Annotated in this window: 51 protein-coding genes and 1 pseudogene (1 of these 52 cut by a window edge); 34 read left to right on the top strand and 18 right to left on the bottom strand. The window is 62.7% G+C overall.

All coding sequences use genetic code 11. From position 1 onward, the window contains the following. Positions 1–26: 26 nt before the first annotated feature. The 4 genes from AYM40_RS19850 to AYM40_RS19835 all read right to left on the bottom strand — a co-directional run bounded on the left by AYM40_RS19850 (position 27) and on the right by AYM40_RS19835 (position 5,469). On the bottom strand, positions 27–554 hold the full coding sequence (locus AYM40_RS19850; protein WP_063497673.1) for a methyltransferase domain-containing protein: 528 nt from the start codon (positions 552–554) through the stop codon (positions 27–29). Positions 555–663: 109 nt separating this feature from the next. Further along, a complete protein-coding gene (locus AYM40_RS19845) occupies positions 664–1,494 on the bottom strand; it encodes a hypothetical protein (RefSeq protein ID WP_063497672.1) in 831 nt (276 codons plus the stop codon). Positions 1,495–1,557: 63 nt separating this feature from the next. After that, positions 1,558–2,889, bottom strand: a complete 1,332-nt coding sequence (locus AYM40_RS19840; RefSeq protein WP_063497671.1) for a glycosyltransferase — start codon at positions 2,887–2,889, stop codon at positions 1,558–1,560. A gap of 222 nt (positions 2,890–3,111) precedes the next feature. After that, positions 3,112–5,469 carry a methyltransferase domain-containing protein gene (locus tag AYM40_RS19835; RefSeq protein ID WP_158515293.1) on the bottom strand — a complete coding sequence of 786 codons (2,358 nt, stop codon included), beginning with the start codon at positions 5,467–5,469 and terminating at the stop codon, positions 3,112–3,114. On the opposite strand from AYM40_RS19835, the gene AYM40_RS41430 reads away from it, so the two are divergent. Beyond that, entirely contained in the window at positions 5,452–6,036 is a 585-nt protein-coding gene (locus tag AYM40_RS41430; RefSeq protein ID WP_158515292.1) for a hypothetical protein, read from the top strand. The two genes, AYM40_RS19835 and AYM40_RS41430, sit on opposite strands and share 18 nt — an antisense overlap. A 273-nt stretch (positions 6,037–6,309) precedes the next feature. On the opposite strand, the gene AYM40_RS19825 is transcribed toward AYM40_RS41430, so the two are convergent. Continuing rightward, the gene (locus AYM40_RS19825; protein ID WP_063497668.1) at positions 6,310–9,648 is read right to left on the bottom strand and encodes a beta strand repeat-containing protein; all 3,339 of its coding nucleotides are present in this window, start codon (positions 9,646–9,648) and stop codon (positions 6,310–6,312) included. 604 nt (positions 9,649–10,252) lie between these two features. Here AYM40_RS19825 and AYM40_RS40380 point away from each other — a divergent pair. After that, positions 10,253–10,555: a hypothetical protein gene (locus tag AYM40_RS40380; protein ID WP_148662209.1), complete on the top strand. Its 303-nt coding sequence runs from the start codon at positions 10,253–10,255 to the stop codon at positions 10,553–10,555. A 421-nt stretch (positions 10,556–10,976) separates the two neighbouring features. Here AYM40_RS40380 and AYM40_RS19815 read toward each other — a convergent pair whose 3' ends face one another. The 4 genes from AYM40_RS19815 to AYM40_RS19800 all read right to left on the bottom strand — a co-directional run bounded on the left by AYM40_RS19815 (position 10,977) and on the right by AYM40_RS19800 (position 16,337). Beyond that, positions 10,977–11,324 (bottom strand): flagellar protein FliT, encoded by a 348-nt coding sequence (locus AYM40_RS19815; protein WP_082855132.1) that lies wholly within the window; start codon positions 11,322–11,324, stop codon positions 10,977–10,979. A gap of 6 nt (positions 11,325–11,330) precedes the next feature. Then, positions 11,331–11,765 carry a flagellar export chaperone FliS gene (gene fliS / locus AYM40_RS19810; RefSeq protein ID WP_063497666.1) on the bottom strand — a complete coding sequence of 145 codons (435 nt, stop codon included), beginning with the start codon at positions 11,763–11,765 and terminating at the stop codon, positions 11,331–11,333. Positions 11,766–11,825: 60 nt separating this feature from the next. Then, the gene (fliD, locus tag AYM40_RS19805; RefSeq protein WP_063497665.1) at positions 11,826–14,240 is read right to left on the bottom strand and encodes a flagellar filament capping protein FliD; all 2,415 of its coding nucleotides are present in this window, start codon (positions 14,238–14,240) and stop codon (positions 11,826–11,828) included. A 195-nt stretch (positions 14,241–14,435) separates the two neighbouring features. Then, positions 14,436–16,337 carry a flagellin gene (locus tag AYM40_RS19800; protein WP_063497664.1) on the bottom strand — a complete coding sequence of 634 codons (1,902 nt, stop codon included), beginning with the start codon at positions 16,335–16,337 and terminating at the stop codon, positions 14,436–14,438. 543 nt (positions 16,338–16,880) lie between these two features. Between AYM40_RS19800 and AYM40_RS19795 the strand changes: the two genes are divergently transcribed. The 5 genes from AYM40_RS19795 (at position 16,881) to rpsU (ending at position 22,223) form a co-directional block, all read left to right on the top strand. Beyond that, positions 16,881–18,722: a tetratricopeptide repeat protein gene (locus AYM40_RS19795; protein WP_063497663.1), complete on the top strand. Its 1,842-nt coding sequence runs from the start codon at positions 16,881–16,883 to the stop codon at positions 18,720–18,722. A gap of 145 nt (positions 18,723–18,867) precedes the next feature. After that, the gene (locus AYM40_RS19790; RefSeq protein WP_063497662.1) at positions 18,868–19,065 is read left to right on the top strand and encodes a hypothetical protein; all 198 of its coding nucleotides are present in this window, start codon (positions 18,868–18,870) and stop codon (positions 19,063–19,065) included. A 73-nt stretch (positions 19,066–19,138) separates the two neighbouring features. Beyond that, positions 19,139–20,380, top strand: a complete 1,242-nt coding sequence (locus AYM40_RS19785; RefSeq protein ID WP_063497661.1) for an ATP-grasp domain-containing protein — start codon at positions 19,139–19,141, stop codon at positions 20,378–20,380. 26 nt (positions 20,381–20,406) lie between these two features. After that, positions 20,407–21,501 (top strand): phosphoserine transaminase, encoded by a 1,095-nt coding sequence (locus tag AYM40_RS19780; RefSeq protein WP_063497660.1) that lies wholly within the window; start codon positions 20,407–20,409, stop codon positions 21,499–21,501. A 509-nt stretch (positions 21,502–22,010) separates the two neighbouring features. Then, on the top strand, positions 22,011–22,223 hold the full coding sequence (gene rpsU, locus AYM40_RS19775) for a 30S ribosomal protein S21 (RefSeq protein ID WP_006050883.1): 213 nt from the start codon (positions 22,011–22,013) through the stop codon (positions 22,221–22,223). Between the two features lie 241 nt (positions 22,224–22,464). On the opposite strand, the gene AYM40_RS19770 is transcribed toward rpsU, so the two are convergent. Further along, complete coding sequence (locus AYM40_RS19770; RefSeq protein ID WP_063497659.1) at positions 22,465–23,061, bottom strand: DNA-3-methyladenine glycosylase I; 597 nt, start codon at positions 23,059–23,061, stop codon at positions 22,465–22,467. 140 nt (positions 23,062–23,201) lie between these two features. Here AYM40_RS19770 and AYM40_RS19765 point away from each other — a divergent pair, with 140 nt between their 5' ends. Further along, the gene (locus tag AYM40_RS19765; RefSeq protein ID WP_063497658.1) at positions 23,202–24,083 is read left to right on the top strand and encodes a BadF/BadG/BcrA/BcrD ATPase family protein; all 882 of its coding nucleotides are present in this window, start codon (positions 23,202–23,204) and stop codon (positions 24,081–24,083) included. 87 nt (positions 24,084–24,170) lie between these two features. Beyond that, positions 24,171–24,992 (top strand): Cof-type HAD-IIB family hydrolase, encoded by an 822-nt coding sequence (locus AYM40_RS19760; RefSeq protein ID WP_063497657.1) that lies wholly within the window; start codon positions 24,171–24,173, stop codon positions 24,990–24,992. A 145-nt stretch (positions 24,993–25,137) separates the two neighbouring features. On the opposite strand, the gene AYM40_RS19755 is transcribed toward AYM40_RS19760, so the two are convergent. Continuing rightward, complete coding sequence (locus tag AYM40_RS19755; protein ID WP_063497656.1) at positions 25,138–25,833, bottom strand: hypothetical protein; 696 nt, start codon at positions 25,831–25,833, stop codon at positions 25,138–25,140. A 154-nt stretch (positions 25,834–25,987) separates the two neighbouring features. Beyond that, positions 25,988–26,728, bottom strand: coding sequence for an aquaporin Z (gene aqpZ / locus AYM40_RS19750; RefSeq protein ID WP_063497655.1), 741 nt, complete (start codon positions 26,726–26,728; stop codon positions 25,988–25,990). A 290-nt stretch (positions 26,729–27,018) separates the two neighbouring features. On the opposite strand from aqpZ, the gene AYM40_RS19745 reads away from it, so the two are divergent. After that, positions 27,019–27,321, top strand: coding sequence for an H-NS histone family protein (locus AYM40_RS19745; protein ID WP_028198479.1), 303 nt, complete (start codon positions 27,019–27,021; stop codon positions 27,319–27,321). Positions 27,322–27,613: 292 nt separating this feature from the next. Here the strand turns inward: AYM40_RS19745 and AYM40_RS19740 are convergent, their stop codons facing one another. After that, positions 27,614–28,678: a glycosyltransferase family 4 protein gene (locus AYM40_RS19740; protein ID WP_063497654.1), complete on the bottom strand. Its 1,065-nt coding sequence runs from the start codon at positions 28,676–28,678 to the stop codon at positions 27,614–27,616. 704 nt (positions 28,679–29,382) lie between these two features. Here AYM40_RS19740 and flhD point away from each other — a divergent pair. The 20 genes and pseudogenes from flhD (at position 29,383) to AYM40_RS19640 (ending at position 51,138) form a co-directional block, all read left to right on the top strand. After that, the gene (gene flhD, locus AYM40_RS19735; protein WP_063497653.1) at positions 29,383–29,703 is read left to right on the top strand and encodes a flagellar transcriptional regulator FlhD; all 321 of its coding nucleotides are present in this window, start codon (positions 29,383–29,385) and stop codon (positions 29,701–29,703) included. A gap of 3 nt (positions 29,704–29,706) precedes the next feature. Continuing rightward, positions 29,707–29,985 (top strand): annotated as a pseudogene (locus AYM40_RS38710) (FlhC family transcriptional regulator); the annotation flags it as partial. 227 nt (positions 29,986–30,212) lie between these two features. Next, positions 30,213–31,073: a flagellar motor stator protein MotA gene (motA, locus tag AYM40_RS19725; protein ID WP_063497651.1), complete on the top strand. Its 861-nt coding sequence runs from the start codon at positions 30,213–30,215 to the stop codon at positions 31,071–31,073. A gap of 21 nt (positions 31,074–31,094) precedes the next feature. Further along, on the top strand, positions 31,095–32,102 hold the full coding sequence (gene motB / locus AYM40_RS19720; RefSeq protein WP_063497650.1) for a flagellar motor protein MotB: 1,008 nt from the start codon (positions 31,095–31,097) through the stop codon (positions 32,100–32,102). An 84-nt stretch (positions 32,103–32,186) separates the two neighbouring features. Next, positions 32,187–32,564 (top strand): response regulator, encoded by a 378-nt coding sequence (locus AYM40_RS19715; protein WP_063497649.1) that lies wholly within the window; start codon positions 32,187–32,189, stop codon positions 32,562–32,564. 98 nt (positions 32,565–32,662) lie between these two features. Further along, positions 32,663–34,966: a chemotaxis protein CheA gene (cheA, locus tag AYM40_RS19710; protein WP_063497648.1), complete on the top strand. Its 2,304-nt coding sequence runs from the start codon at positions 32,663–32,665 to the stop codon at positions 34,964–34,966. An 81-nt stretch (positions 34,967–35,047) separates the two neighbouring features. Continuing rightward, positions 35,048–35,584 (top strand): chemotaxis protein CheW, encoded by a 537-nt coding sequence (gene cheW, locus AYM40_RS19705; RefSeq protein WP_063498122.1) that lies wholly within the window; start codon positions 35,048–35,050, stop codon positions 35,582–35,584. Between the two features lie 69 nt (positions 35,585–35,653). Continuing rightward, a complete protein-coding gene (locus AYM40_RS19700) occupies positions 35,654–37,531 on the top strand; it encodes a methyl-accepting chemotaxis protein (protein ID WP_063497647.1) in 1,878 nt (625 codons plus the stop codon). A gap of 204 nt (positions 37,532–37,735) precedes the next feature. Further along, a complete protein-coding gene (locus AYM40_RS19695) occupies positions 37,736–38,722 on the top strand; it encodes a CheR family methyltransferase (protein WP_063497646.1) in 987 nt (328 codons plus the stop codon). Continuing rightward, positions 38,719–39,489 (top strand): chemoreceptor glutamine deamidase CheD, encoded by a 771-nt coding sequence (gene cheD, locus AYM40_RS19690; RefSeq protein ID WP_063497645.1) that lies wholly within the window; start codon positions 38,719–38,721, stop codon positions 39,487–39,489. Before AYM40_RS19695 ends, cheD begins: the two co-directional genes overlap by 4 nt. Before the next feature lie 5 nt (positions 39,490–39,494). Continuing rightward, positions 39,495–40,586 carry a protein-glutamate methylesterase/protein-glutamine glutaminase gene (locus AYM40_RS19685; RefSeq protein ID WP_063498121.1) on the top strand — a complete coding sequence of 364 codons (1,092 nt, stop codon included), beginning with the start codon at positions 39,495–39,497 and terminating at the stop codon, positions 40,584–40,586. Between the two features lie 64 nt (positions 40,587–40,650). Next, complete coding sequence (gene cheY / locus AYM40_RS19680; RefSeq protein ID WP_063497644.1) at positions 40,651–41,046, top strand: chemotaxis response regulator CheY; 396 nt, start codon at positions 40,651–40,653, stop codon at positions 41,044–41,046. A gap of 40 nt (positions 41,047–41,086) precedes the next feature. Further along, entirely contained in the window at positions 41,087–41,758 is a 672-nt protein-coding gene (cheZ, locus tag AYM40_RS19675) for a protein phosphatase CheZ (RefSeq protein WP_063498120.1), read from the top strand. 288 nt (positions 41,759–42,046) lie between these two features. Continuing rightward, positions 42,047–42,604 carry a DUF2844 domain-containing protein gene (locus AYM40_RS19670; protein WP_063497643.1) on the top strand — a complete coding sequence of 186 codons (558 nt, stop codon included), beginning with the start codon at positions 42,047–42,049 and terminating at the stop codon, positions 42,602–42,604. Positions 42,605–42,619: 15 nt separating this feature from the next. Continuing rightward, a complete protein-coding gene (locus AYM40_RS19665) occupies positions 42,620–43,915 on the top strand; it encodes a DUF3443 domain-containing protein (protein ID WP_063497642.1) in 1,296 nt (431 codons plus the stop codon). Positions 43,916–44,112: 197 nt separating this feature from the next. Next, positions 44,113–45,336 (top strand): flagellar biosynthesis protein FlhB, encoded by a 1,224-nt coding sequence (gene flhB, locus AYM40_RS19660; protein WP_063497641.1) that lies wholly within the window; start codon positions 44,113–44,115, stop codon positions 45,334–45,336. Continuing rightward, positions 45,333–47,435 (top strand): flagellar biosynthesis protein FlhA, encoded by a 2,103-nt coding sequence (gene flhA / locus AYM40_RS19655; protein WP_063497640.1) that lies wholly within the window; start codon positions 45,333–45,335, stop codon positions 47,433–47,435. The genes flhB and flhA overlap by 4 nt, the downstream gene beginning before the upstream one ends. 161 nt (positions 47,436–47,596) lie before the next feature. After that, positions 47,597–49,513, top strand: a complete 1,917-nt coding sequence (gene flhF / locus AYM40_RS19650) for a flagellar biosynthesis protein FlhF (protein WP_063497639.1) — start codon at positions 47,597–47,599, stop codon at positions 49,511–49,513. Next, positions 49,506–50,375, top strand: coding sequence for a MinD/ParA family ATP-binding protein (locus AYM40_RS19645; RefSeq protein ID WP_063497638.1), 870 nt, complete (start codon positions 49,506–49,508; stop codon positions 50,373–50,375). The genes flhF and AYM40_RS19645 overlap by 8 nt, the downstream gene beginning before the upstream one ends. Positions 50,376–50,403: 28 nt before the next feature. Continuing rightward, positions 50,404–51,138: an RNA polymerase sigma factor FliA gene (locus tag AYM40_RS19640; RefSeq protein ID WP_063497637.1), complete on the top strand. Its 735-nt coding sequence runs from the start codon at positions 50,404–50,406 to the stop codon at positions 51,136–51,138. A 60-nt stretch (positions 51,139–51,198) separates the two neighbouring features. Here the strand turns inward: AYM40_RS19640 and AYM40_RS19635 are convergent, their stop codons facing one another. The 5 genes from AYM40_RS19635 to flgA all read right to left on the bottom strand — a co-directional run bounded on the left by AYM40_RS19635 (position 51,199) and on the right by flgA (position 54,555). Further along, positions 51,199–51,609: a type II toxin-antitoxin system HicB family antitoxin gene (locus tag AYM40_RS19635; protein WP_063497636.1), complete on the bottom strand. Its 411-nt coding sequence runs from the start codon at positions 51,607–51,609 to the stop codon at positions 51,199–51,201. Then, the gene (locus AYM40_RS19630) at positions 51,606–51,788 is read right to left on the bottom strand and encodes a type II toxin-antitoxin system HicA family toxin (RefSeq protein ID WP_063497635.1); all 183 of its coding nucleotides are present in this window, start codon (positions 51,786–51,788) and stop codon (positions 51,606–51,608) included. Before AYM40_RS19630 ends, AYM40_RS19635 begins: the two co-directional genes overlap by 4 nt. Before the next feature lie 309 nt (positions 51,789–52,097). Then, entirely contained in the window at positions 52,098–52,544 is a 447-nt protein-coding gene (locus AYM40_RS19625; protein ID WP_063497634.1) for a flagella synthesis protein FlgN, read from the bottom strand. Positions 52,545–52,638: 94 nt separating this feature from the next. After that, a complete protein-coding gene (flgM, locus tag AYM40_RS19620) occupies positions 52,639–52,992 on the bottom strand; it encodes a flagellar biosynthesis anti-sigma factor FlgM (RefSeq protein ID WP_063497633.1) in 354 nt (117 codons plus the stop codon). Positions 52,993–53,202: 210 nt separating this feature from the next. Further along, positions 53,203–54,555, bottom strand: a complete 1,353-nt coding sequence (gene flgA / locus AYM40_RS19615; RefSeq protein WP_063497632.1) for a flagellar basal body P-ring formation chaperone FlgA — start codon at positions 54,553–54,555, stop codon at positions 53,203–53,205. A 217-nt stretch (positions 54,556–54,772) separates the two neighbouring features. Between flgA and flgB the strand changes: the two genes are divergently transcribed. From flgB to AYM40_RS19595, 4 genes are all read left to right on the top strand, one after another. Beyond that, a complete protein-coding gene (gene flgB, locus AYM40_RS19610; protein ID WP_063497631.1) occupies positions 54,773–55,267 on the top strand; it encodes a flagellar basal body rod protein FlgB in 495 nt (164 codons plus the stop codon). A 109-nt stretch (positions 55,268–55,376) separates the two neighbouring features. Continuing rightward, positions 55,377–55,802, top strand: a complete 426-nt coding sequence (gene flgC / locus AYM40_RS19605) for a flagellar basal body rod protein FlgC (protein WP_063497630.1) — start codon at positions 55,377–55,379, stop codon at positions 55,800–55,802. Positions 55,803–55,812: 10 nt separating this feature from the next. Then, complete coding sequence (gene flgD / locus AYM40_RS19600) at positions 55,813–56,544, top strand: flagellar hook assembly protein FlgD (RefSeq protein ID WP_063497629.1); 732 nt, start codon at positions 55,813–55,815, stop codon at positions 56,542–56,544. A 48-nt stretch (positions 56,545–56,592) separates the two neighbouring features. Then, positions 56,593–57,671, top strand: the 5' portion of a protein-coding gene (locus tag AYM40_RS19595) for a flagellar hook protein FlgE (protein WP_063497628.1). It continues 475 nt past the right edge of the window; the window shows 1,079 of its 1,554 coding nt (coding positions 1–1,079); it begins with the start codon at positions 56,593–56,595; its stop codon lies off the right edge, out of view.

Here is a 57,671-nt window from a genome sequence, read left to right as displayed (position 1 = left end):
AGCTTCATCCGCCGAAGCAGCGACAATCAAGCGCCACTGTTGAAAGCTTGGTACTGCAGCTTCTCTTCGGCAGTAGTGGCGCGTTTTCTCAGCTTGACGTGCAGGGTGTCCACCGCGCGCGGATAACGGGCGACCTTGGTGATGTCCTTGTACTGCTGCATCAACTCGGTGCCGTATTCGGTAATGTTATAGATTTGCTCAATCAGGTCGAACCGATGATCGGTCCAGCCGACGTACCAGCACCAATCCGTGTAATAAAGCCAGCTTCGCTCATTAAACGCGCGAACATGGGTGGGATCTTGCCACGCGCCGTACGATAAATCATGAGGGACCATTACTTCGAGTATTCCCCCAACCTCGAGGAGTTCGATGCAATTGGTCATTGCAGTGATCAGATCCTGAATGTGCTCGAGCACGTTGTCCGACAGGATATAGTCAAAGTGATTACGCTGAATTGATACCTCCCCAAACCTGCTGGTAAGAAGCGGTGTATCGAATGGGAAGGGATGGTTAAAATCGAAGGTCCGGTCCGCGCTCGGGCAGGACGTCGACATTGAACATGTCCTCCTTTCAGCTCTTTCCAGATCCGAAATTCAGCTTCTTGGGTAGTGACAGCATGGTTTCCATGCATTCCTCTTCATCATTTATAAACCGCGATCTGTCTTACGACAAAGCCGCGCGAAGATACTCAGCCACGGGGCGCGACCGCATAAGTTCGAAGCCGCAACGGGAAAGGCGCGCGAGCTCATCTGGCGATTCGATCAGTTCTTGGGCACGCCGGGGAAGTTCGTCGTAGTCGCAAAAGGCGATCGCTTGCGCAAGGGCATCGTCTTCGGCTGCGTCCGAGCTGCGCTCGCTTAGTACCGCACAGTGGTTCGCCAATAGGTAGGAGATGCGCACCATCTCCAGCACCTTCGCCTCATAATAGTGAATATTGATGAGGAGCCTTGCGCGACTCACAAGAGCGTCGCGCTGTTGTCCGTAAATGCCAAAGACCGCTTCTACTTTAAGCCCGCGGGATCGCATCAGGTCGATGACGTGCTGCCGCCTGGGGCACATCGAGCCAATGAACAGCACGTCGATGTCCGGCTCGTTCGGCCGTCCGATTCGAGTAAGCTCGCTGGCGTAACCAATAGGCAAAATCCTGGCGACGCCGACACCTAGACTGGCTAGCGCGTTCGCATTCGTGGGACTATAGTCCCACAGCGTATGGCGCCGATAAATTTCAATCAGCGCCGGAGATATCCAGGACGAACCGCACTGAATCTGTTCAAGGTTGTAGAGAATGGCGTCGGGCGCAAGCGGTAGCACGTAATGCGGCAGAAGATTCGCTCCCAGCACGATGTGCTGCCTGCCAGGTAACTGTCCCTCGCTCGTCAAGACGCTATCGTGACCGAGCAGCAATAAGCCGTAGTGCAGGCTTTCAGCAATTTCGAAGAACGCCGAGGAGTGGATGTATCCAGGCGGCGAAATCACGGTCACGGCGAATTTCATTCAGAAGCTCAATGTCGGGGTAAGGAGGGGCGGTTTCAAAGGTGAAGCGCTACGCGTACCCAATCAAGGAACATTACCCATCAGCCGATAAGCGAGTCGGCGCTCCTCGGGATTGCGTGATTTAAGCCATGCGAGCGTTGCCTGGCTGTCGATATTGGGTTTGGCACCAGGTGGAGGTGTCTCGCCGAGCGCGGCATAGGGTGCTTGCCACATGCATAGATAATTGACAGATATCTGCTCATTCACTGCGGGTTGCAAGCCGCGCTCGCGGAGCGCCAGATAGAAAAATCGGTCTGCCGCCACCGACAACGCCTTAGGCATGAGTCCAAAGTGCTGCAACATCGGATATGCCGCTGGAAAGAAGAAAAAGCAGTTGGGGTCGACGTGCTCGTCTATCGATTCACGCCATGCGATCAGCACCGAGCCGTCCGGACGGCATAAATTGCGGCGGGCAATCACGTAATCAGTGCGGCCTTGCTTCAAGGCCGATTGGTATGTCTCAACGCAGCTTGCAACATGCCTGGGTTCGAGCCAGTTACTGGCGTCGAGGAAGCCGATGCCCTCATATCCTTCCGAACTGGCCAGCATCGCCCCCATCGCGCGCGGCGTATGGCCATGGTCGCCGTGGGCGCGATCGAGCCGCAGGTGTCTGACACCGGTTGCGTCTATCCAGTCCTGCGGATGCCCGTCGGCAACCAGGATGTGCTCGACCGGCACGGTCTGTTCGCGCACGCTTCGAATGCAGCGCTCCAGTACCTCGCGCGATTCCTGATGGTAAGGCGTGACAATCGCATAGCGCGGCTGCGGGTGGCGCGCCGCATTAGCACTTTGACTATCAACCACGCTGGTTGACGGTGTCGGCACGACATCGGCGGCAACGGGGCTCGGCTGGGACAAGTCGACGATCGCTTTGAACGCCCGCGAGGCTTCCTCGGCTAGATCGCCACGTTGGAGTAATAACGCGGCCTTGAAAAGGAAGTGGATATCGCGAGAGATTTGCACCTGGCGCCGGGCAAATTCGACGCCCTCCGAGAAGCGCTGGACATCGAAATACATCGAGATCAGCGCATTGAGAATGTCCTCGCTCTCGGGCAGTTCTTTGAGCGCGTTTTGCAGGCATGCCACTGCGGCATCGATGCGACCTTCTCCCGCGAGCAGCATGCCCGCTTTCTGCCAGTTGTGCGCACCTGCACTAGCTTGCGCCGCCGCCTTGAAGGCCTCGATCGCCTCACTCACACGACCGAGCTCACGCAGCGCTTCAGCCTTCAGATTCAAGAGCGCGTGATGTCCCGGCTGTTTGTCCAGCCATCGGTTGATTGAGGGCAGGGCTTTTTGGGCCTGCCCGTGATTGACCTGTTCAAGTAGCTCCGCCAGACGCGCTGCTCGGATTGTCATATGCTCGATTGCTTGCGAAGAGGTTTGACATCGGCGCTCGACCTGATTGTCCTACGAGCGTGCGTGAATCATGAGAACGTATGGCACGCCTCCTGCAAACTATTGTATTGCGCGTGCAGCGGTCTAAATGGCCGAATAAAGCCGCAAACCCGTGCCAGTTTGAGCGCTGTCGCATGCACTGTGCACCGGGCCGGCACGGCGGCCGGCCGGCGGATCTTCGGCTCAGAGCGCCGCTTTGCGAATCGCGTACAGTTCCATCTCGGCCTTGTGTCGGTTCGACAGCGCGAAATGAGCCAGCTCGAAACCGCAGGTATCGAGGAGCGCAAGTATCTGGTCGCGCCGGAAATGATGGTAGAGGGTGAGGTCCGTCCAATAGGGATTGGTGCGCGTTTGATCCATCATCCTCCAGCGGGAACTGCTCGCGTCCGGGACGCTAAGCACCAGGACGCCTCCAGGGCGCAGGATGTCCGCGGCTTTGCTTAAGGCCGCTCGAGGGTCGGGGGTGCACTGCAGCACGCCTGACATCGAGAGCACGTCGGGTGTCAGGTCGAACTTTAGTCCCATGAAGTCGTAAGGCTTGGCATTGAGGCCAAGCGGTGCGAGGCGGTTGATCGTTTCGCTTGAAGCGTCCAGACCAATGACGGCAAAGCCGTAGTCTGCCGCCGTCGTCATGAGCGAACCATCGCCGCATTTCAGGTCAACCCAGATTGGCGGATTGTCGGGCTTCATGGTTTCCCGATAACCGCCCAACAGATTCACCACCCGATCGACCACAGGCGTCCATGCCATCCGCTGCGTTTCATAGCGATCGGCTGCATCCGTGGCCGAGTCCAGGCGACCACGCTGAGAAAGTTCGGCCTGACCGGCCGGGGTCCAATAGTGGCGGCTATGCAGGTGCCCACATGACGAGCATTGCATCCACTCAAGCGTTTTCGGCAAGGGCGCGTGCCATAGCGGGTGCGCGCTGCAATCGGCAAAGTGTACGGTCTTGCTTGAGCCATCGCAGACGGGGCAGGCGGGGTACGTCGTTTGCAGAAAAGCCGCCGACGCATTGAGCTGGCCGGCTTCGGCGCCCTGGACGTTGGCCACGCGGCAGTCGGGTACTTCGATTGGGCCGGACATGCGGCCCGCGCGCTGCGCCTGGACCATCATCTCGATGGCCGTTTCGAAGTTGCGGGCAAAGCGTACGGTGTCGAACAAGGGTGAGTTCTGCCGGTTCAGCGAGACGCGCTGGCGCAGCGCAATCCGGTACTCGGCGTCGGTGCCGATCCTGGTGGCGATGCGAACCATATCGCTATGATCGGCGCCCACCAGTTCCGGGAGATCGATCGCATTGAGCAAGCTTTCGCTAACGCGTGAAGCGAAGTGCGTGCCCTTGGCCGTGACGACCGGTACGCCGGCCCACAATGCGTCGGATGTCGTCGTATGCCCGTTACACACTAGCGTGTCCAGTACGGCGTCGGCGAGCTGCAGCCGGGCGAGATGCGCCTCGGGCATCGCGAACGGCGCGAAGATCAGGCGCGCCTCCTCGATGCCGGCGAGGCGTGCCTCGCGCGAGAGATTCGCATTGGCTGCCTCGCTATTGCCGAGCACCCAGAGCACGCTATTGGGCACCGCCTGCAATACCCTGAGCCAGACGGCGAAACTTCCGCGATCGATCTTATACGCCTGGTTGAAGGCGCCAAACACCAGTTTGTGCTCCGGGAGCCCATGCGCCGTACGCGTGCCGGGGTCGGTCGCAACCGCGCGCTTACGGTCGTTGCACTGATAGGAATGCGGCAAACGGCAGAATTTTTCCGTGTAATACGGAGCGCTGCTGTCCGGCGTCACGAAGCGGTCGGAGACGATGTAATCGATGTCCGGCGTGGCCGTGCTGCCGGGAAAGCCGAGGTAGGCCACTTGGAGCGGCGCCGGCCGGTAGGCCATGATGGTCCCGCGCCCTCCGCCGGTATAGCCTTTCAGATCGAACAGGATATCGAGTTGATCTTCGGCAATGCGTGCGGCGGCCTGCTTGTCGGTCAATGAGTGGATTTCGACATGATGCTCGACGGCATTGAGGAAACGTTGCCGGTAGACTGAGATTTCGGGGCGGCTGTAGTCGTATGCGAATATTTCGAAGCATGCGCGGTCATGGCACTCAAGCAGACCGGCCATCAGATGCATGGTCGCGTGATTACGGAAATCGGACGACAGATACCCGACCCGGATGCGCTGGCCCAATGCGCCTCGTGCGGTGTTGTGCCTGAGGGGTTCGACCACGGGCTGCGTACGCTCGACAAAGGCGCGCGTGACCCCGATATTGCGCGCCTCGTCGGCACACCACGTGATGTGCGTCAGCGGAAATTCCCGCGGGGCGGAAAATTTCTCCAAGGCATACCAATCGTTGATTTTTTGCTGCAGCGACTCGATCCAGTCCCAGTTGCACGTAAAGCGTGCCGGCACCAGAGCGGCGCCTAGCAGCGTCGGGTCGTCGGACCCTGTGTCGATAATCCTTTTAAAGGCGTTCGCCGCTTCTTCGTAAGCGCCGTTGTTCTGAAGCGTTAAAGCCGCGTTGGAAAGGAATTGGCTATTTTTGCTCAACGCAAGTTGCCGCCGGGAAAATTCCATGCCCTCCTGGCCGCGCTCGGCATTGAAAAGGGTTGTAATCAGCCGGTCCAACACTTCATCATCTTCAGGGGCCTCTTCATGGGCCTTGAGCAAGCAGGTAAGCGCCTCATCCGTTTTGCGCTCGTCCGCCAGCATGGCGCCGGCCAGCAACCAGGTGCGGGCGCCGGCACCGGATTGCCCCGCCTTGATGTATGCCTCTATGGCTTGCCCGACATGACCTGTCAGGCGCAAAGCCTCGGCCCGGAGCCCAAGCAAGCCGGGGTGCCCGGGTTCCGCCTGCAGCAGCAGATCGAGCTGGGGCAGGACTACTTCCGCTTGACCGTTGTTGAGCTGCTCAAGGAAGCCTATCAGGCGTGCCGCATCATTATTCATACGATTGATGATTCAAAGAGATCGCTGCCACATCGTGCCGTCCAATTGGGGCAGTGCTGCCGGCGAAGCATCATGCCCGCTCGCAAAATGGGCGGCTGCGGTAAGTGGATGGCCCAAGCCTTTCAGCGGGAGATTATCCGGCACATCGAGCGCCGACAACAGGGATGACTGATCTGGCGAAGATGAAGCCTGCTTGGGTAAAAAGGGGCGCTTGAACGCGCGACCGCCTTCAGAGCGCACATGAATCGCTTCAGTTCTATCACTCATGGCGCGGCGTCACCACGCATGTCATGAAGACAATAAAAAGTGCCGCCGGGCGGCCTGCGAATTGCTGCTGGCGCCCGGCGGCTTTTGCGTTACCACCCCGTGCGGTCGTTGCAACCGGACGGGGCAGGTAGCAAGCCGCGCAACTGCCATGGCTTGCTGATTGGCGGGCCTACCTTACACGTTCAGGTAGCCGATTTGGGTCGTCGAAAGGCTTGCCTGCTGAGTGGTACTCAATTGCGACACCGAAAGCACCGACAACTGCGAACTTGTCAGGTTGTTCACGGCGAGGGACGCAAGTTGCGTTGCTGAGAGGATGGCAATGTCCTTCGTCGAAATCGACTGGAGCTGGGTCGTGCTCAGCGATGCCAAGGTGCTAGCCGTGACGCCTGCGATCTGGGTCGTGCTCAGCGCCGCGATCTGGGCGGTCGAGATGCTGGTGCCCAGGTTCGCCACCTGCGCGGAGTTCAGTCCGGCAATCGCCTGCGTCGAGACGCTGGTGCCGAGCGACGCGAGCTGAGTTGTCGTCAGGCCGGCAGCCTGGGTGCTGCTGAGCTCGTGGATCTGCGTGCTCGTCAGGCTCGTACCGAGTGCGGCCACGTCAGCGCTCGACAGCGCGGCGACCTGGGTACTCGACAGATACGCGGCGTTGGTTCCCAGCGAAGGCAGGGAGGTCGTGCCCAGCTGGGCGATGTCCTTCGTCGAAATCGCCTGGACCTGGGCTGAGGTCAACGATGTCAAGGTGCTAGTTGTGAGGCCTGCGATCTGGGTCGTGCTCAGCGCCGCGATCTGGGCGGTCGAGATGCTGGTGCCCAGGTTCGCCACCTGCGCGGAGTTCAGTCCGGCAATCGCCTGCGTCGAGACGCTGGTGCCGAGCGACGCGAGCTGAGTTGTCGTCAGGCCGGCAGCCTGGGTGCTGCTGAGCTCATGGATCTGCGTGCTTGTCAGGCTCGTACCGAGTGCGGCCACGTCAGCGCTTGACAGCGCGGCGACCTGGGTGCTCGAAAGATACGCGACATTGGCTCCCAGCGAAGGCAGGGAGGTCGTGCCCAGCTGGGCGATGTCCTTCGTCGAAATCGCCTGGACCTGGGCTGAGGTCAGCGATGTCAAGGTGCTAGTTGTGAGGCCTGCGATCTGGGTCGTGCTCAGCGCCGCGATCTGGGCGGTCGAGATGCTGGTGCCCAGGTTCGCCACCTGCGCGGAGTTCAGTCCGGCAATCGCCTGCGTCGAGACGCTGGTGCCGAGCGACGCGAGCTGAGTTGTCGTCAGGCCGGCAGCCTGGGTGCTGCTGAGCTCATGGATCTGCGTGCTTGTCAGGCTCGTACCGAGTGCGGCCACGTCAGCGCTTGACAGCGCGGCGACCTGGGTGCTCGAAAGATACGCGACATTGGCTCCCAGCGAAGGCAGGGAGGTCGTGCCCAGCTGGGCGATGTCCTTCGTCGAAATCGCCTGGACCTGGGCTGAGGTCAGCGATGTCAAGGTGCTAGTTGTGAGGCCTGCGATCTGGGTCGTGCTCAGCGCCGCGATCTGGGCGGTCGAGATGCTGGTGCCCAGGTTCGCCACCTGCGCGGAGTTCAGTCCGGCAATCGCCTGCGTCGAGACGCTGGTGCCGAGCGACGCGAGCTGAGTTGTCGTCAGGCCGGCAGCCTGGGTGCTGCTGAGCTCATGGATCTGCGTGCTTGTCAGGCTCGTACCGAGTGCGGCCACGTCAGCGCTTGACAGCGCGGCGACCTGGGTGCTCGAAAGATACGCGACATTGGCTCCCAGCGAAGGCAGGGAGGTCGTGCCCAGCTGGGCGATGTCCTTCGTCGAAATCGCCTGGACCTGGGCTGAGGTCAGCGATGTCAAGGTGCTAGTTGTGAGGCCTGCGATCTGGGTCGTGCTCAGCGCCGCGATCTGGGCGGTCGAGATGCTGGTGCCCAGGTTCGCCACCTGCGCGGAGTTCAGTCCGGCAATCGCCTGCGTCGAGACGCTGGTGCCGAGCGACGCGAGCTGAGTTGTCGTCAGGCCGGCAGCCTGGGTGCTGCTGAGCTCGTGGATCTGCGTGCTCGTCAGGCTCGTACCGAGTGCGGCCACGTCAGCGCTCGACAGCGCGGCGACCTGGGTGCTCGAAAGATACGCGACATTGGCTCCCAGCGAAGGCAGGGAGGTCGTGCCCAGCTGGGCGATGTCCTTCGTCGAAATCGCCTGGACCTGGGCTGAGGTCAGCGATGTCAAGGTGCTAGTTGTGAGGCCTGCGATCTGGGTCGTGCTCAGCGCCGCGATCTGGGCGGTCGAGATGCTGGTGCCCAGGTTCGCCACCTGCGCGGAGTTCAGTCCGGCAATCGCCTGCGTCGAGACGCTGGTGCCGAGCGACGCGAGCTGAGTTGTCGTCAGGCCGGCAGCCTGGGTGCTGCTGAGCTCGTGGATCTGCGTGCTCGTCAGGCTCGTACCGAGTGCGGCCACGTCAGCGCTCGACAGCGCGGCGACCTGGGTGCTCGAAAGATACGCGACATTGGCTCCCAGCGAAGGCAGGGAGGTCGTGCCCAGCTGGGCGATGTCCTTCGTCGAAATCGCCTGGACCTGGGCTGAGGTCAGCGATGTCAAGGTGCTAGTTGTGAGGCCTGCGATCTGGGTCGTGCTCAGCGCCGCGATCTGGGCGGTCGAGATGCTGGTGCCCAGGTTCGCCACCTGCGCGGAGTTCAGTCCGGCAATCGCCTGCGTCGAGACGCTGGTGCCGAGCGACGCGAGCTGAGTTGTCGTCAGGCCGGCAGCCTGGGTGCTGCTGAGCTCGTGGATCTGCGTGCTCGTCAGGCTCGTACCGAGTGCGGCCACGTCAGCGCTCGACAGCGCGGCGACCTGGGTGCTCGACAGATACGCGGCGTTGGTTCCCAGCGAAGGCAGGGAGGTCGTGCCCAGCTGGGCGATGTCCTTCGTCGAAATCGCCTGGACCTGGGCTGAGGTCAGCGATGTCAAGGTGCTAGTTGTGAGGCCTGCGATCTGGGTCGTGCTCAGCGCCGCGATCTGGGCGGTCGAGATGCTGGTGCCCAGGTTCGCCACCTGCGCGGAGTTCAGTCCGGCAATCGCCTGCGTCGTGATGCTGCCGGCGAACGCCGTGAGTTGAGCGGCCGTCAGGCCGACGACCTGGGTACTGTTGAGCTCATGGATTTGCGTGCTCGTCAGGCTCGTTCCCAGTGAGTTCACATCAGCGCTCGACAGCGCGGCGACCTGGGTGCTCGAGAGATACGACACGGCTCCGCTGGCCAGGTATCCCAATTGAGAATACGAGAGCGACGAAATGTCTTTGCTCGAGAGTCCGCCGATTTGTACGCTGGACAGGCTAGCGGCGAGCGAGAGCGCTTGCGAGCTCAGCGTCACGATATCCGACGTCGACATTGCTGCAATTTGAGTCGAGGTCAAGGCCTGCAATTGGGCGGTATTCAGCGCTGCGATGTCGGACGTCGCCAACTGACCAATCTGTTTGGTTGACAGTTCAGAAACTGTCGTCGCACTCATCGACGTTATGATCGAAGTCATTTGTCGCTATTCCTCAATTTATGTTGATGGGCGACAGTTCCAATATGCCTATTCGTCGCCGCAAATTTGCGCACAGCCCAGCTCCGCGGAATGATTTACGGAGGTGAGTTATCACACGCATCGAGTATTGAAATATTTTTGTAATGCCAATGAAATTGATGTAAAGCGCTCGACCCGCCCTAATCGGATAAAAGCCAATGCCAATAGCAATAACGGCTTGGCGGCCATAAACTTTAGGGACACATTGAGTGCCCGTTTCAAGCCCAGTTGGGTGACGCCCGACCGGGTCGGGCGCGGGGCCAGTCTGCCCACCGCGGTTGGGTGCGAAGGAAAGCACCCAGGGTTACGGGACGCCGTGTCGGCCTTCCCGAAAATCGCTTCAGACTGACTGTGCGGATGCCGTTATACCGGCATATCGAGACCGCCCAGAGCCATGCTGCGCAAAAAATTCGTCCCTCCGGTCGCGTTTCCGAACCGGCCCGTGCACCCGCGTTCGAGGGATCGGCAGCCGCTCCCGGAACGCGACCGTACGCTCGTCGCGCTGCAGTATCACTTTGCACTGCGCTGGCTCGATCGCGGATGCGGAACTCTGGAGCACTTCATTTTGCTGGCACAGCACCTTGTCGTCGCTCGTGCGCTGGGAAAGCTGGGCTGCCAGTGCATTCCGGAGCGCACGCTGGCTGCCGCTGATGAAGCCGTCACGAAATGGACCCGCCACGGCCTGGAAACGGGTCAATTCCGTGTCGATATCGCGGCGTTCGCGGCGATCCACGGCTTCCTCCTCGCGCATGATGAACAACTCAAAGCTGCATCGAGTGCGGCAGTTTCTGTTGCGCTCGCCGACCTGCGCGAAGTCTGCAACCCGGTCCACAGGTCACCCGTCATCCCGTTTGCAAACGGGATGTGAATAAGTTGGGCGTCGACAATATTTCCGTGCGAGTGCACGCATCTGCGGATCGGTGTGGAGCTATGTGCGGCAGGCGATGAAATGATGTTCGAGACGCGTCCAATCTCTCAAGCTTTCGTTCGCCGCCGATATGCAGATTTAGGGCGCAGCTACGAAAGAACAAATGCTTCCGTCAAATCTCGGCGTAGCCATATTGCGAACGTGATGCCACTACGGAACCCGGATGCTCAGCATTAACAGTGCCGCTGACCTGGCGATATCGACTACGCCGCAAACGGCGGACAATGGGCTGAACTAGGGTCAGGCAGTGAACCGGAAACTGCCGGGCTCTCCGAAGGCGCTTCCATTACATACGTGCCCCGCCACGCCGCAAAGACAGCAGGTCAGTGACGCAACACCGTAAGCGGCGCTCCGCGCGCGTTTAACCGTGTGCCGAAACGCCGTACATTTTATTTAGCGCGCGCGTATGGCGGCCGCTCTCCAGTAGTGCTGCCAGCCGCGCGAGACGCGGCGCGGCCAGTTCGCGCACCGCTGTCTCGTCTGCGAGGATCTTCCGGGTCAGGTCGTGCTTGCGTACGCGCTGCGAGTCGTCGAGCGGGATGCTCGCGTCGACTGGCCGCAGGGTATCGACCAGTGCCGAATACCGCGCCTGCAACTCGATGACGGTATCCCAGTCGTCTTCGCGCGCTGTGCTCAGCATCCGTTCCACCACATGGAGAATGCTGTCATAGCGCATAAGTAACTGATCGGCGGTAGTGATCGCTTCCATATCGAATCAGGCGGTGGCGGTCAGTTGTGTCAAGCCGGCCGAACTCTTGAGCTCCGGCTTGATACCGTTCCAGCCGTCCTCGATAGTCGCGAGCAGGCTATCGATTTCATCGAGCAGCGCCGGGTCGTTCCGCACATTCGCCTCGAGCAGGCGGCGCGTCATATAGTCGTACAGGGCATTCAGGCGCTGCGCGAGATCGCCGCCCTGCTCGAGGTTGAGTCCCTGCTGCAAGCCGCCGCCGACAATCACGATGGCTTGCGAAATCAACTTGCCTTTCTCGGGGATGTTGCCGTTTTGCATGTGCACGCGGCCCATACGGATCGCGCGGCGCGCGCCCTGGAAGAGCAGTGCGACCAGCTCATACGGGCTTGCGCTGTTCACGCTGGTTTCGAGGCCAATGCGTGCATAACTGTCTGCTCCAAACTTACTTGGCGAATACATGAATACTGTCCTCTTCTTGCGGGTGGGCCGGCGTACGGCTTGCCTTACGGCGTGGTTCCGTCAACCGCCGGATGAGGTGGGCGGGTTGAAGGTCAACTGCAGGAAGCTTGCGGTCGATTGCATCTGGACTACCAATGCGTTCATTGCCGAGAACTGGGCCTGGTACTGCTGCTGCACCTGCGTGATGTATTGCTGCAAATTCGTTTGCTGTGTCTGCAGCGACGTAATTTGCGTATTGAGCGTGTTCGTCGCATTCGTGATCGAACCGCTAGTCGAATTAGTCGCGCTCGCGACGATGCCGTTCAGCAGCGAAGCATAGCCCTGCGAGTAGTTGACCGAGCCGAGTGCGCCGGTGCTAGTCCCGGTCACCAGAATCTGCAGGCCGGCCACCGGGCCGCTATTGCCGACTGTCAGCGCCTGACCATTGCCAGTTGCCGCATAGCCGTCGATCGTGCCTTGCACATCGCGGCCGGTAGCAGACGTCGGCGAGCTGCCGAAGAGCTGCGTCGCACCTGTACCGACGATCGAGACCGAGGACTGCGAGCCGTAACTGGTCGATGTCACGTTGAGCTGGCCGTGGCTGTTCTGGGTCACGTCGACTGACACGCCGGCCTGCTGCAGCGTGGTATTGGTGTTGATGGCAGTCTGCAGTGCCGTTGCAAGCTGCGAGGGCGTATAGCTACCGGCCGCCAGGGTGACGTTTGCCATCACGCCGTCCACCGTCACGCCCAGCGGCAGACCGCCGGACGCGATTGTGGTCGTGTTGCTGACGTTGCCGCCGAAGAGCTGGGCCGAAGCGTCGGTGCCGCTGCCGTTGGTGGCAATCGAAATCGTCTGATTGGTGCCGCTCGCCGGCGCCACGCTCAGCACGCCGTTGTTTTGGGTCACGGTGGCGGCAGAGCCGATAGCACTTTGCAGCATGGCGGCGACCGCGGCGGGCGTAGCGTAAGTGGCTGCGGTCAGGTTCACGGTGGTCGGCGTGCCACCTATCGTCAGGGTGAGCGTGGCCCCCGACGCAATCGTGGTCGGGCTGCTGAGTGCGACGCTGCCGGTCGCGGCGTCGGGAAGTGCGGCCGAGCCGGTGAAGGTCCCCTGGGCCGCGGCCTGCGTGATGTTGACCGCATACGAACCGGGCTGCGTATTGGTGCCGCCAATCAGGTAGGTGACGTTGCTGTTGGTCGCGGAGCCAGCGGTGCCGAATAGCGCGGCGAACTGGTTCGGATTGCTTTGCAATGCCTGAGACAGCGTCGAATCGTTGACCGACAATGAGCCGTCGTTGTTGAGCGAGATGCCGACGGCGGACAGCGACGAATAGCCGCTGCCGGTGCCCGACAGCGCGCTTGCGACCACCTGTTGCAGCTGGTTCCGGATCTGCGTCGTGGTGGCGTCGCCGATCAGCGGGCCATTGGTGCCGCCGGGATTGTAGGCCGTCAGGTTGTTGATCGTGCTCTGCAGCGTGTTGTAGGCCGATACGAAACCATCGATATTGGTTTGGATCGCACTCGAATTGTTTGCGACCGTGAGCGTCGACTGGCCCGTCTGCAGGAGGTTCAGGGATATGCCGGGCAACGCGGTTGCGACGGCATTGGTCGAACTGGTGAGCGTGAGGCCGTTGACTGTCAGGTTGGCGTTCTGCGCCGGCGCGGTCTGGATCATTGCGCCGCTGGATGTGCCGCCGGTGCTGGGCGGGTAGGTCAGCAGGGAGCTGATGCCGGCGTCGCCTTGCACCGAAATCTGCATGCTTTCGTTCGCGCCGGTTGTGTTCGACGTCAGCACGAGCCGGTATGGCGTGCTGCTTCCGTCGTTGACGATCGAGGCGGTGACGCCGAGGTTGGCGCTGTTGATTGCGTCACGCAGACCGGCCAGCGTGTCGTTGCTGCTGTTGACCGTGATGCTGCCGCTGCTTTGCGACAGATTCGGTGTGAAAGTCGGATTGCTGGTCGAACCGCTTTGCGTGCCGAACGTAAACGTCACGGTCGAACTGCCGCTGCCGCTCGAGAGTTGCGTGTTCAGGCTGGCCTGGCCGGCCGTCGCGAGCGACTGCGCCTGGGCCAGTTGCGTCGTGTTGATGGTGTATGTGCCAGTCTGGGCGCCGACCACCGCGCTCGCGGAGAGCGCCGACGTATTGCTGGAGGTCGCGCTGAGCGTTTGGAACGCGGTTGGCAGCGTCAGTTGCGTCAGCGATTGCTGAAACGTCGAGAGTGCCGAGCTGAGCTGGCCGTAAGCGGAAATCTCCGTCTGGACGCCGCCTACCTGGTTTTGCAGTTGCGTGAGCGGGATGCTCTCTATTTGCATCAGCCCCGTTAGCACCTGGCTGATTGGCAGTGTGGTGCCGAGGCCAAGGCCGACCGACGAAATGATCGACGAAGCAGACGGCGTCGACGAGCTGCTGCTGGACGAACTGCCGGTACTGGTCTTGACGCTGGTGGTGCCGGACGTCGCCGTGCTGCTGGTCGGAGAGATCGTTGTAGCCATGCTGAGCCTGTGCCTTCTGGAGCGGCGCATCGCGCCGGCCTTGCAGCGAATGTGGCGGTGTGTGAGCGAGGCTGCCAGCATCCGCCGCTTGTGTGTCGGTTTTGGAGGCGGCGCTGTAAGAGCGACGCCTCCAAAACCGGCCGGCGCATACGCGCCGGCCGTCTACTATCTGCTTACTGCGTTACGCCAGAAACGTTACTGCAACAGCTTCAGGACTTGCTGCGGCAACTGGTTCGCCTGCGCGACCATTGCCTGGGCGGCCTGCGACAGGACCTGCGCACGCGACAGCGCCGACGTTTCGCTGGCGTAGTTCGTGTCCTGAATCGACGATTGCGTCGACTGGGCGTTTTGCACCGACGAGCTCAGGTTCGAGATGACCGACGTGAAACGGTTCTGCACCGCGCCCAACTGACCTTGCAGCGTGCTGATCTGGCTCAGCGCAGCGTCGACGGTCTGGATGGTCTTTTGTGAGTCGGCAACCGTCAGCACGTCGACGTTCGCAAGCGAGCCGCCCGAAGAGGCGACGTAGCTGTTTTGCTGGACAGGCGGCGAACCCGCCGTAGCCAGACCCGAGACGAAACCATTAAGGCCGCCGTCCGCGAACGTAAGGTCGTTGAGCGCCCCCGGCGTGTTTTGCGAGTCCTTCACGACCAGTTCGCCTTTTGCGTTCACGCTTGCGGTCACGCCTGCAGCTTGCAGTGGCGCGGTCGTGTTGATCGTTTGTGCAATCGACGCCGCCGTGTCAGTCGTTTGGATTGTGATGTTCACGGGGGTGGCGCCAACGTTACCGCCAGAAATCGCCAAGGTATCAGTGCCGCCAACGGGTGCCGTTATGCCCGAGGTTGCCGTGTACGTCTGGATCGTCTGCAGGTTGTCGGCGGAATTCGTGGTGTTATCCGTTTGCGCCGCGATGTCGTCCGCACCAGTGCCCGAAAGCGTCACCTGGCTGGCCGACGACAGCGTGACCGAGCCATGTAGCGTGCCTGTCGACGTGCTGATGTCACCCACACCCGCTGCCCCAGCAGTCAGCTGGGTGAGCTTGCCAGCTACGTTGTTGATCTTCAGTGCTGTGTTGTCCAAGCCGCCGTTAATGTCGGTACCGCCGGTCGTGCCTTGGGCGATCGTGATGTTGCTACCGTCCGCTGCGTTGAACGTGAACGTCTTGCCGTCCGCGCCGAGCGTTGCGGTCACGCCGGTCGCGCCCGATGCGCTGTTGATCGCGTTGAGCACGGTCGTTGCATTCACCGTGCCGCTTGCGGCCACCGACAGGCCCGTCGAGCCAAACACGTTCTGGCCGTTGATCGACAGGTTGAGTGTTTCAGCCGTCGTAGTGGAGGTGTTTATGATTTGGTTGAACGTCGCAACTTGCGTGTTCGAAGCGCTTGCGGTGAGGCCGGGGATGTTCGCGTTGGTGATCGCTTGCGCTGCGGCGTACGCGCTGTCCGCGCTCTGGCCAGGGGCGCTGCCCGCGACGGCAGCGCCGATTGTGACGGCAGGCGAGCCACCCACTGCGACGTTCAGCGATTCGACCGAGAGGCCGCCGTTGGCCAGGCCTTGAAGCGAGAACGTCGTGTTCGACGTCTGGCCGATTTGCGACGTCTGCGCGCCCTGGGTCAGGTTGACCCCGATCGTCTGGCCGGCGTTCGCGCCGATCTGGAAATTCTGCGTGCCGAACGAACCGTCGAGCAGGCTCTGGCCGTTGAAGGCGGTCGTCGTCGCGATCGTGTTGATCTGTGCGAGCGACTGCTGGACTTCCTGGTTCAGCGCCGCGCGGTTCGCAGCCGTGTTCGATGCGTTCGATGCCTGCACGGCGAGCTGGCGGATCGTCTGCAGGTTGTTGGTGATTTGCGTCAGCGCGCTTTGGCCGGTTTGCGCCAGCGAAATGCCGTTATTCGCGTTCTGCTGCGCAACGGTCTGGCCGTTGATCTGCGCTTGCAGCGTCGTCGCGATCGCGAGGCCGGCGGGGTTGTCCGCTGCGCTGTTGATCGAGAGACCCGACGACAGCTGGGTGATCGCGTTGGTCACCGCAGCCTGGTTGTTCATCAAATTGTTCTGCGCGATCTGCGACGCAATGTTGGTATTGATAACCGTAGTCATTCCAGCACTCCTTTATTCAATAGTTAGCGCATTCCGGCAACTCCGCCGTAACGTACGGCCGTGCACCGCACTGTCCATTTGCCGCCGTTAAATGGGTTATCGGATAGGCTCTGGAAATCTTTAGCCCCGATATCTGGTCAGTGCCGCAACATTCCACCTTTCTGACCGCACTGGAGGCAGGCTCACCAGTCAGTGGAACAGCCAGTCCGCATCATCAGCGCACGCTCGCGGGCAGTCGGGTGCCGCAGCGGGGCCACCGCTCCCGCCGCTTGCCATCGCGCGATGCCCTGTCGGCCGCTTTGGCGTCGAGCCCCTGCATCTGCGCGAGAAGACGCCGTCCATCGGCCTCATAGTCTCGTTCAGCCCCGTCCGACCCGGCGCACGCCGGTCATTCGATGCTGCTACGCAACAAGTGGTGATTCCCCAAGTTAGCCCTAACTTAGCCCGCTGTTTCGACCTTTGTTGCCCGCCGACCTGATTAAGAATGGCGGCACTCACTTGTCAACACCCTTGCTTATGCTTATGTCGGACCCGCTTTGTCGAATGTGCGCCGGCCTGCATACCGGTCCGGAAATCGACGCATACGCCGAGGCGCATGCGAGCGCATCCGCATTGCTGCGGCTCGCCGCGATCCTCGATGCTCAATGCCGCCATGCGGACGCCGCCACCCTATTAAGGGCTGCACATATTGCCGTGCCGGCATTACCCGGCTTGCAGGCGCGGCTCGCGCTTTCGCTTTCGGCTGCCGGCGACCATGCCGCGGCACGTGAACAGTTCGAAGCCGTTCTGGAGGGGGATGCATCGACCGATGCATCAAGCGCGGACAATCTCCCAATAGCGTCGCGACTCCAGCTTGCCTATTCGCGCACGCTCCTCGCGCTCGATGCGCCGGAAGAAGCGTTGGCGCAAGCGGACCATGCGGTCGCGGGCAATGCCGACGACGCCTGCGCCCACGCTGCGCGCGGCGACGCATTGGCGGTGCTGTTCCGGTTGCCGGATGCGCTCGCCGCCTATCAGCGCGCGGCCATGCTCGAACCGTCATCGGCATGGGCACACTATGGAATCGGCAAAACATTCATGGAGCTCGGCCGGGCCATGGCCGCGTTGCAGGGACTGTCGCGCGCCCTGGAGCTTTCGGAACGCACGCGGCAGGATGCTGACGCAGCGGCGCAGACTCTCACGCCACCGGCGCCGCTCAGCTATCCGTGTTTGCCGGTCCACGCTTTGCCCACCTCCGCTATCTGCGAGTCGATCGGCCTGGCGTTGGGCAAGGGCGGCCAACCCGGGGAGGCACTGCCCTGGTTCGAACGTGCGCTGGAACTCGAGCCGAACCGGGCGACGGCTCTGCGTCATATGGGTAACGCGCTGGCGATGATGCGTGCCGACGACGCGGCGCTGGCGTGCTTTCAGGCGGCGCGTCGCGTGCGTCCTGACTGGGACGAGGCCTGGCTCGACGAGGCGGGCCTGCTGCTGCGCCGAGGCGACTATGCGGGAGGTTGGCGCGCGTATGGCAAGCGCGAAGGGCAGCGGATGCTCGAAAGTCTGCCGTCCTGTTGGTCCGGCGAAGAGCCGCTCGCCGATAAGACGATTCTGCTGATTGCCGAACAGGGCCTCGGCGACACGATCCAGTTCGCGCGCTATGCGCCACAGGTAGCGGCTCTCGCGCAGCGCGTGATCCTCGAGGTTCAACCGCCGCTGCGGCCGTTGTTCGACGAAGTGAGCCGGGACTGGGGTGTCGAGATCGTTGCGCGCGGCGACGCGCGACCCGATGGCGACCATCAATGCTTGCTGCTCAGTCTGCCGCGCGCACTCCGGACGACGCCTGACACCACCCGTGAGCCGAGCGGCTATCTTCGCGCACCCGTGGAGCGGCGAGCGCTCTGGCGCGAGCGGCTCGCGGCTCGCAGCGCGACGGGACGATTGCGGGTTGGTCTCGCAACGGCCGGCAATCCGCAGTTCAAGAACGACGCGCTGCGCTCGATTCCGCTCGCTGCTTTCGAAGCCTGCTTTGACTTACCGGGCGTTGACTGGGTGATCCCGCAGCCAGAGATCCGCGACGCGGATCGCGCGGTGTTGGAGCGGCATGCCGGCGTAATCTCGTTTGGTGCCCAACTGGAGGACTTTGCCGATACGGCGGCACTGCTCGAACAACTCGACCTGGTGATCTCGGTCGACACCTCGATCGCCCATCTGGCCGGGGCGCTGGCGCGCCCGGTGTGGATCCTGCTGCCGCACTTTCCGGATTGGCGCTGGATGCACGATCGCACCGACACGCCCTGGTACCCGAGTGCACGGCTTTTTCGCCAGACGGGAGCGCATGACTGGGGCGGAGTGATCAAGCGCGTGCGCGACGAGCTTTCGTTACGAGTCGCGCGGTTCACGTGAATAGGCGGCCATTTCGTCCTCTGTTCCTTCTTTGAGTTCCGTCCGGTTCCAGTAATCTAAGCTGGGGGCGCGATTTGAAATCTCCGCGCAGGCAGCTTCGCGCCCCCGCTTGTACCGGATTATTCTTCTACGAAAGGACATAGACATGTCACGCATCAACCGCCTGAAGCTGTCCTTGGTTGCCAGCACACTGACTCGTGTCCCGCTTCGCGCGAATCAGGAAGATGCAATGTCAACGGCGATGATGCCCGAAGGATGGTTTTGCGACGAGGTGGGTTATGTGGGCGAGACCACTGCGGACGCTCGTGTCCTTACGCTTGCCCGTCCACCGCGGCTTGACTGAACCCTGCGTAAGACAACGCATGCGAGGGTGACTCCTCTCACCCTGTATCACTTTATCGAAGCGTCCCATATCCATGAATCCTGTTCAAACACCGCTCGCTGTGGAGGCGGGGCATGCACCGCCTTATCAGCCATTGGGTCTGGCCACTTTGCTCAGAGAAGCAACAGCGGGAAACGATCTCACGCCGCTTGGGGATCGCTTGCTCGCGCACAGCGAGCGCCATGAAGATCCGTACGCTCTGCTCGATTTGTCCCTGGTGCTGGAACTCAAATACCAGAAAGCGTCCGCACTCACCGTTCAAAACCTGGCAATTCAAATGCGCAGGCACTACCGGCTAAAGAGTGCGCATTCGGCCGAGGCGCCGGTAAAGGTGCTCGTGCTCAAATCGCCTGGCGATCTCATGGCGAATACGCCGTTCGAATGCCTGGTTGAGAACGCCGACCTTCAGATCGACGTGATGTACGTTGATGGAAATTTGCCCCAGGACACGAGTTTGCCGGAACACGATGTCATTCTCGTCGCCGCGTGCGCGTCGGATGAAAACGCTGAGCCACTCGCTCGAATCGCATCGCTGACCGGTCGCGCTGATTGTCGAGTGCTCAACCGGCCCGAGCGCATCTTGCACACGACGCGTGACGCCGCCTATGCGCTGCTGGGCAAGGTCCACGGGATTTGTATGGCGCACACCGTGCGGCTGTCCCGCGAGCGGATTCTCGAAGCTGCGTCGGGCGCGTTCGATCTGTCAGATGTGCTGGACGAACACTACCCGTTGATTGTGAGGCCGGTGGGCTCGCACGCCGGACAAGGGCTGGTGAAAGTGTCTGACGGGCTTGACCTTGCACGTTATGTGAACGGCACGGACATTCAGGAATATTACGTCGCCCCCTTTATCGACTACAGCAGCGCAGACGGCTTGTTCCGTAAGTACCGGATCGTGATGATCGAGGGAGCGCCTTTCGCGTGTCATATGGGGATTTCGCGCGAATGGATGGTCCACTATCCGTACGCCGAGATGATTGCGCACCCTGAGCGCCGGGAGGAGGAGGCGCGCCTGATGGCGAGCTTCGATTCCGACTTCGCGGTGCGTCACCGCGAAGCGCTTCGCATGATTGCTGAAACGACTGATCTGGATTACGTAGGATTTGACTGCGCCGAAACGAGCGATGGCCGCCTGCTCATCTTCGAGATTGCCACCGCGATGGTCGTGCATGACATGGACGATCCAGGCACGTTTCCTTATAAGGCGCCGCAAATGCATCGAGTCTTCGACGCATTTCACCAGATGCTGCGCCGCGCGGCTGCGGGCTCATGTTAATTCAACCGAAGGCTTGTCCACGAACCATGAAATCCAACACATTGAATTTTTCCGGTGGTCCCGGTGCGCTTCCGGAAACCGTGCTGGAGCAAACCCGTGAGGCCGTTGCGCGCCTGCCGGAGACGGGCATATCTGTGCTCGGCATGAGTCATCGATCAGACTGGTTCCGGTCGATACTGAATGAAGCAGAACAGAACCTGCGCTGCCTGCTCGGCATTTCCGATGACTACGCGGTCACATTTCTGCAGGGTGGCAGCAGTCTGCAGTTCGCGATGATTCCAATGAATTTCGCCGCGCAGGCCAGCGCACCGCCGGAATACGTGACGTCCGGCTATTGGAGCGGCCGGGCGACGTCGGAAGCGGCCAAAGTGAGCGCGAGAAAGGTCGCCTGGGATGGTCGCGCGACGGGCTATCGGCAACTGCCCGACCTTCGGGCGCTGGATGTGTCGAGGTCGGCCGCTTATCTGCACTACGTGTCGAACGAGACCGTGGAGGGCTTGCAATTTCCTGTTTGCGAAGATCAGATGCCGGTGCCGCTCATTGCGGATATGTCGTCCGATTTTCTGTCGAAGCCGTTCCGGCCAGATGTATTCTCGATGATGTATGCCCATGCACAGAAGAATCTGGGTCCTGCAGGGGTGACGGTTGCGATCATCAAACGGTCTCTTCTCGAACGGGTTCCGGATGGCCTGCCGGCCATTCTCGACTTTCGCACGCATGTGTCACATGGCTCGAACTACAACACGCCGCCCGTATTCGCGATCTATGTCATGACGTTGATTACGCGTTGGCTGCGCTTCGAGATTGGCGGTTTGCATTCGATGCAAAGCATCAACGAAAGAAAGGCGAAGCGGTTATACGAAACACTGGACGCTTTGGGCGATGCGGTGACGATCCACGCGGATCGCCCGTGGCGCTCGCAGATGAATGTGGCGTTTACGTTTGGCGATGCGCGACTCGACGATGCATTTATCGAGGCGGCGCGGGAACAGGGGATCGTCGGGCTGGAGGGCCATCGTTCGATTGGAGGGTTGCGGGCGTCGCTATATAACGCCGTTACGGAGGAGGCGGTCGATATCCTGACGAATGCCCTGACGGAATTTAGTCTGCAACGCGTGTGAGCGCCAACAAGGGGGCAGGCAGTCATGTCTCCCCCGATTCCTCGTATTCTGCAAATCCGAATTTCAATCGTGTACGACTTGATTAGGGCGCTCGACCGGGTCGCCGAGCGGCACGGCAGCACGCCGGCCCCCGTCGCACTGGCATGCCTGATCGCGCGAGGGACCTGGTGCAAACGCTAAACCCCTGGTAGGATGGTGAGTTTCCTGATATTATCGGGAGTGAATTGAGATCTTTGCCTGTTTCGTCAATATTTTTCATTGATGAAAGGTTGGCGAAACGGCAGCAGACGTGGCTTTGGCATTACGTCTGTCCGCGTTCCGCGGTGAACTCCCCACCTCTCTTTTCCGGCCTCCGTGGCCGTTATGCCTCTCGTTTCATTCGTGGTTTGGCCGGGTTCTGCCCGCGTTTGCCTGTTACTGGCCACGAATCGGAACGACCGGAGGGCCGGCGCGTGAGCGGTATCCCGCCACGCAATTTACCCCTATCAAGTGATTGAGTTAGGAATTACATGACGACGATTCTTCTGAAAGAAAACGAGCCGTTCGAAGTGGCGATTCGCCGCTTTCGTCGCGCAATCGAAAAGAATGGCCTGATCGCTGAACTGCGTGAGCGCCAATCGTACGAAAAGCCGACCACGGCACGTAAGCGCAAGAAGGCTGCTGCTGTGAAGCGCCTGCACAAGCGCCTGCGCAGCCAGATGCTGCCGAAAAAGCTGCACTAAGCAGCCTGTTTCGCACGCCGAACGGCGGTGTGAGCTTCGAAAGAAGCCACATCGCCGTTTTGCTTTTGGGGGCGCTGCTTTGCGCTGGGCTTGCACGGTTGAGTCGCCGGTTTGCTTTTTAAGCGGGCGCCGCGACAGGTGCTTTGCCGATGTAGCATGCCGGAAGCGCTTTCAATTCGCGGGCTTGGCTAGTTTGCCGTTTGTGCTGGTCTGGCGGCGCCGCCCGGTGCCCGCCGGCACATCAGCCCGCTTTACGATTGCGTCCCTTCTTGCCGAGCGCCGCGCATCGCGCACGGCACATACAGCTCGCCTCGTGGTCGTTCACCATGCCGACCGCCTGCATGAACGCGTAGCAGATCGTCGAGCCGACGAACTTGCAGCCATAGCGCTTCAGCCCCTTGCTGAGCGCGTCCGAAATTTCGGTGGATGCCGGCGCCTGTTTATACGATGCCCAATCGTTCTGGATTGGTGTCTGATCGACGAATGACCATACGAAGTTGGCGAGCGAGCCGTGTTCGGCCTGGATCTGCTGCACGGCGCGCGCGTTGGTAATGGCCGACTCGATCTTGCCGCGATGGCGCACAATACTTTCGTCCAGCACCAGCGCATCGACGTGTTTAGGCGTAAAGCGCGCGACCTTGCCGATATCGAAGTCGGCGAATGCGCGGCGATAGCCGGTCCGTTTGTTGAGAATCGTCGACCATGACAAACCCGCCTGCGCGCCTTCCAGCACCAGCATTTCGAACAGATGCTGATCGTCGCGCGAGGGCACGCCCCATTCGGTGTCATGGTAGTGTGCGAGCGCTTCGCTCGATACCCAGTTGCATCGCTGTGTCACTTTCGCGCTCCCGCGTTGTCATGTCGACCGTCAGCATAGCGGAAGCCGCGCGTGCCGCAAGCTGGCCATTCAGCCGATTGCCGGATTGAAACTGACCTGCCACGCTATGCGTTCTTCACCACCTGAATTCACTCGATTCGATGAATAAAGACCTCTTTCTGATCGGCATTGATGGCGGCGGCAGCGGTACGCGCGTCGTACTCGGCGACGCACAGCGCCGCGAACTGGCGCAGGCGGCGAGCGGGCCGTCGGGGCTGGGGCTCGGCGTGGAACGCGCGTGGCAGGCTATCGGGGCCGGCTGCGCCGACGCCTTTGCACGTGCCGGCGTACCGCTGGACTGGTCGCGCTGCGTACTCGGCTGCGGATTAGCAGGGGTCAATAATCGCGACTGGCTGGCCGCGTTTCGCGCGCAGGCGCCGGCGGTAGCCGGCCTCGCGGTGGAAAGCGATGTGTACACCACCTTGCTCGGTGCGCATGGCGGCGCGTCCGGCGTAGTCGTCGCGCTTGGCACCGGGAGTCAGGCGGCCGTGCTTGACGGCGATGGCGAATGCCGAACCGCCGGCGGCTTCGGTTACCCGTCGGGCGACGAAGCGAGCGGCGCATGGCTCGGGCTGCGGGCCATCGTGCACGCGCAGCAGGTGCTCGACGGGCGTGTGCCTAACGACGATCTGGCGCAGGCGCTGCTCGTCCACACCGGTGCACATGACCGCGACAGTCTCGTGGTCTGGCTGTGCGAAGCCAATCAGACCGCTTATGCGCGGCTTGCGCCGATCGTCATCGCGCATCGCACGCATCCGTTCGCAGCGCGTTTGCTCGGCGAGGCGGGCGTGGAAGTGGGCAAGATGATTGCCGCGCTCGACCCGTCGGCGACTCTGCCAGTCGCGCTGTGCGGCGGTCTCGGCGCACCTTTGCGCGAGTACGTGCCGCAGATCTATCAGGCCCGCTTGCGCGAGCCGTTGGCGGACTCGGCACACGGCGGTCTGCAGTTGGCGCAGCGCGAAGCGATTCGCCTCGCCGGTTGAGCATCGTCTGGCGCGCCGGTTGCGATCTCGCGGACGCGGCGCGCAACGGTAAAATGCGATCTTTGACGCTGCCCGGCTGCTCACACTATGTACAAAGTCATTGCCACGGATCTCGACGGCACGCTGCTCAACGCCGATCACCAGGTGGACCCGTTCACGATCGCTACCGTGCGCAAACTGGAAAGCGATGGGCTGCACTTCGTGATCGCTACGGGGCGCCACTACTGCGACGTCGCGAGCATTCGCGACCTGCTGGGTGTCAGCGCCTATCTGATCACGTCGAACGGTGCACGCATTCACGCGCCGGACAACTCGGTAATCCACGCCGACGACCTGCCTCCGGCCATCGTGCAGCGGCTGGTGCAGCCGGAAATCGCCGGCGCGCACGGCCGTGTGATCGTCAATCTGTTCGCCGACCAGGCGTGGCTGATCGATCGGGATGCGCCGGACCTGCTGAAATTCCACCAGGATTCCGGCTTCACCTACGAGGTCGCCGATCTGCCGAAGCACGACGGTGCCGACATCGCGAAGGTCCTCTACATCGGTGAGCCTGACGATCTCGCACACGTCTCGGCCAACCTCGCGCGTGAATTCGGTGACGCGCTGTACGTCACCTATTCGCTGCCGGACTGTCTGGAGGTGATGACGTCGAACGTATCGAAGGGGCGTGCTTTGCAGATCGTGCTTGAGCGCCTCGGCGTCGACGCCTCGCAATGCGTGGCATTCGGCGACAACATGAACGATATCGACCTGCTGGAGACAGCCGGCCATCCGTTCATGATGAACAACGCCAATCCCGATCTCGTCACACGTCTGCCGAACGTGCCGCGCATCGGCAACAACTTTGAAGCGGGCGTCGCGCAGCATCTGCGCAAGCTTTTCTCGCTCGACGACGAACTGACGTCCTGAAAACGGACCGGCCCGCATCCTCTTTCGGGGATGCGGGCCGCTTGTTCGCGTCCCTCCGCGACCCAACCCAGCGCTACGATCAGCCGTGCCACCCGCCACGGCGATCGCCGCGGTCATCGTGACTCCGGTGGCGACCGCTACTTTATTAATCAGCTGAGCCCGCGGAAGCGCCCGCCGCAGCCGCAGAAGGAACACCCGGCAGCGCCGCGCATGGGCAATCCGCAGCGCGGCCGTTTAGCCCCTGGCGGTCAAGCTTGAACGTCGCGTGAGCCGTGCCGCTTTGCCAGTCGAGGCGAACAATATAGATACTGTCGAAGTCGTCGCTTTGCCAGTTGGGGACCTCGGCGGCATTGCCGCCATGCGTGCTCATCATCTTGCGCAACAGCTTCACGATCAGCTTGTGTTCCCACGCAACGACAATCAGCTTGTTGCGATTGGATGGATTGACGAGCGCCGTGCCGAGTTGGTCGATCTGGGCGAAACCGTACGGCGTTTGCACCGGCATCTGGAATTGGATAGCGGTCGGCTCGATGGTCGCAAGCGGCCGAATATAGTAATAGGGATGGCCGCTGTCGTCCTTTTGCTGGCCGGGATCGGGCGCGTAGATCGCATCCGGTTTGCCGAACTTGGCGGCGATCACGGCCGGCAACGCCAGCGCACGGTTGAGCCCCTGGCAATTGAGCTGGCCGTAACCCTTGGCGGGTTTCTCGCCGTGGCGCACGAATACGAGCGTTTCGGTATTGCTGTCCGCCGCATGGGCCGCGGGTAACGCTAGTACGCCCGCACACAAACTGCCGACGGAGAGTGCGACGCCATGCAGGAATCCGCGGAAACGGGTCATCGGTAGCACCTGTGCGAGCTTGGGAAGTCGCACGATTCTAGCAGCGGGGCATTGGCAGGCCACTGGGCTGCCCGCATTATGCGTACAAAAACGAAGCGGGCGCCGCAGCGCCCGCTTTGACTGTCTGGATGCGCACAGCTGGCGCACGCGCTGATCAGTCGAGCGCCAGTTCCTGCGAATTGCCGCGACGGCTTTCGGCGATGAGCGGGTACAGCACCCCTGCGATCACCGCGCCGAGAATCGGGGCGACCCAGAACATCCACAGTTGATCCACCGCCGCGCCGCCGACGAACAGCGCCGGCCCGGTCGAGCGCGCCGGGTTGACCGACGTGTTGGTAACCGGAATCGAGATCAGGTGGATCAGCGTCAGGCACAGGCCAATGGCGATTGGCGCGAAACCGGCTGGCGCGCGCTTGTCGGTCGCGCCGAGGATGACGAAGAGGAAGAAGCCGGTCATCACCACTTCGCAAATGAACGCGGCCGCGAGCGCGTAATGGCCCGGCGAGCGCTCGCCGTAGCCGTTGCTGGCGAAACCGCTGGCGACGAGGTCGAACCCCGGCTTGCCCGACGCGATCAACGACAGCACCAGCGCACCGAGCACCGCGCCGATCACTTGCGCGACGATGTACGGCAGCAGGTCGCGAGCCGGAAAGCGGCCGGCGACGGTCAGGCCGACGCTCACCGCCGGATTCAGGTGACAGCCGGAGATGTGGCCGATTGCATAAGCCATTGTCAGGACAGTGAGGCCGAATGCGAGCGAAACGCCCACGAAGCCGATGCCCAGACCGTGGACCGGGCCGGCGAAATTGGCGGCGAGGACGGCGCTGCCGCAGCCCCCGAGCACGAGCCAGAAGGTGCCGAACAGCTCGGCGGCAAGACGTTTTGACAACTGCATGATTGGTAATCCTAAAATGTTTGACGCCTGGAGAGGCATGAATGCTAAGCGCAGATGCATGCCATTGAGCGCGCAATTTTAGGGAAAGACAGCCAGATTAGGTGTCAAGAATTGTCAATGTGGAGTCGCCTTTAGCTATTATTGCCTGGTAAAGACGTCGTTTTACAATTCATCGACGCTTAATAATTATCAGATGATTTCTTCCTAAATCGGTATTATTGTCCATTGCGAATTTTTATAATTGCAGCTAGTCTGCGAGCGAATGAGTTCTAAAAAAAGGGAGAACCGAAATGTCGCAATATGCAGACCTCAAGGCGCAGATTGCCAAATTGCAGGCACAGGCAGACGAAGCCCGGCGTACTGAAATCGACAATGTTGTCGCCGACATCCGCCAAAAGATCGCTGAATACGGTCTAACCGCGCAAGACCTCGGTTTCGCGGTTGCCGCACGGCGCGGACGCCCGCCGAAGAAGGCGCCGCTGCCGGCCAAGTACCAGGATCCGAAATCGGGCAATACCTGGAGCGGGCGCGGCAAACCGCCAAAGTGGATTGTCGGCAAGAATCGCGAACGCTTTCTGATTGGCGCGGCTTGAAATGCCTTACCGGTAGAGGCGCAAGCCAACTGAAGGTTGATCGTGCCGGGTTGTTAATTCGCGCCGCGCTAATCTGGGATGGAAGCGCCTCCATGCTTGTATTAAAAAAGCCGCCCTTGAGAGGCGGCTTTTCCGTAGTGGAAGCGGGTTAACTCCTGCAAACCGCTCACGCAAACGATTCAACAGGCAAATGTACTCATGATTGGCGTGCGAATCGGAAAGCGGCGTAAGCGGCAGAAGCACAGCTTAAGCGGTTGAGTGCATAAAAAGGTCAGCCGCTTAAGCACGTTGCTCAACCCACCGCTACCCGGCGCAACATCGGGCGGCGCGTCGCTTCGATCAGTGCCGAATAGCCGTCCACGTAATTCCTAGCCATCGTTTTCGAACTGAAGCGGCGTTCGAACTGCGCGCGAATCTCGCTGCGCGACAGTTCGTCCAGACGCTGCAGCGCGGCCACCGCACCTTGAACGTCCTCGACAATGTAGCCGGTCACGCCGTGGTCGATCACTTCCGGCACTGAACCGCGGTTAAACGCGATCACCGGCGTGCCGCACGCCATCGATTCGATCATCACCAGACCGAACGGCTCCGACCAGTCGATCGGGAACAGCAGCGCCTTGGCGCCTGAGAGGAACTCGGGCTTCTGCGCCTCGTTGATTTCGCCGACGAACTCCACGTGCGCCATGGAGAGCAGCGGTTCGATTTCCTTCTTGAAGTATTCCTGGTCGACCTTATCCACCTTGGCGGCGATCTTCAGCGGCAGACCGCTTTGTGCGGCGATCTTGATAGCTGTATCGACGCGCTTCTCCGGACAGATACGGCCGAGGAACGCCAGATACTCCGGCTTCTTGTGCGTCTGGGGTGTGAGCAACTGCTCGGGCAGGCCGTGGTAAATCGTGTTCAGCCAGTTGGCCTGCGGCAGTGGCGTGCGCTGCGAGTCCGAAATCGATACCACCGGCACGTTCGAGAACGCATCGAACACCGGTTGCAGTTCCGGCAGGTCCAGACGGCCATGAAGCGTCGTCACGAACGGCGTGTCCATGGTGGTGAAGAGCGGGAACGGCATGTAATCGAGGTGAAAGTGCAGCACGTCGAATTCATGCGCGACCTTGCGCACCTTTTCCATCATCAGGACATGCGGAGCCAACGCATCGCGGATGGTCGGGTCGAGGCGCAGCGCACGAGGCCAGCAGGCGTCGAGGTTCGCGGAGGTGACCGAATCGCCGCTCGCAAACAGCGTGACGTCGTGGCCGAGGTCGACCAGCGCTTCGGTCAGATACGAGACGACGCGTTCGGTGCCGCCGTAGAGTTTCGGTGGGACAGCTTCATACAACGGCGCAATTTGTGCGATTCGCATGCGTTTTCTCCTGTTTAAAACGGCTTCGCACAACGGCGCTCGAGTAGAGCGAGGAGCGAATGCCTGACGGACGGTTGGGCGCGGTAAGCCGCCGCCCGGGGTGCTCCGAACCTGCATCGGGTAATCCCCTAGGTGCATTATCGGGATCGGCCGAGCTAATTCGAGTTATTTTTCAAACACTTAATGTTGTTACAGCGCGAAACATGATGCGTTACAGGTCGGCAGGAGGGTTGGCCTGATACTCGAGGGGCATGAGTGATAGACATCCAGGTGCTGGGGGAACAGCAGCAAGAGACGGTCCCGGACCTGGAGCGGTCCCTACACTACGCGTGTTGCGCAGAAGTGAAAACGTCTTATAATTGTTCCTCACCGCAGCAAGGTGCGGACTTTGAGCCACTCATGACTCACCATTTGGTTCACCTTGCCGCTGAAAAATCATCCAAAGCGCATCGCGAATCTCAAGCTGCGCACCGCTTTCGCCTGCTGCAACCTTCTTTCTGCCCCCTCCGTGTAGGAAAAATTCCTACAAGAATGACGGATTAATCCGTCAGGCAGGCTGGGTGTCTGTCCGATTTTCGTCCGCTCCCCATTTCGACACAATGCTGGCAAGACCAGAAACGAGCCGATTCGTGCGGTTTAAGTGCGCGCGTTCGAGCAAACGTTTCCGTAACGGCCTGACCAGCCAGATACACCCCGGGGGAATCATGAGCGCAACAAGCGAAATGCTCAATGAGATCAGAGAAATCAACCTTTCTTATCTCCTGCTCGCCCAGCGTCTGCTGCGCGAAGACAAGCCGATGGGCATGTTTCGCATGGGGATTTCGGACCAGTTGGCCGACGTGCTCGCCAATCTGTCGTTGGCGCAGACCGTGAAGCTGGCGGCGTCCAATCAGGTGCTGTGCCGTTTCCGTTTCGACGACCATGCCGTGCTGTCCGCCCTTGCGGACAAAGGCAAATCCAGCGCCGTGGCCCAGGCGCATTCCGCGATCCTGATGGCAAGCCAGCCAGTCGAGCAACTCGGCTGATGGCAGCTTGTAGTTCAAAAAAAGCGATTGGTACACGCCCTATTGCACGACGACGAGCCCGTGCTCAGTCTCACGCGCGCCTGGACGCTGGTGCGCTTCTTCGACTCCGGAATGCTGCAAATGACCGCCTGCTCCCGGTGCGGCGGACATTTTGTCGCGCATGCACACGATCCGCAGCACGCCTTTGTCTGTGGGCTTTGCCAGCCGCCTTCGCGCGCGGGCAAGACCAGGAAGCTTGCCGCCGCCCAGGCCCGCGAAAGCCTCGCTGAGCTCGGGGTTTGAGCCGCAGGGCCGCATCGGCCCGCGGCGCGCGACCCGGTACACGCGTCGACAACCGCCATTCGGCGGGCCTTCCGGCCCGATCGCCGGTGCCGGGCCCGGCTTCGCCGGTTTAAGCCGCCTCTGGTTTACACCGGAGCGACGCGCCGCTTTTCCGTCAAAGTTTTCTGCTCCGTTGCCGTAAACCAGATTAACGACGGTCACCGTCGCTTCTTTGTGAGGGCTCGGCAGTGCTGATTTTCGTGGGAACACTCGTGACGCTTTTGTCCGTTTTCGGCGGTTATGCGCTGGAAGGCGGCCATCTCGGCGCGCTGCTGCAGCCTGTCGAAGTGCTGATGATCGTCGGCGCCGGCGTCGGCGCGTTCATTCTCGGTAACGGGATGAAGACGATCAAGGCGACGGTGCGCGTCATTCCAACCCTGTTCAAGGGCGCGAAATACAACAAGGACGTCTACATGGAGCTGATGGCGCTCCTTTACGTCCTGCTGGCCAAGGCGCGCAAGGAAGGCACGCTGACGCTGGAAGCCGACATCGACGATCCGTCGAAGAGCCCGATCTTCACCCAGTATCCGAAGATACTCGCCGACAAGCACATCATCGAGTTCCTGACCGACTACCTGCGTCTGATGGTCGGCGGCAACATGAACGCGTTCGAGATCGAAAGCCTGATGGACGAGGAGATCGAGACACACCACCAGGAAGGCGAAGCGCCCGCGCACGCCCTGAACAAGGTCGGCGACGCCATGCCGGCGTTCGGGATCGTGGCCGCGGTGATGGGCGTGGTGCACACCATGGCCTCCGCCGACAAGCCGCCCGCGGTGCTCGGCGAGATGATCGCCCAGGCGCTGGTCGGCACCTTCCTCGGGATTCTGCTTTCGTACGGGCTGATCGGACCGCTCGCGAGCGTCGCCGAACAGCGCGTGACCGAGTCGACCAAGATGTTCCAGTGCATCAAGGTGACGATTCTCGCCAGTCTGAATGGCTATGCGCCGGCGATTGCCGTCGAATTCGGCCGCAAGGTGCTCTTCTCGACTGAACGCCCGTCGTTCGCCGAGCTGGAAGAGCACGTGCGCCGCGTCAAAGCCAAGTAACGGGCGCCGGGAACCGATTCGATGAGCAAGGACAAAGACCGCGCCATTGTCGTCAAGCGCTCCGCGCCGGCCAAGAAGGGCCATCACGGCGGGGCGTGGAAGCTCGCCTACGCGGACTTCATGACCGCGATGATGGCGTTCTTCCTGCTGATGTGGCTGCTGAGTTCGGCCTCCTCCGTGCAGCTGAGGGGCATCGCCGATTACTTCAACCAGCCGTTGAAGATCACGCTGTGGGGCGGCGACCGCAGCGCCGAAGACACGAGCATTCTGAAGGGCGGCGGCCGCGACATTTCGATCGATGCACAGGGTGTGACGCGCGCCACTGACGGCTCGACCGCGAGCGCCGAGCGCACCGCTTCACACAACAACGAAGACTCGGTCAAGCAGCTGCAGGGCGAGATGGAGCGCCGCGAACAGGTCCGTCTGCACGATCTGCAGGTCAAGCTGATGGCCGCGATCGAAGCGAACCCGGTGCTGCGCCAGTTCAAGCAGCAGATCCGGATCGACTCGACACTGACCGGCCTGCGCATCGAAATCGTCGACTCGCAGAAACGGCCGATGTTCGCGACCGCGAAGGACGCGGTCGAACCGTACATGCGTGACATCCTGCGCGAAATCGGCCATACGCTGAACGACGTGCCGAACCGCATCATCGTGCAGGGTCACACCGACGCCGCGCAGTACGCGGGCGGCGAGAAGGGCTACAGCAACTGGGAACTGTCCGCGGACCGCGCCAATGCGTCGCGCCGCGAGCTGATCGCGGGCGGTATGGACGAAGCGAAGGTGATGCGCGTGCTCGGCCTCGCGTCGACGCAGAACCTGAACAAGGCGGACCCGATGGATCCGGAAAACCGCCGCATCAGCATCATCGTGCTGAACAGGAAGTCGGAGGAGGCGCTTGACCATGACGACTCCACCACGACCACCCTGTCGGACGACGCAGCCGGCTCCAAGCCGCTGCTGCAAAGACTTGCGCAACCGGTGACGGTTGCGCCGAAGGTGCCGGCGATAGCGCCGGCAGCCCAGTAACAGATAGCGGTCGGCTGGCTGGAGCCGGCGCCCATGTGGCGCGGCCAGCCCGGCGATCCATAGCGTAAGTGCAGCGAGGTTTTCATGATCAGGCACATTCTGGCAATCGACGATTCGGCATCGATGCGGCAAATCCTCGCCGCCACGCTGACGACGGCCGGCTATGAAGTGACGCTCGCGGCGGATGGCAATGAAGGGCTCGAAAACGCGCTCGCCATGTCGTTCGACCTCGTGCTGACGGACCAGCACATGCCGGGCAAGACCGGGCTCGATCTGATTACCGAGTTGCGCGGCAATCCGGCCTACCAGGCGACGCCCATCCTCGTCCTCACGACGGAATCGGGCGAGCCGTTCAAGGCGGCGGCGCGGGCCGCGGGGGCGACCGGCTGGATCGAAAAGCCGCTCGACCCCGACATGTTGACCGAGCTGGTGGCGGCGTTAGCCGAACCAGACCCGGCATGAACGCCTCATAAGCGCCACCCTTACACAAGTTATAGAAGCTCTCGACGCGGCGGCACGGCAGCCCAAGCCTAGACAGGAACTCTCGCGGTGACCCAGGCATGACACTCGACATCACTCAGTTCTATCAGACGTTCTTCGACGAAGCGGACGAATTGCTCGCGCAGATGGAGCAGTTGCTGCTCAATCTGGATATCGCGCATCCGGACCCCGAAGACCTCGCGGCGATTTTTCGCGCGGCGCATTCGATCAAGGGTGGCGCGGCGACCTTCGGCTTTACCGCACTGACGGAAACGACCCACATTCTCGAATCGCTGCTCGACCGCGCGCGCAATAACGAACTCGTGCTGCGCAAGGACATGATCGACACGTTCCTCGAAACCAAGGACGTGCTGTCGGGCCAGCTCGCCGACTATCGCGCGAGCGCCGAGCCGGATGCGGCGCTCGCCAAGGCGATCTGCGCGAAGCTCGAACAGTTGAATGCGGAAAGCCACTTCGGCGCCGAAGCGGCCGCGGCGCCGGCCGTACCGGTGGCAGCCGCAGCACCAGTGGCAGCACGACCAGCAGGTCAAGGCGGTACCCCGCCCGAGCACGTCGTCGAACAGGCGGTGCAGGCGGCGGGTGAATGGACTGACGGCGAACCGGCACAGACCGGGCAAGCCGCGGGCGCCGGCGATGAAGCCGGCCCCCATCTGAAAATTACGCTACGGGGCGTAGGTGAGAAGGACCAGGAACTGCTGGCCGAAGAGCTCGGCAACCTGGGCAGCATAGTCGGAAGGGTCAAAAGCGGCGGCGAATTGACGCTGTGGCTCCAGACCGATGTGACCTCCGACGACATCATCGCCGTGTGCTGTTTCGTGATCGACGAAAGTCAGATCTCGATCGGCCGCGGCACCGCACCGGCGGACGAGACGCAGCAAGGCGAACCTGGAACGCCGGACGCTGCCGACTCGACCCTGGCGCAAGCAGCACAGACGGCACTAGCAGCAGGGGCGGAGCAGGCAGCATCGTCGGCACGGGCGGCCTACACCGCTGCGCCCGCTCAAGCCGCCGTCACGCACGGACTGTTCGACGCTTCGGCGTCGCCAGCGGCTACCCCGGCGCTCGCCGCGGCTGCACCCGCAGCCGCGAGCAACGCGCCGGCGGCAAGCGCGGCGGCGGCCGCCGAACAGGACCGCAAGGCAGCGGCGCGTCCGGCCGCGGCGGCAGGCGGCGCGGAGGGCAGCTCGATTCGCGTCGGCGTCGAGAAGGTCGATCAGCTGATCAACCTGGTCGGCGAACTGGTGATCACGCAGGCGATGCTGGCCGAGACCACCAGCACGTTCGATCCGGCCTTGCACGACCGGCTCTTCAACGGCATGGCGCAGCTGGAGCGCAACGCGCGCGATCTGCAGGAAGCGGTGATGTCGATCCGCATGATGCCCATGGATTACGTGTTCAGCCGCTTCCCGCGTCTGGTGCGCGATCTGGCGGCGAAACTCGGCAAGGAAGTGGAACTCGTCACCTTCGGTCAGGCGACCGAACTCGACAAGAGCCTCATCGAACGGATCATCGATCCGTTGACCCACCTCGTGCGCAACAGTCTCGACCACGGCATCGAAACCGTGGAAGTGCGGCGCGCGGCGGGTAAGGATGCGACCGGCCAGCTGGTGCTGTCGGCCGCGCATCACGGCGGCAACATCGTCATTGAAGTGAGCGACGACGGCGCCGGTTTGCGCCGCGACAAGATTCTCGCGAAGGCCGTGAAGCAGGGCATGCAGGTCAGCGAAACGATGTCCGACGAAGAAGTCTGGAACCTGATTTTCCTGCCGGGCTTCTCGACGGCGGAGCAGGTCACGGACGTCTCGGGCCGCGGCGTCGGCATGGACGTGGTGAAGCGGAACATCCAGTCGATGGGTGGTCACGTGGAAATCACCTCGCATGCGGGCAAGGGCAGCACCACGCGCATCGTTCTGCCGCTCACGCTGGCGATTCTCGACGGCATGTCGGTCAAGGTCGGCAACGAGATCTTCATTCTGCCGCTGAACTTCGTGATGGAGTCGCTGCAACCGCGTGCCGAGGACATCTACACGGTGGCCAACGGCGAACGCGTGGTGCGCGTGCGCGGCGAATATCTGCCGCTCGTCGCGCTGCATGAAGTATTCACCGTCGAAGACGCCAAGCAGGAACCGACCCAGGGCATCGTCACCATCATGCAAACCGAAGGGCGCCGCTTTGCGATGCTGATCGACGAGCTGGTGGGGCAGCAGCAGGTGGTCGTGAAGAATCTGGAAACGAATTACCGCAAGGTGCACGGCATTTCCGCCGCAACCATTCTCGGCGACGGCAGTGTCGCGCTGATCGTGGACGTGGCGGCGCTGAACCGCGAAACGCGCCACGCGCACGGCGCGATGAGTCTCGCATGACATCCGTAATGGCATCCGCGACGCGGGCAGTTTTCGCAACACTCATTCAATTCATTTCATCCCAACCGTTTGGGGGCTAACGTGGCAGAAGTCCAATCCATCAATTCGAGCGTCGCGAACGCGAGCAGTACGAATGGCCGCCGCGACGCGCAGCAGGCAGACGCCGGCGGTCAGGAATTCCTCGTCTTCACGCTCGGCGCCGAAGAGTACGGCATCGACATTCTCAAGGTGCAGGAAATCCGCGGCTACGACAACGTGACGCGGATCGCCAATGCGCCTGAGTTCATCAAAGGCGTGATCAATCTGCGCGGCATCATCGTGCCGATCGTGGACATGCGCATCAAGTTCCATCTGGGCCGTGTCGAGTACGACCATCAGACCGTCGTGATCATCCTGAACGTCGCGCACCGCGTGGTCGGGATGGTGGTGGACGGTGTGTCGGACGTGCTGACGCTCGCCACCGACCAGATCATGCCGGCGCCGGAATTCGGCGCGACGCTGACGACCGAGTACCTGACGGGACTCGGCACCGTCGACGGCCGCATGCTGATCCTGATGGACATCGAGAAGCTGATGACCAGCCGCGAAATGGCACTGATCGAAACGCTCAGCGCTTAAACGTTACTGCGCGTCACTGCGCATCAATATGTGTCAGTACGAAAGACAGATCGAACAGGGAGCGCCAAGATGTTGAGCAGGTGGTCGATTCGCACGTCGTTGACGATGGTGGGGATCATTCTGGTTGCGCTGACCGTCGTGGTCGGCGCGCTTGGTCTAACCGCGTTGAACGGCGCGAGCCAGTCGCTCGACCGTATCGCGCGCGGCGATCTGGTCGCCATTCACGCACTCGACGATGCGTCGTCGTACCTGTTGCGTTCGCGTATCGCGGCGGACCGCTTCAACGCGCTGTCGGCCGCGGGCAACGCGGACGAAGCGAAGAAAGCGATCGATCGTGCGCAGGAACTGCTGAGCCGAGGCAATCGGAGTTGGCAGATCTATCTCGATACGCCGAAGAAAGGCATCGACCAGGCGCTCCTCGACGACGTGGTCGCCAAGCGTACGAGCGTAATGCGTGACGGCGTCGATCGGGTGTTCGCGGCCCTGAATGCGAACGACATGGCTGCCTATCACGCGATCGACGATACGAAGATCAGCCCGATGTTCATCGCCTACGACGGCGCCGCATCGGCGGTGATCAAGGCGTTGCAGCAAAGTGCAATGGGTCAGCAGACTGCCGCGCAAGCGAACATCTCCCTGATGACCACGCTGATCCTCGGCGTCACCGTGTTCGCGCTGCTGCTCGTAGTGGGCATTCGCTTCGCACTGCGCGGCCTGATCGTGCAGCCGCTGAACGACGCGACGGCGTGTTTCGAACGGATCGCCTCGGGCGATCTGTCCGAAAACATCGAAGTGTTCAGCCGTAACGAAATCGGCCGCCTGTTCGCCGGCATCAAGCGGATGCAGGACAGCATGGCGACGATGGTGAGGTCGGTTCACAGCAGCACCGAATCGATCGACACCGGCGCGCACGAAATCGCGATGGGCAACACCGATCTCTCGCAACGCACCGAGCAGCAGGCTGCCTCGCTGCAGGAAACCGCCTCGAGCATGGAGCAGCTGACTGGCACGGTGCGCCAGAACGCAGAGAACGCGCGCCAGGCGAGCCAGTTGGCGGTCAATGCGTCGGATATCGCGACGCGCGGCGGCGACGTGGTGAGCCAGGTTGTCACGACGATGCAGGACATTGCGACCAGTTCGAACAAGGTCGTCGACATCATCGGCGTGATCGAAGGCATTGCCTTCCAGACCAATATTCTCGCGCTGAACGCCGCGGTCGAAGCCGCGCGGGCAGGCGAACAGGGCCGCGGTTTCGCGGTGGTCGCAGGCGAGGTACGCAGCCTCGCGCAGCGCAGCGCCAGCGCCGCGAAGGAAATCAAGGAACTGATCGGCGACTCGGTCGACAAGGTGCAAAGCGGCTCGGCGCTGGTCGGCCGTGCGGGCAGCACGATGGACGAGATCGTGCAGGCGGTGCGCCGCGTGACCGACATCATGGGCGAAATCAGCGCGGCTTCCGAAGAGCAGTCGGGCGGCATCGAACAGGTCAATCGCGCCGTCGTGCAGATGGACGAGGTGACGCAGCAGAACGCCGCGCTGGTCGAACAGGCCGCGGCGGCGGCGGCGTCGCTCGAAGAGCAGACGCGTCAGTTGCAAGCGGTGGTGAACGGCTGGAAAGTAGCCGGCGGCGAGGCGCGCAGCAGTGTGACGGCGGCCCGTCCGCAAGCTGCCGCGGGTCCGAACGGCAGCAGGAGCGTCAGCCAGCACGCGCAGTCGGCAAAGGCAGCGCCGCAAGCGTCCGCCCACACCGCAGCGCACCTGACAGCAGGTAAGGCGACAAGCACGGCAACGCATGCAGCACCGGCTTCGGTCACTCAGGGTGCCGACACCCCACGTGTCGAACCAGCTCTCAAACCGAAGACGGCCCGCGCCGCATCCGAATCCGCAGTACGTCTGGCCCCAGCAGGCGGCGCGGCGGCAGGATCGGACGCGGACTGGGAAACGTTCTAGGAAGTGGCACAAAGACATGCGGTCATTCGGCATCTCGCTCCTTGAGGGGCGAAACTTCGAAGCACGCTTACAAAGCGTGTCGCGGGCCGACTGTGTGTTGGCAGAACTCGCGGGCGGGCGCGACCCCGCGAACACAATCCCGTTCGGCAGAAGCAATCCTTCTGGCGAACAGTGGGATGGCTCGTATTGCAGGCAGGAACTCTCATGATGGCAACGCGCGCACAACAACGTCCGCAAGCGGCACCTCCGCGAGCGGCACCTCCGCAACCGGCACGTCCCGAGCGGGCGGAACCGGCTAGAGCCGGCGAGCACGGACGGGATTTCGAATTCACGTCGGCGGATTTCGCCCGGATTCGCGATCTGATTCATCGCGGCGCGGGCATTTCGCTGTCGGATCACAAGCGGGATATGGCATACAGCCGTCTGGCGCGCCGCTTGCGCGCCCGTGGCCTCGAGACCTTCAAACAGTATCTCGATCTGCTGGAAGCGGAAAACGATCCGGCCGAGTGGGAAGCGTTCACCAATGCGCTGACCACCAACCTGACCGCGTTCTTTCGCGAAGCGCATCATTTTCCGATCCTCGCCGAATTCGTGCCGCGCCGCGCGCAGCCGGTTTCGGTGTGGTGCTCGGCGGCCTCGACCGGCGAGGAGCCGTATTCGATCGCGATGACGCTGATCGAAGCGCTCGGCGACAGCGGCGCGCGTCAGGCCACCGTGCTCGCCACCGACATCGACACGCAAGTGCTGGCGAAAGCCGAAGCCGGCATGTATCAGTTCGACCAGGTGAAGCATCTGTCGCCCGAGCGGCTCAAGCGCTTCTTCCTGAAGGGTACCGGCGCGCACGCGGGCATGGTCAAGGTGCGCCCGGAAGTGCGCGCACTGGTGCGTTTCGAACAACTGAATCTGACCGATCGCGATTACCAGTTGCGCTCGCAGTTCGACGCGATTTTCTGCCGCAACGTGATGATCTATTTCGACAAGCCGACGCAGGCGCAGGTGCTCGCGCGCTTCGAGCCGCTGGTGAAATCGGGTGGTTTGCTGTTTGCCGGCCACTCGGAAAACTTCACGTATGTGACGCAGGCGTTCAAGCTGCGCGGCCAGACCGTCTATGAACTGACGCGTGACGCAGGCGCTGCCGCACGCGCCGCGAGCCATGCCGGCAGCGCAACGACTAACAGGGTGGCCGCATGAGCAGCACCCTGCCGATCGCCAACAATCTGTACTTCGACAACCACTTCCAGCGCCCCGGCGTGAAGCTGTTGCCGAATGAGTTTTACACGACGAGCGAAGACATGGTGCTCGTCACCGTGCTCGGCTCGTGTGTCGCGGCCTGCATTCAGGACCGCACTGCCGGCATCGGCGGTATGAATCACTTCATGCTGCCCGACGACGGCACGGATGTCGCGCAAGCCGCGTCGGATTCGATGCGTTACGGCGCGTATGCGATGGAAGTGCTGATCAACGAACTGATCAAGGCCGGCGGCCGGCGCGAGCGCTTCGAAGCCAAGGTGTTCGGCGGCGGCGCGGTGCTGGCCGGCATGACGACGATGAACATCGGCGATCGCAATTCGGAATTCGTGCGCCGCTATCTGGCGCTCGAAAAAATCCGCATCGTCGCAGAGGATTTGCAGGGCAATCATCCACGCAAGGTCGCCTTCATGCCGCGCACCGGCCAGGTGATGGTGAAGAAGTTGCGCCTGCAGCAGGAAGCCGGCGTGGCCGAGCGCGAACAGGCGCTCGTGCGGCAAAGCGCCGAAGCGCGTGCCGAGCGGCTCGCGGCGGCGCGCAAACGGGTCGAGCTGTTCTCGACGCCGGCTGCCACGCGGCCCAAGGTCGAACTATTCGGCACCGCAGCGGGCGGTGCGGGTGCCGGCGCATCGAAGCCGCGCATCGAGCTGTTCGGCGCAAGCCCGCGCCCGATTAATTCAAACAACGCCAGAACTACAGAGGAGGCGTGAGCGCTGTGCAAAAGATCAAAGTACTGTGCGTCGACGATTCGGCGCTGATCCGCAGCCTGATGACGGAAATCATCAACGGCCAGCCGGACATGACCGTCGTGGCGACCGCACCCGATCCGCTGGTCGCGCGCGATCTCATCAAGCAGCACAATCCGGACGTGCTGACGCTCGACGTCGAAATGCCGCGCATGGACGGTCTCGACTTCCTCGAAAAGCTGATGCGTCTGCGGCCGATGCCGGTCGTGATGGTGTCGTCGCTGACCGAGCGCGGCAATGAAATTACGCTGCGCGCGCTGGAGCTGGGCGCGGTCGACTTCGTCACCAAGCCGAAGGTCGGCATTCGCGATGGCATGCTCGACTACTCGGAAAAGCTCGCCGACAAGATTCGCGCAGCGGCCCGCGCCCGGGTGCGCCAGGCCGCGCCGGTGCAGCACGCGGCCGCTCATGCCGCGCATGCGCCCGCCGCCGCCGCCGCGCCGCTTTTCAACAATCCGCTGCTCAGTACCGAGAAGCTGATCATCGTCGGCGCATCGACGGGCGGCACCGAAGCGATCCGCGAAGTGCTGGTGCCGCTGCCGCCGGATGCGCCCGCCGTGCTGATCGCGCAGCATATGCCGCCGGGCTTCACAAAATCTTTTGCGCAACGCCTTAATGGTTTGTGCCGCATTACCGTTAAAGAGGCAGAGCACGGCGAACGCGTGCTGCCGGGACATGCGTATATCGCGCCCGGCCACGCTCACCTGTTGCTGGCCCGCAGCGGGGCGAATTATATTGCTCACCTGTCGGACGAACCGCCGGTGAACCGGCATCGGCCGTCGGTCGACGTGCTGTTTCGTTCGGCCGCGCAGCACGCGGGCAAGAACGCGGTCGGCGTGATCCTGACCGGGATGGGGCGCGACGGCGCCGCCGGACTGCTGGAGATGAAAAAGGCGGGGGCGTTCACCCTCGCACAGGATGAAGCGAGCTGTATCGTGTTCGGCATGCCGCGCGAAGCCATTGCGCTCGGCGCCGCGGACGAAATTGCGTCGCTGCCGGAGATGAGCCGCCGCGTGATGGCGCGTCTGTCGTCGATGGGGGACCGCGTACAGCGGGTATGATGCGCGCCATGTGGATTGAACTGGCGGTCATGCACCGCATCATGGATCAAGCAAAGGGAATGAAATGGATAAGGGAATGAAGATTCTGGTGGTTGACGACTTTCCGACGATGCGCCGGATCGTTCGCAACCTGCTCAAAGAGCTCGGCTACTCGAACGTCGACGAGGCGGAAGATGGTCAGGCCGGCCTCGCGCGTTTGCGCGGCGGGTCGTATGACTTCGTGATCTCCGACTGGAACATGCCGAACCTCGACGGTCTGGCCATGCTCAAGGAAATCCGCGCCGACGCCAGCCTCACGCATCTGCCGGTGCTGATGGTGACGGCCGAGTCGAAGAAGGAAAACATCATCGCGGCGGCGCAAGCCGGCGCGAGCGGTTATGTCGTCAAGCCGTTCACGGCCGCGACGCTCGACGAGAAGCTCAACAAGATTCTCGAGAAGATGGCGAAAGCCGGGAGCTGATGTGACTCTGCCGACCAACGCGCAAGGCGCCGACGCGGTGATGGAAAGCGGCGACTTCGCGTCCGACCGCATCCTCGCCCGGATCGGACAACTGACGCGCACGCTGCGCGACTCGATGCGTGAGCTCGGGCTCGACAAGCATGTCGAGCGGGCGGCGGAAGCCGTGCCCGATGCCCGCGACCGTCTGAAGTACATCGCGAACATGACCGAGCAGGCTGCCGAGCGCGTGCTGTCCGCGATTGACGTCGCCAAGCCGATCCAGACGCAACTGCAGCAGGACGCGGGCGAGCTCGACTCGCGCTGGGAGCAGTGGTACGCGGCGCCGATCGAGCGCGAAGAAGTGCGCGCCTTGATGAACGACACGCGGACCTTTCTGCGCGGCGTGCCCGAAGCGACCAGCGCGACCAACGCGCAGCTGATGGAGATCATGCTGGCGCAGGACTTCCAGGATCTGACCGGCCAGGTCATCAAGAAGATCACGGACGTCGTCTACCTGATCGAGCAGCAGTTGCTCGGCGTGCTGGTCGAGAACATCGCGCTCGAGCGGCGCGAGCAGTTCGCGGCGAATGCGGCCGCCCTGGCGGCTGAGCCGTCGTCCACCGGCAGCCCCGAACATCTGCTGAATGGTCCGCAGATCAATCCGGAAGGCAAGACGGACGTGGTGCAGGACCAGTCGCAGGTCGACGATCTGCTGGCGAGTCTCGGCTTCTGAGCGGCCGGCTGCCCGCAAGGGCGCGGGGGCGGGCCGCCGGGCCGCGCCGGACCGGTATGGGTGGCAAGCTACGCTCCCGCATGAGCTAGCTGTCTGCCGATACAAACCACAGGCATACTGCGAACTCGAGCAGCGGCACGGCTTTCTGGTGAGAAATAGTCACCGGCCGGTGGCACGGTGAAGCATTCCTTCAGAATGCGACCGTAGTCGTGCCGTATGATCTGCATACATGCAGCCGGTTCGTACGAGGTGCGAGCCGAGCGGCAGCAGTTCGGGAGGAGCCTTGTCATGTGGAGTCATGTCCGTCGCGCCGGGTTCGTTATGGCGCTAGCTTTGCCCTGTTCGCTGTCAGCCGTGCGGTCCGCCTATGCGGGACTGGGCGGCGCCCCGATGACGCCCCCTGCGGATGCGCTGGTTTCTTCCCGCACCGTTGAACCCGGCACCAGTTCGGCAACGGCGGCTCAAAGCGTCATGCGTTCTGCCTCCAGCGCGACCGCTTCTACCTCAGCCCCCACCTCGGCTTCCGCGTCTTACACCGTGCGTGAAACTACGCTCGGCAACGGCACGGTGGTGCGCGAATACCTCGCCGCGGACGGTTCGGTCTTCGGCATCGCGTGGCGCGGTCCACAAATGCCGGATCTCAGCGATCTGCTCGGCAGCTATTTCCCGCAATATGTCGCCGGCGTAAAAGCCGTGCGCGCGGCGAGCGGAGGCGCTCGTGGCCCCGTTGTGGTCGACCAGGGCAACCTCGTGGTGCGCTCCGGCGGCCACATGGGCGCGTTCAACGGTCAGGCCTGGTTGCCGCCGGCGTTGCCCGCCGGCGTCAGCGGTTCCGACATCCAGTAAGGGCGAGGACGAGCGATGCGAACCATGCAAAGTGCTGTGAAGCTCAAGGGCTGGATGCAGGCAGTCGTGGCCGTGGTCTTGGTGGCGGTGGTGGCCGCATGCGGTGGCGGCGGCTCCGGTTCCAATAATAATTCGTCGAACGCGTTGAACGGCGGCTCGTTGCCGCCCAGTCCGACCCAGCAACCGATCGCGGCGAATGCGGCGAACACCGTGCCGATCACGGTCGGCGCGGGCGTGAAGGGCGTGATCAATATTCCGACGGTTAGCGTGACCGTCTGCCCGCCAGGTACGACATCCAATTGTCAGAAGATCGACAACATCCAGGTCGATACCGGTTCGTTCGGGCTGCGTCTGGTCAGTTCGGTGGTAAATACTTCGTTGTTGCCGATCAGTACCCTGTCCAGCGGTGCGCAGCTCGCCGAGTGCGCGACCTTCGCCGACGGCTACACGTGGGGCACGGTGCGTACCGCGACCGTGCAGATCGGCGGAGAGACGACGGCCGGGGCCATCCCGATACAGATCATCGGCGATCCGGCCGCAGGTACGATACCGGCGAAGGGCTGCGGCGGCGGTCCGGCGGAAAACACCGCTAGCGATCTCGGTGCCAACGGTATTCTCGGCATTGGCACGGCGCCCACCGATTGCGGCGCAACCTGTGCGAACACGGCAACCGCCGCCAACTACAGCAATTATTTCGCGTGCCCGGGCGGCACCTCCTGCGCCCGTACCGCGGTACCGCTCAATCAGCAGGTCGCCAATCCGGCCGCCAACTTTGCGGCCGACAATAACGGCGTGATCGTGCAGATGCCGCCGATATTGTCGAACACCGGTGCGCCATCGGCCACCGGCACGCTGGTGTTCGGGATCACCCCGCCGGGCACGCAGTCGAACAATGCGCTGGCGGCCGCACAGACCTTCACCACCGATCCCTTCGGCGACATGAACAACAGCGTCTATAACGGCACGACCGTGCAGGCGTTCCTGGATTCGGGTTCGAACGCGTACTTCTTCGCCGATAACTCGCTCGCGCTGTGCACTAATTTCGCCAGTTTCTATTGTCCGTCGTCCGCGCAGACCCGGTCGATCACCCTGGCCGGCCTGAACAGCACGAAAGCTAGCGTCAGCATCGGCATCCTGAGCGCGGCCACGCTGTTCGGCAACAGCAGCAACTATGCGTTCAACGATCTGGCCGGCCAGATCGGCGGCAGCAGCAGCTTCGATCTCGGTTTGCCGTTCTTTTATGGCCGTTACGTGTATTACGGCTTCGATCAGACGTTGAACGGCGGTCAGGCGCCTTACGTCGGCTTCTGAGCCGCATGACGCACGCGTAAGAACCGCTTGGCCACCCGCGCGAAATCGCGCGGGTGGCCGCTGGCCGCAGTGGCTGTTCCATCCCTCGAAATACCCCCCTTTCTCCGCCCTTATCCGCCGATCGGTGCTTGCGTCGAGCGGGAATAATCGCTCTCACTGGAAAGAGGCGCCGTGCCTCAGCCGACTGGAGAGCGTTTGTGGCAGAGGATAGCGACCTCGAAAAAACCGAATCAGCCACTCCCCGGCGCCTGCAAAAGGCGCGCGAGGAAGGGCAGATCGTGCGTTCGCGGGAGCTGTCGACGTTTGCGCTGCTGGCAGCGGGCTTCTTCGGCGTATGGGGCATGTCCGGCAGCATCGGCGAGCATCTGCAGGGCATGCTGCGCTCGGCCTTCACGTTCGACCATGCCACGGTGTTCGAAACCCGCCGCATGATGATCGGCGCGGGCGCTGCGGGCCGCGAAGGCCTGTATGCGCTGCTGCCGGTTCTGGCGTTCACCGGCGCGGCCGCTTTGCTCGCGCCCATGGCGCTGGGAGGCTGGCAGCTGTCTTCGAAAGGCCTCGAGCCCAAGTTCGACCGGCTCAATCCGATCGCGGGGCTCGGCAAGATATTCTCGATCAACGGGCCGGTTCAGCTCGGCATGTCGCTCGCGAAGACGCTCGTCGTGGGCGGTATCGGCGGCACGGCGATCTGGAATCGCCGCGAGGAAATTCTCGCGCTGGCGACCCAGCCGCTGCACCTTGCGCTCGCCAGCGCCATGCATCTGATCGCGGTGTGCTGCGGCATGACGGTGGCGGGCATGTTCGTCGTGGCCGCGCTCGATGTGCCGTATCAACTCTGGCAGTTCCACAAGAAACTGCGCATGACGAAGGAAGAAGTGAAGCGCGAACACCGCGAAAGCGAAGGCGATCCGCACGTCAAAGGCCGGATTCGCCAGCAACAGCGCGCCATGGCCCGCCGCCGCATGATGACCCAGGTGCCGAAGGCCGACGTGGTGGTGACCAACCCGACGCACTTCGCGGTCGCACTGCAGTACACCGATGGCGAGATGGGCGCACCGAAGGTGGTCGCCAAGGGCGTGAATCTGGTGGCCGCGCGGATTCGCGAAATCGCCGCCGGAAACAACGTGCCGCTGCTGGAAGCGCCACCGCTTGCCCGTGCGCTGTATCACAACGTCGAACTGAACCGTGAAATTCCCGGCCCGCTATATGGCGCGGTCGCCGAAGTGCTCGCGTGGGTGTATCAGTTGCGGCGTTTCAACACCGAAGGCGGCGTCGCACCGGTCGCACCGACCGAGTTCGACGTGCCGCCGGAGCTCGACAAAGGCGGCGTTTCGGACGATGAAGCCGAGCAGGAAGCCGCCGACGCGCTTGATTCAGCCAATAAGTCAGATAACCACAACGCTTCAGGAGCCTCCGCATGAACGCTCGCGCCGGATTCCTGTCCCGACGGCCGGATGCCTTGAGCGGCACCAATTTGCGCGCCCTCGCCGGGCCGGTGCTGATCTGCATGATTCTCGGCATGATGATTCTGCCGTTGCCGCCGTTTCTGCTGGATCTGCTGTTCACCTTCAATATCGCGCTTTCCGTGATGGTGCTGCTCGTCAGCATGTACACGATGAAACCGCTCGACTTCGCCGCTTTCCCAAGCGTGCTGCTGTTTTCGACCTTGCTGCGCCTGTCGCTGAACGTAGCGTCCACGCGCGTCGTGCTGCTCGAAGGCCATACCGGACCGGACGCGGCGGGCCAGGTGATCGAGTCGTTCGGCCACTTTCTCGTGGGCGGCAACTTCGCGGTCGGTATCGTCGTTTTTATCATTTTGATGGTCATCAACTTCATGGTGATCACCAAGGGCGCGGGGCGGATCGCGGAAGTGTCCGCGCGCTTCACGCTCGATGCGATGCCCGGCAAGCAGATGGCAATCGACGCCGATCTGAACGCCGGCCTCATCAACGAAGATCAGGCCCGCAAGCGCCGCCAGGAAGTCTCCCAGGAAGCCGAGTTCTACGGGTCCATGGACGGCGCCAGCAAGTTCGTGCGCGGCGATGCGATCGCCGGCTTGCTGATCATGGTGATCAACATCGTTGGCGGCCTGATCGTCGGGATGGTGCAGCACGGCATGGACTTCGCGTCCGCGGGCAAGACCTACACGCTGCTGACAATCGGCGACGGCCTCGTCGCACAGATCCCGTCGCTCGTGATTTCGACGGCGGCCGGTGTGATCGTCTCGCGCGTCGCGACCAACGAAGACATCGGTACGCAGTTGACCGGCCAGCTGTTCACGAACCCGCGCGTGCTGGTGATCACCGGCTGCATTCTCGTGTTGATGGGCCTGATTCCGGGCATGCCGCACTTCGCGTTTCTGATCCTCGGCGGCGGTCTGATTCAACTCGGCCGCACGATGAAAAAGCGCAGCGAGGAACGCAAGAGCGGCGCGACGCTCGTCGACGTCGCGCCGGCCGCGATGACTCCGGTGGAAAACGCCGAAGCCAGCTGGGACGACGTAACGATGATCGACACGCTCGGGCTCGAAGTGGGCTACCGGCTGATTCCGCTCGTCGACAAGAATTCGGACGGCGAACTCCTCAAGCGGATCAAGAGCATCCGCAAGAAGTTCGCGCAGGAAATCGGCTTCCTGCCGCCGGTGATCCATATCCGCGACAACCTCGAATTGCGGCCGAACGGCTACCGGATTGCGCTCAAAGGCGTCGAAGTGGGCGTCGGCGAGGCGTATCCGGGGCAGTGGCTGGCGATTAACCCGGGGCAGGTGTCCGCCGCGCTGCCGGGCACGCCGACGCAAGATCCGGCGTTCGGCTTGCCGGCGATCTGGATCGACACGAATCTGCGCGAACAGGCCCAGGTGTACGGCTACACGGTGGTCGATTCGAGCACGGTGGTGGCGACGCACCTGAATCACCTGGTGGTCACGCACGCATCCGAACTGCTCGGCCGCCGCGAAGTGCAGGCGCTGCTGGAGCGGATGCAAAAAGACACGCCGTCGCTGGTCGACGATCTGGTGCCGAAGTCGCTGTCGCTCACCACCCTGCAAAAGGTGCTGCAAAACCTGCTGGAAGAAGGCGTGCCGATCCGCGACATGCGCACGATTCTCGAAGCCCTGTCCGAACACACGCCGAAGGTCACCGACGCGCATGATCTCACCGCCGCCGTGCGCCTCGCGCTGGGCCGCGCGATTACGCAGCAGTGGTTCCCGGGTGCGGGCGACATGCAGGTGATGGGCCTCGATTCGAATCTGGAGCGGGTGTTGTCGCAGGCGCTTTCCACGGGCGCCAATCCGGGTCTCGAACCGGGCCTCGCGCATACGCTGCTGAACGAAACGCAGAAGGCGATGACGCGTCAGCAGAACCTTGGGATCGCGCCGGTGCTGCTGGTGCAGCACGCGCTACGGCCGATGCTCGCGCGGTTTCTGCGCCGCAGCCTGCCGCAGTTGAAGGTGCTGTCGTACGCGGAAGTGCCGGATACGCGGAATATCAAGGTGGTGAATCTGATCGGGGCACACGGTTAAACCCCGTGCGTGCGAATCGAAGCACGTTCCATCGCCCGAATTGCCTGCCTTTAGCGGTCTTTATCCATCGATCGTGGCTCGACGGGTTTCGCAATAATGATCTCAATGGGAAGCGGTATGTTGCCGGTCCGTAAGTCCGTATACCTCATCGGGGGTCCAGCTTGAACATTCGTAAATTTGTCGGTGCTACCAGTCGCGATGCTTTGCGTCTCGTGCGCGAAGCCTTGGGTCCGGATGCCGTCGTTTTGTCCAATCGCACGATGGACGACGGCCGCGTCGAGATCGTCGCGGTGGCCGACAGCGACCTCGCCGCCATCACGCCGAAGGCGCCACGCGGCAGCGCCGGCGCACCGATGAATGCGATGGCCGGACAGCAGCCCGCGCTTGCCGCACCGCGCGCCAATCCGACGATGCAAGCGAATCCGTATGCGAGCGGCATGCCCGACGTGTTCTCGTCCGTATTCGGCGCAAGCCCGGAAGCGGGCGCCGAGAATATGACGCCGAACGTCGCTAGCGCTGCTGCAAGCTCGGCCGCGAAGGCCACCGGTTCCGCCGCGCCGAAGCCGGCACTGCCAAACACGCCTAAAGCACCGCTGGCCGCGCCCGCGGCGGCGTCGCTCTCGCAATCGATCAGCATCGGGCAACCCGGCGCCGGCGTTGCGGCGACGCGTCTTTCCGAAGACATCAGTGCGGCTCTGCACAAAGCCGCCGGTGTGCCGGCAGCCGATGCGCAGCGCACGATGGCCGAATCGAATCCCTGGCTGATCGACCACGCGCGCCGCGTCGCGGCCGAACAACAGCAGCAAGGCGCATACAGCGCGCGCCCCGCAGCGATGACTCCGGCTGCCGCAATAGCCAAGGGCCTCGGCGCCGCGGTCGAACCCGCCGCGCAAGGGGGTTCACAGCCGGCCTCGCGGCAGGCCGCTGTCCAACCGGCCGTATCGCAAGTCACCGATTCGCCCGAGTGGGCCCGCGAAGGCGCGCAAGTCGCCGCGCGCCGCGCCGCTCAGAAAGTTGCACCGCCGCTGCCCACCGGCGACGACGCCCGCACCCCTGCTTCAGTTGCCGAAGCGATCAAGGCGCGCATGGAGCAGGTCGTCAACGACACCGTGATGAACGAACTGTCGTCGATGCGCGGCATGATGGAAGAACACTTCGCCGGCCTGCTGTGGGGCGATCGCCAGCGCCGCAGCCCGGCGCGCGCCGCGCTCACCAAGCACCTGTTCGCCGCCGGATTCTCCGCGCAGCTTGTGCAGATGATGGTCGACAACCTGCCCGACGACGTCGACAACGTGGAAGGCGGCATGGACTGGGTGCGTTCGGTGCTCGAATCGAACCTGCCGGTGATGGAAGACGAAGACGCGCTGATGGAGCGCGGCGGCGTGTTCGCGCTGATGGGCCCGACGGGCGTCGGCAAGACCACGACTACCGCCAAGCTCGCCGCGCGCTGCGTGATGCGCTTCGGCGCCAGCAAGGTGGCGCTCCTCACCACCGACAGCTACCGGATTGGCGGCCACGAACAACTGCGCATCTTCGGCAAGATTCTCGGCGTGTCGGTTCACGCGGTAAAAGACGGCGCCGATCTGCAACTCGCGCTCTCCGAGTTGCGCAACAAGCACATTGTGCTGATCGACACGATCGGCATGAGCCAGCGCGACCGCCTGGTTTCCGACCAGATCGCGATGCTGTGCCGCGCCGGCCAGCCGGTGCAGCGTCTGCTTCTGCTCAACGCGACGAGCCACGGCGATACGTTGAACGAAGTGGTGCAGGCCTATCAGCGCGCACCCGATCAACAGCCGCTTGCCGGCTGCATCCTGACCAAGCTCGACGAAGCCACCAATCTGGGCGGCGTGCTCGATACGGTGATTCGCTACAAGCTGCCGGTGCACTACGTGTCGACCGGGCAGAAGGTGCCGGAAAACCTGTACGTCGGGACGAAGAAATTCCTCATCAAGAGCACGTTCTGCATTCCGCGCGACAACTCCCCGTTCGTGCCGCACGACGACGACATTCCGGCGCTGCTGTCCGCGCTGTCCGCACGCTCGACGGCCGAACTGCACGAGGTCCGCTTTGGATAAATTCTTCTCGGATCAAGCCGAAGGGTTGCGGCGCTTGTTGGCGAGAAGCGGCTCGCGCGTGATTGCCGTGACGGGTGGATCGGCCGGCGTCGGCTCGACGACGACCGTGGTGAACCTCGCTGCGGCGCTCGCGCAGCAGGGCAAGGACGTGCTGGTGATCGACGAATGTCTCGGCGACAAGTCGGTGAGCGCGATGCTCGGCGGCGTGCGCGGCGCGGGCAATTTTGCGGCGGTGATGAAGGGCGAGATGACGCTCGACGACGCCACCGCACGGCACGCACTCGGGTTCTCGGTGCTGGCCGCCTCGCGCAACAACCGCGAAGGCCACACGGCCGAGCAGTTGGGCGCCGTGCTGCACGGTCCCGCCGACATCGTGCTGATCGACGCACAACTCGATCAGCAAGGCCACCTGTCGCCGCTCGCGATGCAGGCGCACGACCTGATGATCGTCACGCGCGTGGCTGCGCAGGCGATCACCGACGCGTATGCGTGCATGAAGCGCCTGCACTACGCCCACGCCACCGCGCAGTTTCGCGTGCTGGTGAACCACGTGCAGAGCGTGGCCGACGCGCATACCGCTTTTGCAAACCTGGCCGGCGTGGCCGGACGCTACCTGACGGTGGCGCTGCAAGACGCCGGTTGCATTGCCGCCGATGCGCGGATGGCGCGAGCCCAGGAGTTGTCGCGGTGTGTCGTCGATGCCTTCCCATCGACACCGGCTGCGCGCGATTTCCGGCATCTTGCCGCCGAATTGCAGTACTGGCCGATGCGGCCAGCGATGTCGTCGCAGACGCCCTGGATGGCGCCTGCGACAGTTACAGCGGCGCAACACGCCGACCAACCGTCCGTGCAGCACGCCTGAGAGGCGGCACACGGACAAGGGGAGCACGATGTATAACGCTCAGGGAAAGATTTCCCAAGCCGATGTTCTGACGAAGTACGCGCCCCTGGTGCGTCGCCTCGGCTTGCAGCTCGTTGCCAAGATGCCGGCGAGTGTCGATCTCGACGACCTGATCCAGGCCGGCATGATCGGACTGCTGGACGCGGCGAGCCGCTACAAGGAAGACCAGGGCGCGCAGTTCGAGACCTATGCCAGCCAGCGGATTCGCGGCGCGATGCTCGACGAATTGCGCAGCAACGACTGGTTGCCGCGCAGCTTGCGGCGTACGTCGCGCGAAGTGGAGTCCGCCGTGCACAAGGTTGAACAGAATCTGGGCCGTTCGGCGAGCGAAACGGAGATCGCCGAGCATTTGCAAATGCCGCTCGACGAGTACCAGTCGATGCTCCAGGACCTGCACGGCAGCCAGCTGATCTATTACGAAGACTTCGACCGTTCCGCGGACGACGAGCCGTTTCTTGACCGTTACTGCGTCGATCATTCGGACCCGCTGTCGGCGTTGCTGGACGACAGCCTGCGCTCGGCGCTGATCGAGGCGATCGACCGCCTGCCGGAACGTGAGAAGTTGCTGATGTCGCTGTACTACGAACGCGGCATGAACCTGCGCGAAATTGGCGCGGTGATGGAAGTCAGTGAGTCGCGGGTGTGCCAGTTGCACAGCCAGGCCGTGGCGCGTTTGCGCACGCGCCTGCGCGAGATGGCCTGGGCGAACGCCGAGGCGACCTGAGTTTGATGGATTGAGGTTTGACCGGCGGTGCACGAAACGTCCGCCTTCTCTTCTCTCCGGTTACGCGTCCGCCATTTCATGCTCCGCGGCCAGCGCGAGAAACGCTGAGCGCGACATGCCGCGCGCCTCTGCGTAAGCGTCGATATCATGAACCAGCGCCTCGGGCAGCGAGATATTGATGCGCACCGCCTTTTTCAGCGCCGGAATATTCCGCGTGGTGACAAAACCCCAAGTAAAACCCGCGTAGTCCGGATTGCGCCGATGCTCGTCCAGCGTCAGCCGGTTGGGAATCGGCAACCCTTCGTCGAGCAGCGTGTCCAGATGCGCCTCGATCGCTGCTTTCGCGTTGGCGTAGGCTTCTTCCAGCGAATCACCCGCCGAATGACAACCCGGAATGTCGGGGACGACCACGCCGAACGCATGGTGCGTGTCACCAGGCTCGATCGCGATCGGGAAAATCAGGTTCTTCATTTCAGGCCTGCCTGTTTCAAGATGCTGTTCAGTGTGCCGGGCGGAAGATCTTTCCTCGGATGCGGGATGGTCACGAGACCGGCTTTTACCGCGTGCCGGAAATGATGGTGGCTGCCCGATGTTCGGACCAGCCGCCAGCCATCCGCTTGAATCACTTTGACGACCTCGGCACTGTTCATATTGCACTCCTCGAATCATACACACGATTACACAACCTCGCTAGTGGATAACGCTCCGCGTGGCTCGTCCGGCGCAGCGTCGACAAGCTGCTCGTGACGGCGGAGAACCTCAGTGGGGGAACTCGTGATTTCAGCGTGGCGGAGGATTCCGCGCTACCTGGCCGGATGGCCAACGCGCGGTGGAGGAGGGCTTAGGCACCCTGTGCCGGAGGGGAAAACCAAAAGGGCCCGTCAAAGACGAGCCCTTTTGGTTCAAAGCAATCTACTGAAGTGCGTCAGCGCGTGAAACGCGCCGCGCGAGCGAAATTTTCAAGCTGCCGGACGCGCCGGAATCCGCCCATCGGGTCCGTAGAAACCGGCCTTCTGCGGCACGGCCACCTGCAGCGCCGTCAGCGCGCGCTGGTTGTATTCCATCCGCACGCGGATCAGCTCACCGTTGCTTGTATTGAAGCGCCGCGCCCGCTCGGCGGCTTTTTGCAGCAGCGCCCATTGCTCGGCGAGCCGTGTATCCGCGCTGGCCGCCAGTTCCATGCCGGGCCAGCCGGCCGGAAAGCCCATTTCCGCGAGCAGTGCGTCGCGCGCGGCTTCGAGCCTGGCGAGCGTGCCGATCAATTCGGTTTTCTTCTCGACGATCGGCGGCAGCAGTTCCAGCGGCGACAAGGCAGTCAGCGCCTTGGTCTCGAGCGTCAGAATCGAGGCGAACGCCTCGACGGCCGAATATTCTTCGATGAGGGTGGCAAGCAGGGCGTCTTTCATCTCAACAACTCGCTGAACACGGCGGCTCGCGCATGATTCGCGAGCCGGGTTTGTCGAATGCCGCCCGGCAATTCACCATACTTCGATGCGTCGATTAGTTGCCGGTCGACGAGGTTTTGCTTTGCAACAGTTCGCGCGCGGTATTCAGCACGCCGTCGGCGATCTTGCTCGAATCGATCGTCAGCGAGCCGTCCTTGATGGCTGCCTTGATCGACTCGACACTCGCCGTGTCGATATCGGCCGAACCGGACGCCGCGAGGCTGCGCAGATGCTGCGACAGACCCGACAGGCTGACGCTGGCGTCGCCCGAACCGCTGGTGGTGGGCTGCGAGGCCGTGCCCGCACTCTGCGCGTTGCTGTTCGCGCTCGCCGCGTCGCTTTGCTGCGAGCGGGACAAGGCGTCTTTCAACGACGACAGATTCGACTTGGTTGTGGAATCGACTTTCACGATTGGCTTCCTGAACGATTTGATTCTGATAACGGCAACCCGTGATCAAAACTTTAACGCAATCGCTCTAGGCTTTGCCTTTCCTTTCAAGACGATCCGGCCCCGCGACGGGTTCGATACCCGCTCTGCCCACCGCACCAGCCGCCGCACTAGCCGCTGCGTCTGCATCCGCGCCGGCGCGCAGGCGGCCGGACTTGCCGCCGCGCCGTCTCACAACTGGATCTCCACCGTCGAACCATCTTTGACGATGCCGGAAATGATCTGGCCGTTAGCCGTCTTCACCCGTATCTGCTGGCCCGGCGACGCATTGTTCATTGCGCTGCCTTCGGCTGAAATCGCGAAACCAACGCCTGCCGCGACAACCCGCACCGTTTGCCCGATCGACACCGCCGACGCGCTTTTCAGCATGTCGCGGCGCAGCGGCATGCCGCCGGCGATGCGCTCGAGCGACACCGAGCCGACTGCCTGCGACGGGTCCGTGACGATTGCCTGCGGCAAACCGGTCAGGTCGCCATCGCGCGCGACGAGGTCGGCGGCGGTGAGCACTTCGCCCGGCGCCATCGCGCGGGCGGCCAGATAGTAGGAGGCGCGCAGCGAAATGCGCGCTTGCAGATAGATGGTCCACGGCCGTTCGCCGGCGCAACGCACGCCGACGGTCATGCGGCCCCACAGGCGCGCGCCGCTCGGCATGAAGGGCTCGAGCGTCGTGCAGGCCGCGAGCCCGCGCGGAAACGCCGGCGCGACGGTGATGTCGACCTTGCCCGGCAAGCCTGCCGATTGCTGCTGCAAGAAGGCGAGCGCGGCGCTGCGAATCGCCTCGGCGTCTTGCTGGCCAGCCAGCGGCACAGGTTGCGCCAGCGCTGCGGGCCGCAGAATCTGTTGCGCGACCGCCGGCGCGGCCTGCCGCATCGACGACGTGCGTGCGATGGTGGCCGGCGGCATCAGCATCGGCATCGGCATCGGCGCGGGGGCCGCCGTGGTAACAACGGGCCTGCCATTCGCGCCCAACTGTGGCGGCTCGCCGCGCGAGGCAAGGCTGTCGAAGGTGGCGGACGATGCGCTTGCCGGCACGGGAATCGTCACGACCCCGTTCGCGTCGGGCTTGAAACTGGTGCGGATCATCTGCGGCGCGGCAGCCGGCTCGCCCGCGCCCGGAATGACGATCGAGCCGCTCGCGTTGGCGGCGCGCGTGAATGGATCGGCGTCGCGCGCGACTGGCTCCGGCGTCAGCGACTGCGCGGTAGCCGCGGCGAGCGTCGCCGCGGACCCGGTGCGTTTCGCGGGCGTTGCCTGTATCTGCGCGGCCAGATCGGCGAGGGCAGCCGGATTCTTTTCACCCGGGCCAGGAATCACGATGGGGCCGCCGGCGTCCTGAGCCTGCTGAGCTTGGGTCGTGGCCGGCAACAGCACGATGCCGCCGGCGACCCATACCGCCAGGTTCACGACGAGGCGGGTCAGGAGACCGGCTGCACCGCGCGAAGCACGCCGCAGCGCGCCTGCACCCACGCGATGCGCCGCCGCGCAGCTTGCGCGGGGCGTCAGATCGAAGTTGGGTTGGTCCATCGGGTTGCTCCGTCGAATGCATCGGTACGCTTTGCATTCTAGTGAGCGCCCCCATTGCGCAAACGTTGAATAGAAGCCCCCTTTCCCGGTTATTCGTCCGATTGCCACTTGCGTTCGGCCCATAAGATGCACCTCATGCAAAAAGGTCTTCCCGGCCGACGCAGGTCTCATGCGAGACAAGCCCGGGAAGCCTCGGGAACGTTCTCCGGAGATTTCAATGCTGGACAAGCTCGATGCCGAATTCGCCTTTGGCCGCCAGGCGCTCGATGTGCGCGCTTACCGGCAGGAACTGCTGTCGTCGAATATCGCCAACGCCGATACCCCCGGGTACAAGGCGCGCGACGTCGACTTCGCTTCGTCGCTGGCCGGCGCGCTGAAGAAGACCGCTGGCGGCTCGGGCACGGGCGCCTCGAACAACTCGACGCTTGCCATGACGCAGCCCGCCGGGGTGACGAGCGGCATGTCGATGGCGTCGACCGCGCCGGGCCACATGTCCGGCCGCGCGACGCTGACGCCGACCGGCGGCACGCCTGACGACTACGGCAATCTGCAATACCGCATCCCGACGCAACCCGCGCTCGACGGCAACACGGTCGACATCGATACGGAGCGGGTGCAGTTCGCGGACAACACGTTGCACTTCGAATCGGGCATGACGGTGCTGTCGGGCCAGATCAAGGCAATGCTCGCGGCAATCCAGTCGGGCTCGTAATAACCGGCGCCGCACAGATACACGCAGTACGCAGGAACAATCGCTACGGGATTTAACTTGAAGCCGGGTCGAACCGGGTGCAACGGCGTTGCATGGGAGGGGGAAAAACATGCCATCTTTAATGAACATTTTCGGTGTTGCAGGCTCCGCGATGTCAGCGCAGTCGCAGCGGCTCAACGTGACGGCGTCGAATCTCGCCAACGCGGACAGCACGACCGGCCCGGACGGCCAGCCGTACAAGGCCAAGCAGGTCGTGTTCGCGGTCAGCCCGATCGGTGGCGCGCGCACGGGCTCCGGCCAGCAGATCGGCGGCGTGCAGGTCACCGGCGTGGTCGACGACCCGACGCCGATGAAGACCGCCTACGACCCCGGCAACCCGGCGGCCAACGCGGACGGTTACGTCACGCTGCCCAACGTCGACCCGGTGCAGGAAATGGTCAACATGATCTCGGCCTCGCGCTCGTACCAGGCCAACGTCGAGACCCTGAACACCGCCAAGACACTGATGCTGAAAACGCTCACGATCGGAACCTGAGGAGAATTCCTTGACCACCAATACCACCATCGGCAGCAACGGCACGACCGTGTCGCAGACGCTGCTCGATACGATGAACGGCACGAACAGTGCCTCGAGCGCGAACAGTTCCACCAGCTCGACCGGCAGCACGTCGGGCACCTCGGCGACCGATCTGCAGAACACCTTCCTGCAACTGCTCGTCGCGCAGTTGAAGAACCAGGATCCGACCAATCCGATGGACAGCTCGCAGATGACCTCGCAGCTGGCGCAGATCAACACGGTGTCGGGCATCAGCCAGCTGAACACGACGCTCAGCTCGCTCGCCACGCAGATGTCGGCAGGCCAGCAGTCGCAAGCCGCGCTGCTGATCGGCTCGAGCGTGCTCGCTCCGGGCAGCTCCATTACCGTGGCGAGCGGCAAGACCACCGAATTCGGCGTGCAATTGGCGAACGCTGCGTCCGACATGCAGGTGGCCGTCAAGAACTCCGCCGGCAAGATCGTCAAAACGATCGATCTGGGGCCCCAGGCTGCCGGCACCGTCCCGGTCTCGTGGAACCCGGTCGACTCCACGGGGGCCGCCTTGCCCGACGGCACTTACACGATCAGCGCGACGGGCACCGTGAACGGCGCCCCCGGCGCCGGCACCACGCTGACTCAGGCGACCGTCCAGAGCGTCGTGCAGGGCGCGGGTGGCGCGCCTGGCCTCGTGCTTTCGAATGGCAATACGGTTGCCCTGACTTCGGTCGCGGCGATCCTCTAACCAGTTCAATTCAAACGATTTCAGACATTTTCCGGAACGGAGACCGTCATGGGTTATCAGCAAGGTTTGAGCGGCCTGTCGGCTGCGTCAAGCGATCTCGACGTGATCGGCAATAACATTGCCAACGCGAACACGATCGGCTTCAAGAGCGGCACAGCGGTGTTCGCCGATCTGTACGCGAACTCGGTGGCCACGGCCGTCAACAACCAGATCGGTATCGGCACGCAGCTCGCGGCCGTGCAACAGCAGTTCTCGCAAGGCACGATCAACTCGACCGGAACGGCGCTGGACGTCGCGATCAACGGCAACGGCTTCTTCCAGATGTCGAACAACGGCGCGGTCACCTATTCGCGCAACGGCGTGTTTCAACTCAACAGCAGCGGCCAGATCGTGAATGCGGAGGGGCTGCAGGTGATGGGCTACGCGGCGAACGCAGGCGGCATCATCAATAGCGCGCAGACCGTGCCGCTCACCGTGCCGACGACGAATATCGCGCCCTCGGCGACCACCAGCATTACGGCACAGTTCAATCTGAATGCGCAGGACGCGCTGATGTTGGGGACGCCGACGGCGATTTCTTCCGACGCTGCCGTGACGGCCAACGCGACGATCACGACGGCCTCGGCTGGCACGAACAACGATACTTACACGGTTACATTCGACGGTGCAGGGGGCTACACGATCAGCGCCGTTACGCCGGCAGGTGCCAATGTCCCCGCGCTAGCCAGTGCGGGGGCCTACACGCTTGGTCAGGCTATTCCGCCTATTACGTTAGGCAACGGTCAAACAGTTACGGTGACTGGTGCGCCGGTCGCCAACGATACCGTCATAGTTAGCCCGGCGCCGATCGCATTCAACCAGAACAGCCCGTCGACCTATAACTACACCTCTTCGGTTCCGTCGTACGATACGCTCGGCGGCTCGCAGACGGTCAATATGTATTTCGCCAAGACGGATTCCAATACATGGAACGTCTATGCGGGCGTGGCGGGTGGTGCTGCCCAGATCATCGGCCAGGCGCAGTTCAGCACGTCCGGCACGTTGTCGTCTTTCCAGCAGGCGACTATTGTCCCAGGCCCCCCTGCGACGGTTACGTATGCCCCACCCGCAGCGCCCGGCACCGTCAC

It is taken from the genome of Paraburkholderia phytofirmans OLGA172 (genome assembly GCF_001634365.1).
Lineage (GTDB): Bacteria > Pseudomonadota > Gammaproteobacteria > Burkholderiales > Burkholderiaceae > Paraburkholderia.
Note: the sequence above shows the minus strand (reverse complement) of the source record. Positions and strands in the feature narration are given on the sequence as shown.

Excerpts from the sequence above, each read along its gene's own strand:
- AYM40_RS19850 (WP_063497673.1), bottom strand. The coding sequence starts at position 554 with ATGTCGACGTCCTGCCCGAGCGCGGACCGGACCTTCGATTTTAACCAT.
- AYM40_RS19845 (WP_063497672.1), bottom strand. The coding sequence starts at position 1,494 with ATGAAATTCGCCGTGACCGTGATTTCGCCGCCTGGATACATCCACTCC.
- AYM40_RS19840 (WP_063497671.1), bottom strand. The coding sequence starts at position 2,889 with ATGACAATCCGAGCAGCGCGTCTGGCGGAGCTACTTGAACAGGTCAAT.
- AYM40_RS19825 (WP_063497668.1), bottom strand. The coding sequence starts at position 9,648 with ATGACTTCGATCATAACGTCGATGAGTGCGACGACAGTTTCTGAACTG.
- AYM40_RS19815 (WP_082855132.1), bottom strand. The coding sequence starts at position 11,324 with ATGGAAGCGATCACTACCGCCGATCAGTTACTTATGCGCTATGACAGC.
- fliS (WP_063497666.1), bottom strand. The coding sequence starts at position 11,765 with ATGTATTCGCCAAGTAAGTTTGGAGCAGACAGTTATGCACGCATTGGC.
- fliD (WP_063497665.1), bottom strand. The coding sequence starts at position 14,240 with ATGGCTACAACGATCTCTCCGACCAGCAGCACGGCGACGTCCGGCACC.
- AYM40_RS19800 (WP_063497664.1), bottom strand. The coding sequence starts at position 16,337 with ATGACTACGGTTATCAATACCAACATTGCGTCGCAGATCGCGCAGAAC.
- AYM40_RS19795 (WP_063497663.1), top strand. The coding sequence starts at position 16,881 with ATGTGCGCCGGCCTGCATACCGGTCCGGAAATCGACGCATACGCCGAG.
- AYM40_RS19790 (WP_063497662.1), top strand. The coding sequence starts at position 18,868 with ATGTCACGCATCAACCGCCTGAAGCTGTCCTTGGTTGCCAGCACACTG.
- AYM40_RS19785 (WP_063497661.1), top strand. The coding sequence starts at position 19,139 with ATGAATCCTGTTCAAACACCGCTCGCTGTGGAGGCGGGGCATGCACCG.
- AYM40_RS19780 (WP_063497660.1), top strand. The coding sequence starts at position 20,407 with ATGAAATCCAACACATTGAATTTTTCCGGTGGTCCCGGTGCGCTTCCG.
- rpsU (WP_006050883.1), top strand. The coding sequence starts at position 22,011 with ATGACGACGATTCTTCTGAAAGAAAACGAGCCGTTCGAAGTGGCGATT.
- AYM40_RS19765 (WP_063497658.1), top strand. The coding sequence starts at position 23,202 with ATGAATAAAGACCTCTTTCTGATCGGCATTGATGGCGGCGGCAGCGGT.
- AYM40_RS19760 (WP_063497657.1), top strand. The coding sequence starts at position 24,171 with ATGTACAAAGTCATTGCCACGGATCTCGACGGCACGCTGCTCAACGCC.
- AYM40_RS19755 (WP_063497656.1), bottom strand. The coding sequence starts at position 25,833 with ATGACCCGTTTCCGCGGATTCCTGCATGGCGTCGCACTCTCCGTCGGC.
- aqpZ (WP_063497655.1), bottom strand. The coding sequence starts at position 26,728 with ATGCAGTTGTCAAAACGTCTTGCCGCCGAGCTGTTCGGCACCTTCTGG.
- AYM40_RS19745 (WP_028198479.1), top strand. The coding sequence starts at position 27,019 with ATGTCGCAATATGCAGACCTCAAGGCGCAGATTGCCAAATTGCAGGCA.
- AYM40_RS19740 (WP_063497654.1), bottom strand. The coding sequence starts at position 28,678 with ATGCGAATCGCACAAATTGCGCCGTTGTATGAAGCTGTCCCACCGAAA.
- flhD (WP_063497653.1), top strand. The coding sequence starts at position 29,383 with ATGAGCGCAACAAGCGAAATGCTCAATGAGATCAGAGAAATCAACCTT.
- motB (WP_063497650.1), top strand. The coding sequence starts at position 31,095 with ATGAGCAAGGACAAAGACCGCGCCATTGTCGTCAAGCGCTCCGCGCCG.
- AYM40_RS19715 (WP_063497649.1), top strand. The coding sequence starts at position 32,187 with ATGATCAGGCACATTCTGGCAATCGACGATTCGGCATCGATGCGGCAA.
- cheA (WP_063497648.1), top strand. The coding sequence starts at position 32,663 with ATGACACTCGACATCACTCAGTTCTATCAGACGTTCTTCGACGAAGCG.
- AYM40_RS19700 (WP_063497647.1), top strand. The coding sequence starts at position 35,654 with ATGTTGAGCAGGTGGTCGATTCGCACGTCGTTGACGATGGTGGGGATC.
- AYM40_RS19695 (WP_063497646.1), top strand. The coding sequence starts at position 37,736 with ATGATGGCAACGCGCGCACAACAACGTCCGCAAGCGGCACCTCCGCGA.
- cheD (WP_063497645.1), top strand. The coding sequence starts at position 38,719 with ATGAGCAGCACCCTGCCGATCGCCAACAATCTGTACTTCGACAACCAC.
- cheY (WP_063497644.1), top strand. The coding sequence starts at position 40,651 with ATGGATAAGGGAATGAAGATTCTGGTGGTTGACGACTTTCCGACGATG.
- cheZ (WP_063498120.1), top strand. The coding sequence starts at position 41,087 with ATGGAAAGCGGCGACTTCGCGTCCGACCGCATCCTCGCCCGGATCGGA.
- AYM40_RS19670 (WP_063497643.1), top strand. The coding sequence starts at position 42,047 with ATGTGGAGTCATGTCCGTCGCGCCGGGTTCGTTATGGCGCTAGCTTTG.
- AYM40_RS19665 (WP_063497642.1), top strand. The coding sequence starts at position 42,620 with ATGCGAACCATGCAAAGTGCTGTGAAGCTCAAGGGCTGGATGCAGGCA.
- flhA (WP_063497640.1), top strand. The coding sequence starts at position 45,333 with ATGAACGCTCGCGCCGGATTCCTGTCCCGACGGCCGGATGCCTTGAGC.
- AYM40_RS19640 (WP_063497637.1), top strand. The coding sequence starts at position 50,404 with ATGTATAACGCTCAGGGAAAGATTTCCCAAGCCGATGTTCTGACGAAG.
- AYM40_RS19635 (WP_063497636.1), bottom strand. The coding sequence starts at position 51,609 with ATGAAGAACCTGATTTTCCCGATCGCGATCGAGCCTGGTGACACGCAC.
- AYM40_RS19630 (WP_063497635.1), bottom strand. The coding sequence starts at position 51,788 with ATGAACAGTGCCGAGGTCGTCAAAGTGATTCAAGCGGATGGCTGGCGG.
- AYM40_RS19625 (WP_063497634.1), bottom strand. The coding sequence starts at position 52,544 with ATGAAAGACGCCCTGCTTGCCACCCTCATCGAAGAATATTCGGCCGTC.
- flgA (WP_063497632.1), bottom strand. The coding sequence starts at position 54,555 with ATGGACCAACCCAACTTCGATCTGACGCCCCGCGCAAGCTGCGCGGCG.
- flgB (WP_063497631.1), top strand. The coding sequence starts at position 54,773 with ATGCTGGACAAGCTCGATGCCGAATTCGCCTTTGGCCGCCAGGCGCTC.
- flgC (WP_063497630.1), top strand. The coding sequence starts at position 55,377 with ATGCCATCTTTAATGAACATTTTCGGTGTTGCAGGCTCCGCGATGTCA.